Origin of the sequence: Pseudomonas sp. MB-090624 (genome assembly GCF_003205245.1) — a bacterium.
GTDB lineage: Bacteria > Pseudomonadota > Gammaproteobacteria > Pseudomonadales > Pseudomonadaceae > Aquipseudomonas > Aquipseudomonas juntendi.
The window spans coordinates 1-57,671 of the sequence record NZ_QJRK01000036.1; the positions used below are offsets into that span (position 1 = coordinate 1).

50 protein-coding genes, 2 tRNA genes and 2 pseudogenes (1 of these 54 running past the window's edge) are annotated in these 57,671 nt (G+C 60.6%); 13 read left to right on the top strand and 41 right to left on the bottom strand.

Annotation, left to right across the window (positions count from 1 at the left end; genetic code table 11):
• Positions 1-222 precede the first annotated feature (222 nt).
• A tRNA-Ser gene (locus DMX12_RS19470) sits at positions 223-312 on the bottom strand.
• 198 nt (positions 313-510) lie between these two features.
• Between DMX12_RS19470 and DMX12_RS19475 the strand changes: the two genes are divergently transcribed.
• The 3 genes from DMX12_RS19475 to DMX12_RS19485 all read left to right on the top strand — a co-directional run bounded on the left by DMX12_RS19475 (position 511) and on the right by DMX12_RS19485 (position 3,107).
• Complete coding sequence (locus DMX12_RS19475; protein WP_110679185.1) at positions 511-1,200, top strand: crotonase/enoyl-CoA hydratase family protein; 690 nt, start codon at positions 511-513, stop codon at positions 1,198-1,200.
• Between the two features lie 151 nt (positions 1,201-1,351).
• Positions 1,352-2,071: a 1-acyl-sn-glycerol-3-phosphate acyltransferase gene (locus tag DMX12_RS19480; protein ID WP_110679186.1), complete on the top strand. Its 720-nt coding sequence runs from the start codon at positions 1,352-1,354 to the stop codon at positions 2,069-2,071.
• A gap of 64 nt (positions 2,072-2,135) precedes the next feature.
• Positions 2,136-3,107, top strand: a complete 972-nt coding sequence (locus DMX12_RS19485) for a magnesium and cobalt transport protein CorA (protein WP_009684091.1) — start codon at positions 2,136-2,138, stop codon at positions 3,105-3,107.
• A gap of 492 nt (positions 3,108-3,599) precedes the next feature.
• On the opposite strand, the gene nadA is transcribed toward DMX12_RS19485, so the two are convergent.
• On the bottom strand, positions 3,600-4,658 hold the full coding sequence (gene nadA, locus DMX12_RS19500; protein WP_110679187.1) for a quinolinate synthase NadA: 1,059 nt from the start codon (positions 4,656-4,658) through the stop codon (positions 3,600-3,602).
• Between the two features lie 231 nt (positions 4,659-4,889).
• Positions 4,890-6,398 carry a YdgA family protein gene (locus DMX12_RS19505; RefSeq protein WP_110679188.1) on the bottom strand — a complete coding sequence of 503 codons (1,509 nt, stop codon included), beginning with the start codon at positions 6,396-6,398 and terminating at the stop codon, positions 4,890-4,892.
• A gap of 446 nt (positions 6,399-6,844) precedes the next feature.
• Between DMX12_RS19505 and DMX12_RS19510 the strand changes: the two genes are divergently transcribed.
• The 4 genes and pseudogenes from DMX12_RS19510 (at position 6,845) to DMX12_RS19520 (ending at position 11,432) form a co-directional block, all read left to right on the top strand.
• The gene (locus DMX12_RS19510; RefSeq protein ID WP_110679189.1) at positions 6,845-8,197 is read left to right on the top strand and encodes an APC family permease; all 1,353 of its coding nucleotides are present in this window, start codon (positions 6,845-6,847) and stop codon (positions 8,195-8,197) included.
• A 409-nt stretch (positions 8,198-8,606) separates the two neighbouring features.
• Positions 8,607-9,470 (top strand): annotated as a pseudogene (locus tag DMX12_RS30380) (HAMP domain-containing protein); the annotation flags it as partial.
• 348 nt (positions 9,471-9,818) lie between these two features.
• Positions 9,819-10,328 (top strand): annotated as a pseudogene (locus tag DMX12_RS30385) (methyl-accepting chemotaxis protein); the annotation flags it as partial.
• 144 nt (positions 10,329-10,472) lie between these two features.
• The gene (locus tag DMX12_RS19520) at positions 10,473-11,432 is read left to right on the top strand and encodes a cation diffusion facilitator family transporter (protein WP_110679191.1); all 960 of its coding nucleotides are present in this window, start codon (positions 10,473-10,475) and stop codon (positions 11,430-11,432) included.
• 96 nt (positions 11,433-11,528) lie between these two features.
• On the opposite strand, the gene DMX12_RS19525 is transcribed toward DMX12_RS19520, so the two are convergent.
• Positions 11,529-12,857: a DUF1329 domain-containing protein gene (locus DMX12_RS19525; RefSeq protein ID WP_177411278.1), complete on the bottom strand. Its 1,329-nt coding sequence runs from the start codon at positions 12,855-12,857 to the stop codon at positions 11,529-11,531.
• 86 nt (positions 12,858-12,943) lie between these two features.
• Entirely contained in the window at positions 12,944-14,860 is a 1,917-nt protein-coding gene (locus DMX12_RS19530; RefSeq protein ID WP_177411276.1) for a DUF1302 domain-containing protein, read from the bottom strand.
• Between the two features lie 291 nt (positions 14,861-15,151).
• Here DMX12_RS19530 and DMX12_RS19535 point away from each other — a divergent pair, with 291 nt between their 5' ends.
• Positions 15,152-15,820 (top strand): TetR/AcrR family transcriptional regulator, encoded by a 669-nt coding sequence (locus DMX12_RS19535; RefSeq protein ID WP_110679193.1) that lies wholly within the window; start codon positions 15,152-15,154, stop codon positions 15,818-15,820.
• Here the strand turns inward: DMX12_RS19535 and betB are convergent.
• From betB to DMX12_RS19550, 3 genes are all read right to left on the bottom strand, one after another.
• Positions 15,796-17,265 carry a betaine-aldehyde dehydrogenase gene (gene betB, locus DMX12_RS19540; RefSeq protein WP_110679194.1) on the bottom strand — a complete coding sequence of 490 codons (1,470 nt, stop codon included), beginning with the start codon at positions 17,263-17,265 and terminating at the stop codon, positions 15,796-15,798. The genes DMX12_RS19535 and betB overlap by 25 nt on opposite strands.
• Before the next feature lie 17 nt (positions 17,266-17,282).
• On the bottom strand, positions 17,283-19,034 hold the full coding sequence (locus tag DMX12_RS19545) for an amidohydrolase family protein (RefSeq protein WP_110679195.1): 1,752 nt from the start codon (positions 19,032-19,034) through the stop codon (positions 17,283-17,285).
• Between the two features lie 78 nt (positions 19,035-19,112).
• Positions 19,113-20,024, bottom strand: coding sequence for a LysR family transcriptional regulator (locus DMX12_RS19550; protein WP_054913438.1), 912 nt, complete (start codon positions 20,022-20,024; stop codon positions 19,113-19,115).
• A 105-nt stretch (positions 20,025-20,129) separates the two neighbouring features.
• Between DMX12_RS19550 and argE the strand changes: the two genes are divergently transcribed.
• Both argE and DMX12_RS19560 read left to right on the top strand, forming a co-directional pair.
• Positions 20,130-21,437 carry an acetylornithine deacetylase gene (argE, locus tag DMX12_RS19555; RefSeq protein ID WP_232108535.1) on the top strand — a complete coding sequence of 436 codons (1,308 nt, stop codon included), beginning with the start codon at positions 20,130-20,132 and terminating at the stop codon, positions 21,435-21,437.
• A gap of 46 nt (positions 21,438-21,483) precedes the next feature.
• Entirely contained in the window at positions 21,484-22,761 is a 1,278-nt protein-coding gene (locus tag DMX12_RS19560; protein ID WP_110679197.1) for an MFS transporter, read from the top strand.
• A gap of 65 nt (positions 22,762-22,826) precedes the next feature.
• Here DMX12_RS19560 and DMX12_RS19565 read toward each other — a convergent pair whose 3' ends face one another.
• A complete protein-coding gene (locus tag DMX12_RS19565) occupies positions 22,827-23,852 on the bottom strand; it encodes an alpha/beta hydrolase (RefSeq protein WP_177411277.1) in 1,026 nt (341 codons plus the stop codon).
• A 239-nt stretch (positions 23,853-24,091) separates the two neighbouring features.
• Positions 24,092-24,622, bottom strand: a complete 531-nt coding sequence (locus DMX12_RS19570) for a phenolic acid decarboxylase (RefSeq protein WP_054913434.1) — start codon at positions 24,620-24,622, stop codon at positions 24,092-24,094.
• Positions 24,623-24,825: 203 nt separating this feature from the next.
• Here DMX12_RS19570 and DMX12_RS19575 point away from each other — a divergent pair, with 203 nt between their 5' ends.
• Complete coding sequence (locus DMX12_RS19575) at positions 24,826-25,524, top strand: CatB-related O-acetyltransferase (protein ID WP_110679199.1); 699 nt, start codon at positions 24,826-24,828, stop codon at positions 25,522-25,524.
• Between the two features lie 127 nt (positions 25,525-25,651).
• Here the strand turns inward: DMX12_RS19575 and DMX12_RS19580 are convergent, their stop codons facing one another.
• From DMX12_RS19580 to DMX12_RS19655, 16 genes are all read right to left on the bottom strand, one after another.
• Positions 25,652-26,482 (bottom strand): cache domain-containing protein, encoded by an 831-nt coding sequence (locus DMX12_RS19580; RefSeq protein ID WP_110679200.1) that lies wholly within the window; start codon positions 26,480-26,482, stop codon positions 25,652-25,654.
• Positions 26,483-26,621: 139 nt separating this feature from the next.
• Positions 26,622-27,605, bottom strand: coding sequence for an SUMF1/EgtB/PvdO family nonheme iron enzyme (locus DMX12_RS19585; RefSeq protein WP_110679201.1), 984 nt, complete (start codon positions 27,603-27,605; stop codon positions 26,622-26,624).
• The gene (locus DMX12_RS19590; RefSeq protein WP_256598972.1) at positions 27,602-29,239 is read right to left on the bottom strand and encodes an arylsulfatase; all 1,638 of its coding nucleotides are present in this window, start codon (positions 29,237-29,239) and stop codon (positions 27,602-27,604) included. Before DMX12_RS19590 ends, DMX12_RS19585 begins: the two co-directional genes overlap by 4 nt.
• Positions 29,240-29,252: 13 nt before the next feature.
• On the bottom strand, positions 29,253-30,038 hold the full coding sequence (locus tag DMX12_RS19595) for a cyclase family protein (protein ID WP_110679203.1): 786 nt from the start codon (positions 30,036-30,038) through the stop codon (positions 29,253-29,255).
• A complete protein-coding gene (locus tag DMX12_RS19600; protein ID WP_110679204.1) occupies positions 30,035-31,027 on the bottom strand; it encodes an NAD-dependent epimerase/dehydratase family protein in 993 nt (330 codons plus the stop codon). Before DMX12_RS19600 ends, DMX12_RS19595 begins: the two co-directional genes overlap by 4 nt.
• A complete protein-coding gene (locus tag DMX12_RS19605) occupies positions 31,018-32,010 on the bottom strand; it encodes a fumarylacetoacetate hydrolase family protein (protein ID WP_110679205.1) in 993 nt (330 codons plus the stop codon). The genes DMX12_RS19600 and DMX12_RS19605 overlap by 10 nt, the downstream gene beginning before the upstream one ends.
• On the bottom strand, positions 32,007-32,579 hold the full coding sequence (locus DMX12_RS19610; RefSeq protein WP_110679206.1) for a cupin domain-containing protein: 573 nt from the start codon (positions 32,577-32,579) through the stop codon (positions 32,007-32,009). Before DMX12_RS19610 ends, DMX12_RS19605 begins: the two co-directional genes overlap by 4 nt.
• Positions 32,580-32,602: 23 nt before the next feature.
• A complete protein-coding gene (locus DMX12_RS19615) occupies positions 32,603-33,193 on the bottom strand; it encodes a malonic semialdehyde reductase (protein ID WP_110679207.1) in 591 nt (196 codons plus the stop codon).
• A 16-nt stretch (positions 33,194-33,209) separates the two neighbouring features.
• On the bottom strand, positions 33,210-34,406 hold the full coding sequence (locus tag DMX12_RS19620; protein ID WP_110679208.1) for an MFS transporter: 1,197 nt from the start codon (positions 34,404-34,406) through the stop codon (positions 33,210-33,212).
• 128 nt (positions 34,407-34,534) lie between these two features.
• Positions 34,535-36,985, bottom strand: coding sequence for an RND family transporter (locus DMX12_RS19625; RefSeq protein ID WP_110679209.1), 2,451 nt, complete (start codon positions 36,983-36,985; stop codon positions 34,535-34,537).
• A 4-nt stretch (positions 36,986-36,989) separates the two neighbouring features.
• Positions 36,990-38,087, bottom strand: a complete 1,098-nt coding sequence (locus DMX12_RS19630) for a YCF48-related protein (RefSeq protein ID WP_110679228.1) — start codon at positions 38,085-38,087, stop codon at positions 36,990-36,992.
• A gap of 55 nt (positions 38,088-38,142) precedes the next feature.
• Positions 38,143-39,507 carry a DUF1329 domain-containing protein gene (locus tag DMX12_RS19635; RefSeq protein WP_110679210.1) on the bottom strand — a complete coding sequence of 455 codons (1,365 nt, stop codon included), beginning with the start codon at positions 39,505-39,507 and terminating at the stop codon, positions 38,143-38,145.
• 11 nt (positions 39,508-39,518) lie between these two features.
• On the bottom strand, positions 39,519-41,201 hold the full coding sequence (locus DMX12_RS19640) for a DUF1302 domain-containing protein (RefSeq protein ID WP_110679211.1): 1,683 nt from the start codon (positions 41,199-41,201) through the stop codon (positions 39,519-39,521).
• A gap of 137 nt (positions 41,202-41,338) precedes the next feature.
• A complete protein-coding gene (locus DMX12_RS19645; protein WP_110679212.1) occupies positions 41,339-42,463 on the bottom strand; it encodes an FAD-dependent oxidoreductase in 1,125 nt (374 codons plus the stop codon).
• A gap of 142 nt (positions 42,464-42,605) precedes the next feature.
• Positions 42,606-42,947, bottom strand: coding sequence for a Rieske 2Fe-2S domain-containing protein (locus DMX12_RS19650; protein ID WP_110679213.1), 342 nt, complete (start codon positions 42,945-42,947; stop codon positions 42,606-42,608).
• A 2-nt stretch (positions 42,948-42,949) separates the two neighbouring features.
• A complete protein-coding gene (locus DMX12_RS19655) occupies positions 42,950-43,891 on the bottom strand; it encodes a VOC family protein (RefSeq protein ID WP_110679214.1) in 942 nt (313 codons plus the stop codon).
• Between the two features lie 281 nt (positions 43,892-44,172).
• Here DMX12_RS19655 and DMX12_RS19660 point away from each other — a divergent pair, with 281 nt between their 5' ends.
• A complete protein-coding gene (locus DMX12_RS19660) occupies positions 44,173-45,120 on the top strand; it encodes a LysR family transcriptional regulator (RefSeq protein ID WP_110679215.1) in 948 nt (315 codons plus the stop codon).
• 91 nt (positions 45,121-45,211) lie between these two features.
• Positions 45,212-46,369: a S9 family peptidase gene (locus DMX12_RS19665; RefSeq protein ID WP_110679216.1), complete on the top strand. Its 1,158-nt coding sequence runs from the start codon at positions 45,212-45,214 to the stop codon at positions 46,367-46,369.
• Between the two features lie 301 nt (positions 46,370-46,670).
• Here the strand turns inward: DMX12_RS19665 and DMX12_RS19670 are convergent.
• The 15 genes from DMX12_RS19670 to aspS form a co-directional block, all read right to left on the bottom strand.
• A tRNA-Lys gene (locus DMX12_RS19670) sits at positions 46,671-46,746 on the bottom strand.
• A 57-nt stretch (positions 46,747-46,803) separates the two neighbouring features.
• Positions 46,804-47,478, bottom strand: a complete 675-nt coding sequence (gene queC / locus DMX12_RS19675; RefSeq protein ID WP_009684061.1) for a 7-cyano-7-deazaguanine synthase QueC — start codon at positions 47,476-47,478, stop codon at positions 46,804-46,806.
• Between the two features lie 17 nt (positions 47,479-47,495).
• Positions 47,496-48,143 carry a 7-carboxy-7-deazaguanine synthase QueE gene (gene queE / locus DMX12_RS19680; RefSeq protein WP_009684060.1) on the bottom strand — a complete coding sequence of 216 codons (648 nt, stop codon included), beginning with the start codon at positions 48,141-48,143 and terminating at the stop codon, positions 47,496-47,498.
• Between the two features lie 168 nt (positions 48,144-48,311).
• Positions 48,312-49,115 carry a tol-pal system protein YbgF gene (ybgF, locus tag DMX12_RS19685; RefSeq protein ID WP_029887417.1) on the bottom strand — a complete coding sequence of 268 codons (804 nt, stop codon included), beginning with the start codon at positions 49,113-49,115 and terminating at the stop codon, positions 48,312-48,314.
• Between the two features lie 6 nt (positions 49,116-49,121).
• A complete protein-coding gene (gene pal, locus DMX12_RS19690; protein WP_029887416.1) occupies positions 49,122-49,622 on the bottom strand; it encodes a peptidoglycan-associated lipoprotein Pal in 501 nt (166 codons plus the stop codon).
• A gap of 54 nt (positions 49,623-49,676) precedes the next feature.
• Entirely contained in the window at positions 49,677-50,978 is a 1,302-nt protein-coding gene (gene tolB, locus DMX12_RS19695) for a Tol-Pal system beta propeller repeat protein TolB (protein ID WP_009684057.1), read from the bottom strand.
• The gene (gene tolA, locus DMX12_RS19700) at positions 50,975-52,084 is read right to left on the bottom strand and encodes a cell envelope integrity protein TolA (protein WP_054905832.1); all 1,110 of its coding nucleotides are present in this window, start codon (positions 52,082-52,084) and stop codon (positions 50,975-50,977) included. The genes tolB and tolA overlap by 4 nt, the downstream gene beginning before the upstream one ends.
• Positions 52,084-52,536: a protein TolR gene (gene tolR, locus DMX12_RS19705; protein ID WP_003254760.1), complete on the bottom strand. Its 453-nt coding sequence runs from the start codon at positions 52,534-52,536 to the stop codon at positions 52,084-52,086. Before tolR ends, tolA begins: the two co-directional genes overlap by 1 nt.
• A 14-nt stretch (positions 52,537-52,550) precedes the next feature.
• Positions 52,551-53,246, bottom strand: a complete 696-nt coding sequence (gene tolQ / locus DMX12_RS19710) for a protein TolQ (RefSeq protein WP_009684054.1) — start codon at positions 53,244-53,246, stop codon at positions 52,551-52,553.
• Positions 53,247-53,248: 2 nt separating this feature from the next.
• Entirely contained in the window at positions 53,249-53,701 is a 453-nt protein-coding gene (gene ybgC / locus DMX12_RS19715; protein WP_054911979.1) for a tol-pal system-associated acyl-CoA thioesterase, read from the bottom strand.
• A 125-nt stretch (positions 53,702-53,826) separates the two neighbouring features.
• A complete protein-coding gene (gene ruvB / locus DMX12_RS19720) occupies positions 53,827-54,873 on the bottom strand; it encodes a Holliday junction branch migration DNA helicase RuvB (protein WP_029887414.1) in 1,047 nt (348 codons plus the stop codon).
• On the bottom strand, positions 54,870-55,487 hold the full coding sequence (gene ruvA, locus DMX12_RS19725; protein ID WP_110679217.1) for a Holliday junction branch migration protein RuvA: 618 nt from the start codon (positions 55,485-55,487) through the stop codon (positions 54,870-54,872). Before ruvA ends, ruvB begins: the two co-directional genes overlap by 4 nt.
• Before the next feature lie 109 nt (positions 55,488-55,596).
• Complete coding sequence (ruvC, locus tag DMX12_RS19730; RefSeq protein WP_029888028.1) at positions 55,597-56,121, bottom strand: crossover junction endodeoxyribonuclease RuvC; 525 nt, start codon at positions 56,119-56,121, stop codon at positions 55,597-55,599.
• A gap of 188 nt (positions 56,122-56,309) precedes the next feature.
• Positions 56,310-57,056: a YebC/PmpR family DNA-binding transcriptional regulator gene (locus DMX12_RS19735; protein ID WP_110679218.1), complete on the bottom strand. Its 747-nt coding sequence runs from the start codon at positions 57,054-57,056 to the stop codon at positions 56,310-56,312.
• 113 nt (positions 57,057-57,169) lie between these two features.
• A protein-coding gene (aspS, locus tag DMX12_RS19740; protein ID WP_029888030.1) for an aspartate--tRNA ligase crosses the window boundary here: on the bottom strand, positions 57,170-57,671 show its 3' portion. 1,274 nt of this gene lie beyond the right edge of the window; 502 of the gene's 1,776 nt are visible here — the last part of the coding sequence; the start codon falls outside the window, past its right edge; its stop codon occupies positions 57,170-57,172.

Sequence of the window (57,671 nt, forward strand, 5' to 3'; positions counted from 1 at the left end):
AGACCAGCATTTTGCCTCGGGCTTCCTTCAGATTCGCAGTCGCCCGCGACACCCTTGCCTCTGGCTAACACTTCCCCTTGCCGGGTGTGTAGAGGACTTTCACCTCCAAGTCACCCGCTCGGCTACCACAACCAAACGGGTTGCGCTAACGCGCAACGCGCCATGCCTGGCGCACAACAAAAAGCCCCCGGGCTGTTCAGCGCGGGGGCTTTTCGTAGAATGTGGCGGTGAAGAAGGGATTTGAACCCTTGATACGATTTCTCGTATACACACTTTCCAGGCGTGCTCCTTCGACCACTCGGACACTTCACCGTTTCTCTTCAAGCCTTGCGGCCCGTCGAGGTGCGCTAATTTAGTGAAAGCGCTCCCCTTTGGCAAGCATTTTTTTCAGTTTTTTCATGTATTTGCACCAGAGCCCGGCTGGGCGCTGACCGACCAGTCAGCCTTGCTGCTTTACCTTGCCCATCGCGCTGGGTAACGTCGGTGCCACGCCAACAAAAGGACTCTGCCATGAGCGAGCTGATTACCTACCACGCCGAAGACGGCATCGCCACCCTGACCCTGAACAACGGCAAGGTCAATGCCATCTCGCCGGAGGTCATCAGCGCGTTCAATGCCGCGCTGGACCGCGCCGCCGAGGCCCGCGCGGTGGTGATCATCACCGGGCAGCCGGGCATTCTGTCGGGCGGCTACGACCTCAAGGTGATGACCCGCGGCCCACAGGAAGCCATCAGCCTGGTCACCGCCGGGTCCACCCTCGCCCGCCGCCTGCTGGCTCACCCCTTCCCGGTGGTGGTCGCCTGCCCGGGCAATGCCGTGGCCAAGGGCGCCTTCCTGCTGCTGTCGGCCGACTACCGCATTGGCGTCGAAGGGCCGTACAAGATCTGCCTGAACGAAGTGCAGATCGGCATGACCATGCACCACGCCGGCATCGAACTGGCTCGCGACCGTCTGCGCCGCTCGGCCTTCCACCGGTCGGTGATCAACGCCGAAGTGTTTGACCCGCATGCGGCGGTGGATGCCGGCTTCCTCGACAAGGTGGTGCCCGCCGAACAACTGCAGGAAGCGGCGCTGAACGTGGCGCGGGAATTGAAGAAGCTGAACATGCTGGCGCACAAGAACACCAAGCTGAAGGTGCGCAAAGGGCTGCTCGAGGCCTTGGACACCGCCATACAACTGGACCAGCAGCCTATGGGTTGAGCCTGCTGGCCGCGACGCGGGGCAGGCGTACGCTGCTCCCGCGCAGAAGGGGGCTCACCCGCGAAGTGGCCAGCACAAGCTGACACCGGCATTTGCCCCAACCAGTGCACAGCCGTACACTGCCCGGCGACTGTCTGGTGTGAGTCGTACCATGCTTTATTTATTGCGCATGCTCCTGCTGGCGCTGCACTTTCTCGCCGTTGGCGTCCTGGGCCTGGCCATTGGCTTGTGCCGCCCCTTCAACCCCGACAACAGCCGCCTGTTCGCACGCCTTTACAGCCGGCCGGGCACCTGGCTGCTGCGCATCAAGGTCAAGGCCGAGGTCGGCCCGCTGTGGGACCAACCACCCGGTTGCGTGATCGTGGCCAATCACCAGTCCAACTTCGATCTGTTCGTGCTGGGCCAGGTGGTGCCGCAGCGCACGGTCGCCATCGGCAAGAAAAGCCTGGGCTGGATACCGTTGTTCGGTCAGCTGTTCTGGCTGGGCGGCAACGTGTTGGTCGACCGCAACAATGCCTACCAGGCGCGCAAGGCCCTGCAGAAGACCACCCGGGTGCTGCAGAACGACACCTCTATCTGGATTTTCCCCGAAGGCACACGCAATGCCGGCGAGCAGTTGCTGGCGTTCAAGAAAGGCGCGTTTCACATGGCCATCGAGGCCGGCGTGCCGATCGTGCCAGTGTGCGTCAGCCGCTATGCCCGGCGCCTGAGCCTGAACAGCTGGCGCCGCCGCACCGTGATCGTGCGCTCGCTGCCGCCCATTGCCACCGCGGGCCTGACCCAGCAGGACCTGCCAGCACTGGTGGAGCAGTGCCGTGTGCAGATGCAACAGTGCATCGAGCGCATGGAAGGGGAACTGGGCAAGGGCTAGGTTGCTCTTCTGCCGTCTACAGCCCAAGCTATGAACCGTGTTCAACCGGAATAAGCGGGCAACCATGGGTCGAGTAGTGGCGTCAGCGGTGTACAGCGCCGGCCGGAAGGTCACCAACATCAGCATCGACGAGGGCAGCGAGTGGGCACGCAAGCCTGGGCATTTTGTCTGGATCGGCTTGGAAGAGCCCAACGCCGAGGAACTGGCCACCCTGCAATGCCAGTTCAACCTGCACGAACTGGCCATTGAGGATGCCCTGGAAAAGCACAGCCGGCCCAAGCTCGAGACATTCGGCGACGCGCTGTTCATCGTCACATACTCGCCGGTACGTCACGAAGGCAAGCTGGAGTTCATCGAAACCCACATCTTCGCCGGCAACGGCTACATCATCACCTGCCGCAACGGCCACTCCAAATCCTATGCCATGGTGCGCCAGCGCTGCGAGGCTCGGCCCTTGCTGCTGGAGCACGGTGAAGACTTCGTGCTGTACGCCCTGCTCGACTTCGTCACCGAAAACTACCAGCCGGTCAGCGAAGCCATCCATGGCGAGATCGAAGCGCTGGAGCAGAGCGTGCTGGGGGGCTCACTGCAAGAGGATGACATTCGCCGCCTGCACAGCCTGCGCCGCGACATCCTGCGCCTGCGCCGCTACGTGGCGCCCATGGTTGAGGTCAGCGAAGAGCTGCAGCGCCTGAGCTTCCCGTTCATCGACAAGAACATGCGTCCGTATTTTCGTGACGTGCAAATCCACGTCACCCGGCAGATGGAGGACTTGTCGGGCATTCGTGACATTGCCAGCCAGACCATCGAGATCGGCATGTTCCTGGAGTCGTCACGGCAAAGCATCGTGCAACGCAAGTTTGCCGCGTGGGCGGCGATCCTGGCGTTCCCCACGGCGATCGCCGGGGTGTATGGGATGAACTTCCAGAATATGCCGGAGCTGAGCTGGCATTACGGCTATTTTGCGGTGTTGGGGGTGATTGCTGCGGGGTGTACCGGGTTGTATGCCAGTTTCAAGAGGTCGGGCTGGCTATAGGCCGCTTGCGGCCCATCGCGACTCAATGCCGCTACGGGCACCGGCGTTGCCGGCGTGGGAGCGGGCGTGCCCGCGAAGTATCCAACCCGGTGGATGGCACCGGCTTTGCCGGTGTTCGCGGCTGAAGCCGCTCCTACATCGGTAGCGTGAGCTCTAGGAGCGGGTTTACCCGCGAAGCAGGCGACGCGGTGGGTGGCACCGGCTTTGCCGGTGTTCGCGGCTGAAGCCGCTCCTACATCGGTAGCGTAAGCTGTAAGAGCGGGTTTACCCGCGAAGCAGGCGACGGGGTGGATGGCACCGGCGTTGCAGGTGCTCGCGGTGTGGGAGCGGGCGTGCCCGCGAAGAATCCAACACGGTGGATGGCACCGGCTTTGCCGGTGTTCGCGGCTGAAGCCGCTCCTACATCGGTAGCGTGAGCCGTAGGAACGGGTTTACCCGCGAAGCAAGCGGCGCGGTGGCTGTGCTGGGGCCGCCGAGCGGCCTCCGGCAATCTCAGGCGTTACCGGAAAGCTTGAGCCGCGCCGCCTGGGTGAAGTCCAGCATGCGGTTCAATGGCTTGATCGCCTTGGGCACCAACGCGGGGTCGACAAAAATCTCATCCCCCCTATTGCGCAGGCAGTGCAGCACGCGCTCGAGGGTGTTCATGGCCATCCACGGGCAGTGCGCGCAGCTGCGGCAGGCGGCGCCGTTGCCGGCAGTAGGCGCTTCGACGAATACCTTGTCCGGGCACAACTGCTGCATCTTGTAGAAGATGCCGCGGTCGGTAGCAACGATGAAGGTCTTGTTCGGCAAGGTCTGCGCGGCCTTGATCAACTGGCTAGTGGACCCCACCGCATCCGCCAACTCGATCACCGCTTCCGGTGATTCGGGGTGCACGAGGATGGCGGCGTCCGGGTACAACGCCTTCATGTCGGCCAACTGGCGCGACTTGAATTCTTCATGGACGATACAGGCACCGTCCCACAACAGCATGTCGGCACCGGTCTGCTTCTGGATGTAACGGCCCAAGTGCTGGTCCGGGCCCCAGATGATGGTTTCGCCGTTGTCCATCAGGCTTTCGACGATTTCCAGTGCGCAGCTGGAGGTCACTACCCAGTCGGCACGGGCTTTCACCGCAGCGGAAGTATTGGCATACACCACCACGGTGCGCTCCGGGTGCTGGTCGCAGAACGCCGAAAACGCTTCGACCGGGCAGCCCAGGTCGAGCGAACAGGTGGCCTCCAGGGTCGGCATCAGCACGCGCTTTTCCGGGGTGAGGATTTTTGCCGTTTCGCCCATGAAGCGCACACCGGCCACGATCACCGTTTCGGCGGGGTGGTTCTTGCCGAAGCGGGCCATTTCCAGCGAGTCGGACACGCAGCCGCCGGTTTCTTCGGCCAGCGCCTGAATGACCGGGTCGCAGTAATAATGGGCGACCAGCACAGCGTTCTGGGCCTTGAGCTCGGCAGCGATGGCCGCACGGTATTCGGCCTCCTGCTCGGCTGTCAGCGGGTTGGGCTGCTTGGCGTCGAGGTGGGCCTGAACCAACAGGCGTTCGGAAATCTGGGTCATGATCGCTGGACCTGCAAGCGCGCGTGCGCATCAAATCGAGTGTATCACCCGGCCCTGACAGATCGGCTAAGGGTGCCGGACGGCGCAGGCCGCCACGGCCCTCTGCGGGCGCGGATTATTATCGGAGGCCGAAGGCTACAGAGAATCCAGCGATTACTAAAGGGGTTTTTGTGTTGCCGGCGCTGGCCTGTTCGCGGGTGAAGCCACCAGGAGACCAGCGCCGGATAACCATCATCCCCGCGGCGACAGCGCTGCGAGGTGCGCGGCCATCAGCATGGCGAATTCTTCCACGGTCATCTTCTGGCCATTGAAATCGACCATGCCATCGGCATAGTGCAGGCTGCTGACCACATCATCGCCCTGCACGGTGGCCAGGCCGCTCTGCACGGCCATCATGCCGACCATCTCCCCGGCCTGCCCCGACTGCATGGCGATCGCCTGGGCATCGGTTTGGCCATCGAGCAGCGCTTGCAGTGTCGCCAGGTCGCCAATCATGGGTTTGGACAGCGAGAGCTTGCTCTTCACCTCGGTGACGACCTGTTTGCTCAGCTGGTCCGGCGGCAGATCGAAGCTGGCCGGCGCGGCGAAGTCCATCGCCAGGTTGAAGCGGCTCTCGCCGCTGGCGGTCTTGAACGACAGGTTTTCCACCGCCACCTTGGGCTTGGCCGCCAGCAGTTGCCGCAGGTCGCCCTGGAAGCGGGCCTTTTCGGCCTCGTCCATCTGGATTTGCGGCACCGGCTGGCCGGCAGCAGCGGCAGCTTCGAACTCCGGCAGGTGCGACTGGTACCACTTCGACAAGGCCTGCAGCGCCGGGGCATTGACCGAGGTGATGCTTACCGCCATTTGCGCCTTGCCCACCGCGCGGCCGTCCCAACTGATGTCCCCGACCTTGTACTCCACGCGGCCGCCCACGGTGTCGGGGGTTTCAAGACTCTGCAGGGCATACTGCTCCACGCCCTTGACCAGCAGGACCTGCTGCTTTGGCCCTAGCGTGACCTTGGCCTCGGCCAACAACAGGTCGACGTTGCCCACGTAGATATTGTCGTACGGCGTGGCCGCCAGGTTGCCACCAAGCTTGAGGCCCTGAAGCTCGAATGTGGCCGGTGGCTGGTCGTCGTTCACCAGCTTCATCAGCAAACGGTCGGCATGGCCGTGGAACTTGGAGGCCTTGCCGTCCTTGTCGCCACTGACCTCCAGTTGCATCCCCGAAAAATCGAGGCGGTTGCCGTCTGCCTTGTCGAGCTTGAGCGGCGCCAGTTGAATCCGGCTGACCACATCCCCCCCGTAACCCAGGCTGGTCTGCGCGCTGAGCGGCACCTTGCCGCCGGCAGCGTCGAACCAAGGCGCGACGGCATCGTCCTTCTGCAACGTGCTGTTGCTGACGGCCATCACCGGCACCAGCTTCAGCGCCTTGACCCGCGACCAGGGGAATGGGCCGTGCTCGATGTGGTCGGTCACGCCCACGTCGAAGTTGATCACCTCGCCTTCACCCACGTTGATGTCGCGGGCCTTGAGCCGGTACTGGGCAGTACTGCTGAAGAAGTGCTGCTCCAGCGACACCCGCTCGATACGCAGGCTGCCACCGGTGGTGACCAGGGCCTTTTGCAGCTCGGCGTTGCTGCGGGCAAGCGCGTTGTCCAGCTCGGCTGGCAACTGCTTGCCGGTGTACCAGGCGCCAGCGGTGGTTGCGACGGCGATGGCAACCGCCAGGCCGGAAAGAATGCCAACTGATTTCTTCATGAATTGAACCGATTGCTGTCCGTAAGGGCTGGGTAGGCGGCCACGGGCCACACAGAGTACGAAGAATATCACCCCCGCAGGCACGGGACGCAGGCCAAAGTGCCGAAATCCTGCCTTTCGGAAGCATCTGACAAACCGATTGACCCCATGGCCGAATCGTTGATTTTTTCGAACACACAAATTGATCAGAACCGCAAAAAACCGCGTAAAAACCGAACAAACTCCACTTAATATCGATAAATATTTCAATGCCGTAACGTCTTGTCATGTTTAACTTGACACCCACCTACCCATCGTTTTTTATTTTCACCACTTTGCGCGCCCCCTCGCGCCTTCCGCTGCTCCAACATAAAAGGTGAACAACATGGAGCTCACCCGCTCGCCCTTGCCGCATGCGCCATACCCCGTGCCCGCCGTTCGCGCCCAGCAACAGGAGCCATGCCAGCATGCAGCATGACCCTAGCGCTGCCGGCAACGGCCAACTTCGCAAAACCCTGCGCCTGTGGCACGTGATCATCATCGGCCTGGCCTACCTGACACCGATGACCGTATTCGACACCTTCGGCATCGTCAGCGGGATAACCGCCGGCCACGTGCCCAGCGCGTACATCCTGGCGCTGGCCGGCATCCTGTTCACCGCAGTCAGCTATGGCACCTTGGTGAAACGCTTCCCGCAGTCGGGTTCGGCCTACACCTACACCCAGCGCGCGATCAACCCGCACGTGGGTTTCCTGGTCGGCTGGTCGTCGTTACTGGATTACCTGCTGCTGCCAATGGTCAATGCCCTGCTGGCCAAGCTGTACCTCTCGGCGATGTTCCCGGAAGTACCCGCATGGGTGTGGGTGGCCGCTTTCGTGACCCTCATCAGCCTGATCAACATGCGCAGCGTGAACCTGGTGGCGCACTTCAACCTGCTGTTCGTGGGCGTGCAGGTGGCGATCATCGCCGTGTTCATCTACCTGTGCGTGCGTGGCCTGCACCACGGTGAAGGGCTTGGCACGGCCTGGAGCCTGATCCCGTTCGCCGACGGTCAGACCCAGTTCAGCGCACTGGCCGCCGGCGCGACCATCCTGTGCTTCTCGTTCCTGGGCTTTGACGCCGTCACCTGCCTGTCCGAAGAAACCCGCGATCCGGGCAAGACCATCCCGCGGGCGATCTTCCTCACCGCCCTGATCGGTGGCGTGGTGTTCATCACCGTGTCGTACTTCATCCAGGCCTACTTCCCGACCATGGCGCGCTTCCATGACCACGAGGCGGCCCTGCCGGAAATCGCCCTGTATGTCGGGGGCAAACTGTTCCAGTCGGTGTTCATTGCCTGCACGGTGATCAACACCATCGCCTCGGGCCTGGCCTCGCAGACCAGCGTGTCGCGCCTGCTGTACGTGATGGGCCGCGACAACGTGATCCCGGCCCGCGTTTTCGCCCGCCTGCACGCACGCTACAAGACACCGGTACTGAACATTGCCGTGGTCGGCATCATTTCGCTGTCGGCGATCTTCTTCGACCTGGTGACTGCCACCTCGATCATCAATTTCGGCGCCCTGGTGGCGTTCAGCTTCGTCAACCTGTCGGTAATCAACCATTGCTACCTGCGCGAAGGCAACCGCAAGGGCCTGGCCAACCAGCTGAAGTACCTGGTACTGCCCACCATCGGCTTCTGCATCATCGTTTCGCTGTGGTTGGACCTGAATGCCCACTCGCTGATCTTTGGCGGTATCTGGGCGGCGCTCGGCCTGCTGTACCTGGGCTGGCTGACCAAGGCGTTCCGCTCGGCGCCCCCCAACTACGTGCCTGAATGACCCACGCTACCCACAACGCCCGCGCCTGGCCGCGGGCGTTGCAGTGTTCGAAAAGGAAAGCTCCATGCTGCTGCGCCGCCTCTCCATCCAATGGAAGATCACCTTGCTGGCCGGCCTTTGCCTGCTGGCCATCGTCGCCTTGCTGGTGGCCACCTCGCTGACTCAGGCACAGCGCAGTGCCACGCTGGTCAACCAAGCCAACACCGCCATGCTCGACAGCAGCGCGCGGCAGCGCCTGGAGGCCCATGCCGAAACCCAGGCCCTGCGCATTCAGCGCTACTTCATGGACGCTTATCAATACGGCAATGGCTTTGCCCGTTTGGTGCAAGTGCTGCAAGCCCGAGGTGGCAACGACCTGCGTGCCGAACTCACCCGCCAGGCGCGAGCCAGCCTGGCCGGCAAACCTGACATGATCGGCCTGTACCTGGTGTTCCAACCCGATGCACTGGACCAGCAAGACAGCCAGTACCGCGGCCAGGACGCGGTGGGCAGCAACGAGAGCGGGCGCTTTTCGCTGTACTGGTCGCAGCCGCGCCCGGGCACCCTGGAGCGCGAAGCCATGCCAGAAGCGCTGCTCGGCGACGCCAGCATCGGCAGCAACGGCGCGGCGAAGAACCGCTGGCTGACCTGCCCACTGGAGACCGGCAAAACCTGCCTGCTGGAACCGTATCTGGACGAGGTCAACGGCAGCCAGGTACTGATGACCAGCATCGCCCTGCCCTTGCTGGAACACGGCAAAGTGGTGGGCGTGGTCGGCCTGGATATCAGCCTGGACAACCTGCAGCAACTGAGCACAAACGGCCGCCGCGAGCTGTTCGAGGGTCAGGGCCAGGTGAGCATCGCCAGCGCGGCCGGCCTGCTGGCAGGCAATAGCCGCGACGCCAGCATGCTCGGCAAACCCGTTGAACCTGCAGTTGCCGCTGGCCAGTTACGGGTTGCGCACCCCTTCACGCCCATTCCCGACGCCGCCCCGTGGCAGGTATTGCTGGAAGTGCCGGAAAGCGTGCTGCAGGCGCCCGCGGTAGCCCTCAATCAGCGCCTGGATGCGCACAACCAGCGTGCCAACCTGACCAGCCTGCTGATCGGCCTGGGCGCGGCAGTGCTGGGCTTGCTGCTGGTGTGGCTCACGGCCCGCGGGGTAACCCGCCCGATCCTGGCGGTGGCTGCCCGGCTTGAAGACATCGCCAGCGGCGAAGGCGACCTTACCCGCCGCCTGGACTACGCCCGCCAGGACGAACTGGGCCAGCTCAGCGCGTGGTTCAACCGCTTCCTCGACAAACTGCAGCCGGTCATCGCCCAGCTCAAAGGCTCGCTGCAGGAGGCCCGCGGCACCGCCGACCAGTCGGCAGCCATCGCCAGCCAGACCAGCGCCGGCATGCAGCAGCAACACCGTGAAATCGAGCAAGTGGCCACCGCGGCCAATGAAATGAGCGCCACCGCGCTGGATGTCGCCCATAACGCCGCGCAGGCGGCCCAGGCGGCACGTGCCGCCGACCAGGCCAGCCAGGAAGGCCTGCAGTTGATCGACAGCACCCGCCAGGGCATCGACCGGCTGGCACTGGACATGGACACGGCCATGGCCGACGCACGCGCCCTGGAGGGCCGCAGCACTCAGATCGGCACGGTGCTGGAAGTCATCCGCACCATCGCCGAGCAGACCAACCTGCTGGCACTGAATGCGGCCATTGAAGCAGCCCGTGCCGGGGAAGCCGGCCGTGGCTTTGCCGTAGTCGCCGACGAGGTGCGCGGGCTGGCCCAGCGCACGCAGGTGTCGGTGGAGGAAATTCGCCAGGTCATCGAAGGTTTGCAGCAAGGCACCCAGGATGTCGTGGGCGCCATGCACGAGGGCCAACGCCAGGCGCAAGCCAGTGCCGCACGCATGGAGCAGGCCCTGCCGGCACTGCAACGCATTGGCGAGGCGGTGGCGGTGATCAGCGACATGAACCTGCAGATTGCCTCGGCCGCCGAGGAGCAGAGCGCAGTGGCCGAAGAGGTGAACCGCAACGTAGCCGGCATTCGCGACGTTACCCAATCGCTGGCAGGCCAGGCAGACGAGTCGGCACGCATCAGCCAGGCCTTGAACCGGCTGGCCAACCAGCAACAAGCGCTCATGGAGCAGTTCCGCGTCTAATCTGTAAGGGCTTCTTCGCGGTTAAACCCGCCCCCACAAGGACCAGCACTGGCCTTTGAAGCCATGCCCCCTGTAGAAGCGGGTTTACCCGCGAAGAGGCCCTCACAGGCACCACAGCATCATCGTTTTTGCCGAGCACACCTTATGCAAACCGCCCCCCGATCCTCGTTCTTCGACATCACCTGCGAACAGGGCCTGCTGCGCACCTCGATCGCCGTCACCCTGTTCATCGCCAGCATCGGCATCGCTTTCGGCGTGGCCTCCGGGTCGTTCTCGATCATGTTCGATGGCGTTTACTCACTGGTCGACGCCAGCATGAGCGGCCTGTCGCTGGTGGTGGTCAAGCTGATCACCTCGCATACCACCAGCGTGCAGATGTCGCGCAAGCTGCGCGAGCGTTTCACCATGGGCTTCTGGCACCTGGAGCCGATGGTGCTGGCACTCAATGGCATCCTGCTCAGCGGCGTGGCGGTCTATGCCCTGATCAACGCCGTCAGCAGCCTGCTGCAGGGCGGCAGACACCTGGAGTTCGGCATTGCCATGGTCTACGCGGTAGTGACCGTGATCTGCTGCGTGACCATCGCCCTGGTCGAGGCCCGCGCCAACCGCCAGCTGAAGTCGGACTTCGTGGCCATAGACGTCAAGGGCTGGGTGATGTCGGCCAGCATCACCGCTGCGCTGCTGATCGCCTTCTGCTTTGGTTACGCGGTTCAGGGAACCTCATGGGAGTGGGTATCACCGTACATCGACCCGGCGGTACTGGCCCTGGTGTGCCTGGTGATTGTGCCGCTGCCGATGGCGGTGGTGCGCCAGGCCCTGGCGGACATTTTCCTGGTCACCCCAGGCGACCTCAAGCTGCACGTGGACGAAGTGGCCAAGGCCTTTGTCGCCCGCCACGGGCTGCAGTCCTACCGTGCCTATGTTGCCAAGGTCGGGCGCTCACGCGAGATCGAGCTGTACTTCATCGTACCCAAGGCCATGGCAGCGAAGACCATCGATGAATGGGACGCGTGGCGCAACGAGATTGGTGAAGCCGTGGGCGGTGAAGGGCCGAACCGCTGGTTGACGGTGGTGTTCACGGGCGACCCGGAATGGGCGGAATGAGCTTTCGAGAATGCCGGGCTGGCATGGCACGGCCAGCCCGGCATCTGAAACCCTGCGGCACCGCCCGCCACGGGCAGAGCCGCCTGGCGGCACGTGTCAGCGGTTGCCCATGCGCTGCAGGGTTGCAGGCTTGTAGCGGTCTTCGGAGGGCACTGGCTGGCTGAAGTCGAGCGTTTTGCTTTCCTCGTTTTCCAACTTCTGAACCATGTAGCGGCGCGCCTGCAAATCATAGAATGCGTCGACGGTGGTCCAGGTGGTGGGCACGTTGTAGAAGTTGCTCATGTAGCCTATCGATACCCGCCACAGTTCGCCGTGGCTGTTATAGCGGTCGGCAAGCGCGATTTGCCAGCTGTCTTCGTCGAGGTAGAACACCCGTTTCGAATAAATATGTCGCGCCGTTGGCCGCAACGTGCCCTCTACCACCCACACCCGGTGCAACTCGAAGCGGGTCGGCGCACTGAGCAGGTGGCCGGGTTTGATGATGTCATCGTACTTGTACTGCGGGCTGGCGATCCGATAGTTGTTGTAGGGGATGTAGATTTCTTTCTTGCCGACCAGCTTCCAGTCATAGCGATCGGGGGAGCCGTTGAACATATCACGGTCATCAACGGTGATCAGGCCATCGGAACCGCTGTCCGGCGTGTCGTACGAGATGGTAGGGGCGCGACGCACCCGCCGCAGCCCTGGCACGTAGCCCCAGGCCATGCGTGGCTCCGCCACCTGGTTCAGCGTTTCGTACACCAGCGACGCCTCACCCGCCATACGGGCCGGGCTACGGGCAGCACTGAGGTAGTAGAAGAGGATGTTGTTCAGCGTCGAGTAACTGCCGCCTTTGACGTAGTACTTGAACAGCACGTCCTGGTCATAAGTGGCAAGGCTGTACTGCCCATTGGCTTGAACGGTGGCTTCCGAGAGCTTGCGGACCACATAGGTACCGCGGTAGCGGGCGATATGGTTCCACAGTGCCTCCACGCCGCTTTGCGGGATCGGGAACGGGATACCGCCAAATGCGTGGATGAAGCCGTTGCCGCCTTCGGCCAGCTCCGCCGTGGTCGCGTTTTGCCGGGTGTTGTCGTACACCCACTGTGGCTCGGCAGCACTGCGGCGAGTGGTATAGACCGGGTAAGACATGGTTTGCGGGTAGGCTTTGAGCAGGGCGATCTGCCCAGGGCTCAATTTGCCTTTGTACTGCTCGACATTTTCCGCGGTGATGGTGAACAACGGCTTGTCGTCCGGGTACGGATCAACGTAATGCTGGCCTGGCACGTAACCGGCCGGGGGTTTGCTCAAGCCGCCGGTCCAGGCAGGGATGCTGCCATCGGCGTTGCCCGCGGTTTCGCCGCCCAGGGGGGTAAGGTCTTTCCCCAGCCGGCTTGCCTGTTGTTCGGACACAGCGGCGTGTGCCGCGCCGAAGGCGAACAGCATAACGGTGCCAACGACGAGAGAAAGACACTTGGCATGCTTGACGTAGTATTTCATGGTTAGCCCTGCTTGAAAGAATGAATACCTCGTTAGAACGAGTACTTCACGTCCATGCTGACGTTGTCCCTGTCACGGATCAGGTTGCTTTGCCCCGCACCGGTAAACAGGGTGTATTGCAGGCCGGCTTCAACGCGGCTCAGGTAATCAGCCTTGATGCCGAAGGTGTAGCCTTTTCGGCCTTCCATGAAACTGCCGGTCAGGTCGGAGTTGCCTTTGAAGTTGTTGGTGTGGACGAAGAACGGCGAGAGGTTCACGCCAGCGTATACGTTGGTCCAGGTGCCCTGCATGCTGAGCGTGTAGCCATACGCCTCGCGGGTCATGGGGTTGTCGGTGGTGTCTGGGGTGCCGGCGAACTTGCGCTTTACCGGGGTGGGGTTGTACCCGGTATAACTCAAGTCGCTGCCGTGGTAGGACTGGGTCGCGATTTCGGCAATGCCGACCAACGAGTTGAAGCCCAACGACGGGCCAAAGTTGTAGATGGTGCCCAGCGAGGCGTTGATCGACTCGACACGCTCGTAGTTGGAATAGACCCCGCCCCGGCAGAACGGCTTACCGCCCAGCGAGGCACACGCCTGGGCGCCGCTGAGGTTGGCGTCGGACAGCCCCGACGTACCGGCCACGCCTTGCGCGAGAAGGTCACCCACCAGGTCGTTGGTCGCACTGATTGCAATCGGCAGATTCGGCCGATAGGAAATTTCACCGAAAACCGACGCATTGTTTATCGTGGTATTGAAGCTGAGGCCGTACATGCGAACGTCCTCGACATACTCACGGCGCACATTGGCATTCTGTGACAGGTCCAGGGTTGCCAATGCCCGGGCGGCGCTGGGGCCGATTAGCGAATCAAGCGTGGTCAGATCGACGCCACGGTAGGCGCCGGTGTCGATCTGCTGCACGGGCTCCTTGGTGTGGTAATTGGCAAAGTAGAAGCCGAAGTCGGTGGCATTCAAGGCCTCGGCAATATAGTGCAGGCTGATACCGTATTGCCCGCTGGCCCGAGCCTTGTCGTCCGACTGCACATTGCTGACCTTGAAGATGCCCGTGGCGGGGTCGAGGTAGCGGCTGGCATTGAAGGGGCCTTGGCCAAGGCCGCCCGGGATCTGGGTGGCCATGCCGTACGCTGCCATTGCCGGAACCAATGCAGGGACCTGGGCGTACGCAGTGTTGCCACCCGGCCCGAAGATATCGGTGGTGGAGTAGTAGCTGCCAACCGGGTCAAGCGCCGTTTCTTTCCATTTCAACTGGTAGTAAGCGTCCATGGACAGGTTGTCGGTCAGGCCGAAATTCAGGCTCAGCGCCTCAACCGGCACAAGCACTTCCTTGACCTGAGAGCCAGGCAAGCGGTACTTGACCGCATCCACGGGGTTCGAAACGCTCACGCCGCGATAGAACAAGGACTCACCCCAGTTGAACACCTGCCTGCCGAAACGCACCGTCAGGGGGTGATCGGCCACGTCCCATGCCCCGTATACGTAGGCATCCAGAATGTCGGCAGAGCGGCCGGCGAGGTGTCGGGTACTGCGGGTAAAGCTGTCATCCTTTGGATAATTCTGGCTAGGCTCTACCACCGCCGGGTTGTTGTAGTAGTCACTGCGTTTATCCATTATCTGCGTGTCATAGAACGCCGACCCACGAACGAACAGCCCATAATTCTGGTACTTGGCCTCAAGCTCCGAGGTCAGTTTGAACACCTGCGAAACAAGCCCGGTATCGAAGTTGCGGTTGCCGTCGTTGCCATTGAGCGCATCGTTGTTTTTCGCCTGGCCTTGAACTCGCCATACCTGGCCGAAAGACACGGTATTATCCAGGGTGCCGGTGATATCGCCATCGGCGAGGGCAAATTCGAGCGCTGCAGCGGGCTGGGTGAAGGTGATAGCTGACGCAAAGCCGAGCCATGCAACCCTGCTTTTCGACCCACAAGGGTCAGCAAAACGGAAAGGTTTCATCAGTACTGCTCCTGGGATGTCTTTTTGTTTTTTTACGCACCGGAGTGACGCGACCAGAGCAAGGTCCAAACTCGAATTATCTGACGATGCATGTCATCAAGATGCGTCCAAGGCTGGCTGCTGTCAATCGTCTAGCGGCGCTGACCATTCAGTTTCGCACGCGGCTTTGTTGCTTAAATCAGTGCCTTTTTCCGTGACTGAACGGCACAGCCCGGTACGACAGGGCCGCGCTTGTCGTGAATTCAAAATTTTGACTACAATGAAATTCAGTTTATTCGAAGGGTGGGCACAATGAGCAAAACCTCCGGGGGTGCCGAGCGCTCCTACCGTGGCGTCAGCCAAGAGCAGCGCATCAAGGCCCGCCGGGAGGCCTTCATGAAGGCGGGGATGCAGCTGTTCGGCACCCAGGGCTACCGCGCCACGACCGTGCGCGACCTGTGCAGCGAGGCGAAACTCACCGATCGGTACTTCTACGAGTCCTTCGAGGGCACGGAAGAGCTGCTGTGCGCGGTGTATGTATCGATCATGGACGACCTGGAACAACGCCTTAACCAGCTCTACCAGGACCACGAACAGGTACAACACCACGCAGGCCGCAAGTTCCTCGCCACGTTTTTCGAGGCCATGCAGGACCCGCTGGTGGCGAAAATCGTATTGGTCGAAGTGCTCGGGGTAAGCCAACGCGTCGACAACCTCTACCAGCAGAACAACTTGCGCTTCTGCAACTTCCTGTTGTCCGCGATCAACCGCACCTACGGTGGCTTCAAGCCGGTCGCCTCGGAACTGTACATGTGCATGGGCATACTCGGGGCAATAAACCAGATTGCCGTGTACTGGACCTTGAGCCAATACCGGGACCCTGTGAACGTGCTGATCGACACAGGGCTTGCCCTGATCGAAGGCTGCGCCAAGGTGCCTGGCGCAGCCCTGCACGATCAGCAGGGTGGGAAAACGGACTGATAGCTGCCCAGTTCAATGAACACCGATTTGGTCCGCGTGTGCTCGAACAGTGCCTCGATGCCGTTCTCCTGGCCGATACCAGACAGCTTGCTGCCGGAAACGGGCATTTGAGGCGGCACCTGGCCCCAGGTATTGACCCAGCAGATACCCGCCTCCAGCGCGTGCACGATACGGTGCGCCTGGGAGATGTTCTGGGTTACCACGCCGCCCGCCAGGCCTAGTACCGAGGCATTGGCACGCGCGATCACCTCTTGCTCGCTGTCGAAGGTCAACAGGCTCATCACCGGCCCGAATATCTCTTCCTGAACAATCTGCATGTCGTCGCTGCAGTCCGTAAACACAGTCGGAAGCAAGTAACTGCCTGCCGCGAACGCCTGCCCTGCCGGCAGGTGCCCGCCACACAGCAATGTCGCGCCGGCGTCGCGACCGCTTTGAATGTAGGCCAGCACTTTCTCGCGGTGCGCCTGGCTGACCAAAGGGCCGAACCGCGTGCGCGGGTCACTGGGGTCGCCAATCGCAATATTTTCAACCCGTTTCAGGATTGCGCGCTGCAGCCTGGCCTGGATAGCGCGGTGCACGAACACCCGCGTACCACTGGTGCACACCTGGCCGCTGCTGAAGAAGTTCGCCATTACCGCAATATCTGCCGCTCGCTCGATATCGGCGTCGGGCAGAATGATCAACGGTGATTTGCCACCCAGTTCCATGGTGACCTTCTTCAGTGTGCCGGCGGCGCTGGCCATCACTTTCATGCCGGTCGCGACGCTCCCGGTGAACGAAATCTTGGCGATATCTGGGTGCTCGCTGAGCGCCTTGCCCACGGCCTGATTGCCTTGCAGCACATTGAACAACCCTGCGGGTACGCCAGCCTCGACCAGCAGTTCGGCCAGGCGCAAGGTGGACAAGGGCGTCAACTCGCTGGGCTTGAACACCATGGCATTGCCAGCCGCAAGCGCGGGCGCCAGCTTCCACATGGCGATCTGAAGGGGGTAGTTCCAGGCGCCCACCCCGGCCACCACACCCAGCGGTTCTCGTCGGGTATAGGTGAACGCTGTTTCGCCTACAGGTGACTGCCGGCCTTCGATAGCCGCCATCAAGCCGGCAAAATAGCGCATGACCGCTACCCCGCCTTTGATGTCGACCCTGGAGGTATCGAAGATTGGCTTGCCGGTATCGAGGGTTTCCAGCTGCGCCAGTTCGTCATTGCGCAGCAAGATCAGCTTGGCTGCATCCAGCATTATCGCAGTGCGCTCAGCCACCGGAAGCTTGACCCACTCGCGTTGCGCCGCGCTGGCCGACAGCACGGCGTCGTCGACCTGCCCTGCGCTGGCTTGCTCGACAGTGGCCAACAGCTGGCCGTTGGCTGGGTTGATCGAGTCGAATGTGCTGCAACCGCTGGCGTAGACCTGCCTGCCATCGATGAACTGCCCTATGGTTCTGTGCATGTTGGTGATCCTCTTGCTCAGGCAGGCTGAGTACGGGCCGGCAGGAATTTGCCATAGTGGTGCGCTACGCCAAGGTCCTTGGCAAACCCACCGTCCCTGGCATAGGCCACTCGCCCATTGACCAACGTGGCCAGCACTGCCTGGTCGTTGCGGTTGACCAACCGCCTGAGCGGGGTGTTTTCGATGAGGTCTTCGCTGACCGCGTCCAGGTCACTGTTCAAGCCCTGGGGATCAACGATGGCGATATCTGCCCGGGCGCCCGGCCTCAGCCTGCCTGCGTCCAGCCCGTACCAGTCGGCCAGTTCGGAAGTGACACGCGCCACCCCCTCGCCCACGCTCATGAAGTGGTTACCTTCCAGGTGGGCATCGCGGATATATTTCAGGAAGCGCAACGGGAAATTGTAGAAAGCCAGGCCACGAATATGCGCCCCGGAATCAGCGAAGCCGACATGGACGCTGCGGCTGCGCATGAGTTTGTGCATGACCTCGACCCGGCTGTTGCCCATCAGCGTGGTCCAGACAAGCTCGGATTTGTACTGCACCGCCAGATCGAGGAAGCAGTCGATAGGGTCCTGCTCGCGCGACCTGGCGATTTCGCCGAAATTGCGGCCAATCAGGTTTGGGTCCGGGCAGGCTGTGACATAAGCGTCGGAAAAGTCGCGTTGCCAGAGCCCTACTTTCAATACGCTGCCCAAACCCTGTTTGAATAATTCACGGAACTCGGGCTTGGTGGCTTCTGCGTACTGGTCCTCTTCGTTCTTCAGGTTGCGCAGCACCAGGCCGCCGGCAAATTCGTCGAAATTGTTGAAGTTCAGCCCCGCGCTGTAGACCCGCAGTGGCGCCGGTAGAAACTGCCATTTGAGGTTGCCGCGCAGCAGCTTTTGGGTAACCCAGCCACTCAGGCGAACCATCTTCTGCAGACTGGGCTTCACCTTCAGGTCCAGGGCCGTGAGCAACGTGGTTTTCAGCTTTGGCCGGAACCAGCCCGAGGCAGCGAACATCAGGCGTACCGCACTGGAGGGCTCGGCCACATCCGGGGCGCCCTGCAGGATCGCCCCGCGAGCGCGCAGCCGTTTGAACAGCCGGGCCATTTCGGCCCAGCTGGCAAAGGTCGAGGGCAGTGGGCGCGACCATGCACGTTCGCCGGCCACCCGGTCGATCTTGGTTTTCATGACCGACAGGCCAAGGAACCCTTGGTCCAAAGCTTCATCGAGCAGGGCCTCCATGCTGCGCAGTTCCTGCTCGGTCGGTGGCCGCGGCGTGGTGGCCTCGAGCAACCCCATGGCGGCAGCCCTGATATCGGAGTGGCCGATGTAGCACGCCACGTTCGGCCCTAACGGCAACCCTTCGAGGAAGGTGCGGTACTGGGCCGGCGATGACCAACGCTTATGTGTGGTCAGCAGGTCCAGTACATGATCATGCGGGATGGACTCCACACGGCTGAACAGATCCGCGCAATCCTGCGCCGAAGCTGAAACCATGCTCAGCGAACAAAGACCCGTCGCCACGGTGGTGACACCGTGGCGGATGGATTCTTTCAATGCAGCAGAACTCAATATCTCCGCATCGTAGTGCGAGTGCATTTCCAGAAAACCGGGCATCACCCAGCAACCTTTCGCATCCAGTACCGCTGCCGCCACTGCCGGGTCAAGTGCTGATGCACTGACGGCAACAACACGCCCGTCCTGGATGCCAACATCCGCCGCCACGCCATTGTGGCTGACGCCATCGAAGACCAGGCCGTTCTTGATGATCAGGTCATAATGCATATTATTGTTCTCACATTTTGACTACGCTTGTCATCAGAATACAGGCGCGACTTGCCCTGTCAAGTGTCATACTTGTGTTTACTTGAAAGCCTGCATCTGCGTTGTCAGTACTTGCAGCATGCGCGCAGCCGCCGAGGACAACCGGCGCCCAACACGCGTTACCACGTGGGCTTCGGCCGTCAGGAAAAGTGGATGGCCCACATCCCGGCACAGCAGTTCCCCAGCGTCCAGCTCTGCTTTTATGGCGAATGCCGGCAGGAAGGCGATACCCAGCCCTGTCTTGGCGAACTGGGTGAGCGTGGCGATCGAGTTGGTGGTCATCACCGGGTCGAACCTGACTTTCTCGGCAAGCTCCAGCACATCCACCAGTTGCCTGACGCCATGCGTGGAATAGGTGACCGCCAGCGGGTAGTCCAGCAACTCACGGGCACGCAGGGGTCCGTCGCCCTTGCGCAGCGGCGAGTCGGGGCTGAAGATCACTTTCATCGGCTGCACACGGCAGGCGCGAGAGACCAATTTGGGGTGGGTCGGCGGGTTGTAGACCAGCCCGATCTCGGCGTCGTCTTCCAGTACCTTGCGAATCAGCTCGTTGGTACCCGCCGAGTCGAGGCTGATTTTCACGCCTGGGTAGGCTTTGCAGAACCGCGGCAAGGGGCCGTTGAGGATGTCGTTGACGAACCCCTCACCCAGAACCAGGCTCACGTGGCCGGTTTTCATCTCCCGAAGCGACTGAAGCCGGCCCAGAAGGTCACCGAGATGCGCCTCCTGTTCGCGGTGAAACTCGATGACCTGCTTGCCCGCCTCCGTCAGCGCCACGCCCCGGCCACGCCGCTCGAGCAATACCGTCGCCAGTTCGGCCTCCAGCAACTGGATCTGCCGGGTGACCGCCGATGGGGCGACGTTCAGCAGGTCGGCAGCCGCGCGAATGCTGCCGCAACGGGCAGCTTCGTGGAAATAGGCAATGCGTGAAAGGTTGATCAGTCGACTCATGCCGCACCCTCGTTGATCTAACAATCAGAACAAAAAACAAGCTGACATTGATTGTAGTCACTTTTTAGGCGTCATAGCATCAACCCGGCAGGTGTACCTGCAGCCTTGCAGAACTTCAATAATGCAGGCGGTTGGCCGCACGCGATGATTCAAACGTGGGCATTGGTGCTCGGCAAACTCGCGCCATCCACCGCCGCGCCCACCCAATGCCGATGTACTTTGAATGAAGACCATAAGATGACTTCTGCTAATTTTTGCACTGCCTACCCATGGGTCGAGCGGCTCATCAGCATGGATACAACGAGCGCGCTGTCGAACTTGGGGTTGATAGAAGTGGTGCGCGACTACTTCAAGTCTTACGGTATCGACAGCACGCTCATCTACGACCGTGACGGGCGCAAGGCCAACTTGTTCGCCACGGTCCCTGCGTGTGACGGGTCTACGACCGGCGGGTTGGTCTTGTCCGGCCATACCGATGTGGTTCCGGTCACCAGCCAGGCCTGGGCGTCCGACCCTTTCTCACCGACCGTACGCGACGACAAGCTGTACGGACGTGGCGCATGCGACATGAAGGGCTTCATTGGAGTCGCTCTGGAACAGCTGCCGAACATGCTGCGCACCGCGTTGAAAGCGCCGCTGCATTTTGCGCTGTCCTATGATGAAGAAATCGGCTGTGCCGGTGCCCCCTCGATGGTGCAAGACCTGGTCAAGCGCGGCGTTGCACCGCAGGGTTGCATCGTTGGCGAGCCCACCGGCATGGGCATCGTCGTTGCCCACAAGGGCATCAATGCCTACCGCTGCAAGGTCAAAGGGCATGCTGCGCACTCGTCGCTGCAACCGGCCGGGGTGAATGCCATCGAGTATGCCGCGCGGCTGATTACCTTCATCAGCGACCTGGCACGGCAGTCTTCGCATCACGGCCCGTTCGATGAGGGTTTCGACGTACCGTTCAGTACCGCGCAAACAGGCACGATCAGTGGCGGCATAGCAATCAACACGATCCCGGAACACTGCGAGTTTCAGTTCGAGTTCCGCAACCTGCCAGGCGTCGACCCCGAATCGATATACGCAAAAATAACCCGCTACGCCGAAGAGGTGCTGCAGCCGGAGATGAAGTCACGCGTGCATACCGCAGGAATCGTCTTCGAGAAAATCTCCAGGGCACCCGCATTGAGCCCCAGCGAAAAAGAAGCAATCTGCACGCTGATTGCCGGCTTGCGGCAAGACACCCGCGTACGCCGGGTTTCCTATGCCACCGAGGCAGGCTTATTTCAGGAAGTTGGCGTGCCCACCATCGTTTGTGGGCCCGGCTACATCGAGCAGGCACACAAGGCCAATGAATACGTGTCGCTCGAGCAACTGGACCTTTGCAATAGCTTCCTGAACAAGCTGGTGCTCAGCCAGCAGGTTTGACACTGGCTGGCGGCCTTGACCGATCAATAACAACAAGGAAAACACGATGGGTGAGTTGCGCACGGATTTGAAAATGCAGCGCTGTGACCACGGGCCTGGCACCCGTGTAGGCGGGGGTTTCATTCTAGCCATGGCACTGTCACTGCTTGGCGTCTGGCTGGCGGTATTCGCCCCCATCCAAGTACTGCTTGCCCAGCAGATGGAAATATTGGCGCCCAACTCGAAAGAAAGCGCGCTGGGCATGGTGATGGGCATTGGCTCGGCCATCGCACTGGTCGCACAGCCTGTCATCGGCTTTCTGTCGGACAGAACCCGCTCAGTGTTCGGCCGCCGTCACCCGTGGAACTTTCTCGGCATTGTCGTCGGCGCGCTGGCACTTTACATGCTGGGCAAGCAAACGACCTGGACGGGCATCGTCGTTTATTGGGCCTTGGTACAAGTGGGCACCAGCGGGGTGTTGTGTGCAATCACCGCTGCAATACCGGACCGCGTGCCAGTTGAGCAACGGGCCATTGTCAGCGCCTGGAATGGCGTGATGTTGTCCGTGGCAGTTGTACTGGGCGCCGTCATCACCACCACGCTGGGTGTCGGCATAGCGCAAAGCTACACCGTCGTCGCGGCCATATTCGTGGTGCTTTCAATGCCATTTGTGTTGTTTACCGATGATCCGCTGGGGCAGCAGGTGCACACCGGTGAATGGCGTTGGAAGGCGTTCTTTTCGGCCTTCTGGATCAGCCCCAGAAAGCATCCGGATTTTGCCTGGGCATGGTCGACGCGCTTTCTGGTCGGCCTCAGCAGCGCCACGGGTACCCTGTTCTTTCTGTACTTTCTTCGCGACGGCCTGCGCTATGAGGCGCTTTTCCCGGGTGAGCGGGCCGAAGACGGCTTGCTGAAGCTGGTGCTGATCTATACCGCTGCCGTGGTGGTCACCGCTTTCGCCTGCGGGGCCATATCGGATCGAACCGGCCGGCGCAAAGCCATCGTGACGGTGTCGGGGATGATCATGGGAGTGGCTTCGCTGTTGTTGGCCTTCTGGCAGAACTGGCCGATGGCTATGGTTTCCTCAGCGGTACTCGGTGTTGGCTATGGTGCCTATGTCGCCGTCGATCAAGCGCTCATCAGCCAGGTGCTGCCCAGTTCGGCGGACCATGCCAAGGACCTGGGGATCATCAACGTTGCCATCGTCGGGCCACAGATCCTCGCCCCTGCCCTGTGCGCCATGCTGGTGACCCAGTTCGGAGGCTACCCTGCCCTCTACATGTTTGCAGGCCTGGCAGGCTTGATGGGCGGGCTGCTGGTGCTGAAAATCAAAAGTGTCCCCTGACGCAACAGGGCGCATCGGGGCATGCACACTTGGCGGTTGTCAGGCACCAGAGGCCTGACAACCCCTCATTTCCCACCGTGCACTTGTCGGCTACGTACCAGCGCTGCTACTGCCTGCTGCATTTCCTGCCTGGCCACGCGACTGACGCCCATCATGTTCGCAAACCCATGAATGAGCCCAGCCGCCCTGCGCAGGGTCACGTTCACCCCAGCGGCCGATAACAGGTGCGCATACGCCTCACCTTCATCGCGAAGTACATCGAACTCGGCGGTGGCAATATACGTTGGTGGCAGCCCTTCAAAACTGTCGGCCAGCAACGGCGACACAGCCGGCTTGCTGTAGGCCCGGCTGGGCACATACAGCTCACGCGCCCAGTTCATCTGGTCCGCAGTCAACACATAGCCTGTTTCGAACAGCGAATAGGACGTCGACCTGTTTTCGTTGTCCAGGACCGGGTAGAACAGCAGTTGGAAGTCGGGCAAGCGCCGTTTCTGCTCTCTGAGCGTGTAGCACAACGCGGCAGCAATATTGCCGCCCGCGCTGTCGCCCGCCACGGCAATGAATGCGCCAGGCGTATTGGCCGCCTGCATTTCCTTCAGCACATGCTCATAGGCTGCCAGTGCGTCATCGATGGCGGCAGGAAATGGATGCTCGGGTGCCAGCCGGTAGTCCACCGACAGTACGTGCAGCCTGGCTTCGCGCGCCAGATACCGGCAGATACTTTCACAGCTTGCCAGGCTTCCGGATACCCAGGCGCCACCGTGGAAGTAAATGAGTACGCCCTGCGCGCAGTCGTTCGTTACGAACGTCTTGACTGGAACAGGCCCGCCCTGCCCGTCGATCGTGAAGCTTCGCTCCAGGTCGACAGGTGCATCACAGCCGCCAAACACCCAGGCGTCATGGTCGGTCTGTTTGCGCACTTTATCCAGGGGCTGGTGCTGCGGGCGGGCAAGCTCGCGATCCCCCATCAGCCTGAGAAACATCGCCACTTCGGCGCTTAACACGTGACCCGGCTGGTTGAGTCGAGACCCGCCAATGGCAGATTGCAAGCGATGGGGTAGCCTGCCCAACGCCTCGACGACCCACTTCATGCCGACCTGGCTGACTGGCCTCTTCATGGATTCCCCACTCCCAGAATCAACGCCTCGATAGAAATACAGGCGAAACTGGCTAATCTTATGAGGCACCCTAAAGGGCTACAAGCAGAGGGCTGCAGAGATGCGTTCTAATTAGTAGAGCGCGGCGGGCCTGTCGGCAGTCACCTGGGCGGCGGCACTCAACTTGCTGTCAGGTCGCAGGGCGAGCCCCCTGCGAGTCCTGTGCAATAGCGTCAGTTGACGCGCTCGGTGTAGCCCTGAGGCAGTTGCCCCGGCGCGGCATTGATGACGCTGTCGTTATCGGTACCCACATCTTCCATATAGGTGATCTGGGCGAATTCGGCGATGATCACATAGGGATAAGCCGGGCCTTCATCGCGGAATCTATGCATGTCTTCGATGAATTCGTTTTGATAACAAATGGTTTTTTCCGGGTGCTGGCCTTCGCCAGCGATCCATTGCGGAAAGAAAATGGTGCCGTGCAGAATCCGGCGCGACAGGTCGAATGAAAGGCTGACGCAAGTGCCGGTTGGCTCATGCCAATCGACCTTGAACAAGTCCGGCGCCAACTGCACCAGGTTCATGGGCTGGTGGGTAACCCAGCGACCGCCAACCAGTCCTTGGTGGATACGATAGTCACAGGTTTTTTCATTGCGTGCATACCATTCGTACTTCCATCCATTGGCATAGGTGTAGATGAAATGCCGACCTACGAAGCTGGAAAAATCTTGAACGGGCTCAGACGATACTGAAGCGTTGCTCATTGTAATCTCCACGATAATCGTTAGACATACATAGCTAGCCGATTATAGGCGGCGGTCCGCGAGTTTGCGCTGAACACAGCGGCTCAAGCTGCCCACACCCGCAGATTGCCGGCGCGCGAGACCGGGCAGCGCAGGCCAGGCCTTCTTTGATCGCGAGGTGCTTGCTAACATCCCCACTCAACAGCCGTGGTGCCATCAGAAAGATGCTCAGAATCCTCAGGGAACAACAATTCAAGAAAGCGTTCCGAAAACTGGGCGGCAAAGCCGCCGGAGGTTCTGGTTCCTTCAGCGCCCGTGCCTGCGCAACCATTGAGCAAGGTGTAAGCCTTGGACACGTCAAGGTAGAGTCGCCGTCGGTGACCATCGGTGCCCACACCTACATCAGGAGTGGCAGCACGTTATCCGTGATTTCTGCGATCGGCCGTTTTTGCTCGATCGGATCCGACTGCACACTGGGCCAGGAAAAGCATACCCACCCAACCGATTGGGTAAGCACGCACCCCTTCCAGTATGAAACGGGAGGCTTGTCCTATTCTCCAGCGCTTTCCTGGGTCACCATGGGCCACGATGTCTGGGTCGGGCATGGCGCGACCATTTTGGAAGGTGTAGAGGTAGGCACGGGGGCAATCATTGCCACACGGGCAGTGGTGACAAAAAACGTGCCCCCCTATGCGATCGTTGGCGGAAACCCAGCCAAGTTCATCAAATACCGGCATAGCGCTGAAGTCATTGAGCGGCTGCTTGCAAGCCAATGGTGGAACCTGGATGTCGAGTACCTCAAACGCCTGCCCATGAACGACGCCGAGGCGTTTCTCAAGGCGATTGAAAATGGTGCACCCGCCGCCCCAGTACACTACTCGAAACTCTCCATCGCCAAGCGCAGGGTGCAAGAAGTGCCGTAGTGGATTGCAGCTTTATCAAACTTCGCCGATGGCCTTTGCGTTTGCGCGTCGAAGCTACTGATGAAGTAACGGCTTGATTTCCCGATTACATGAAGTTGCCCGAGTACAGCCCCACAACGGCATTTGCTTACTGGGAGCCCAGGTAGTAGCCCGTCGCGACGAGCAGATGACCGGTTTTACGCAGTAGCGCATATTTGTCTTCCACCTTGCCGGTCACCGGGTTACGCCAGCGGTAGCCGTACCCCCCTTCAGATCGACTCTTCATCATCTCGAGAATGGGCGCGCCGACCGGCTTGCCCTCGGGATCCTTGATGGTGGTGAACTCGACACCCAGCAACCTGCGGTTGTAGCCATGAGCCACGTAGCGACCATTGCGCAGATCGATGATGAAGAGATACAGGTCATCCTCATTGAAACGCGCGGACAGGTTGTTGATAGCCTGCAGGGTGGCTTCGGGCTCGAGCTCGATAGCTTCGACTGCGCGATTCAGAAACGCCTTGGCCTGGTCAGCCGTTGCGCGCGGTAGGTACATGCCAACGGCCAGTACCCGATCGCCCACGCGCTGGAAGAAAACCCGCTTGCGTTCAACTCTGCCGTCTTGCGCGTTCATCCAGCGGTATTCTGCCGATAGCACTTGCCCCTCGTCACCAGACAGTGCCTTGCGAAATCCTGCGCGAACCTCTGGCTCGAAGGCCTGGGTCACATCCCGACCAATCCAGGTGGCCGACGTCCCGCCGCTCGCCAAGAGCGTACCGTTGGTATCGACCACGAACACATAATGCTCATTATCGATGAACTCGCCTTGGCGGCTGAATGCAGCAAAAGCGATATCGCCCTGCACGCAGTAGTATTCCACCGCGCGCTGGAGCAACTGCCGAGCGCGTTGCTGTTCATCGGCCTTCGCCGAACCATAGCTCAGTAATAACAAGGCGCTGCACAAGCATGCAATCAAACGCATATTCCAATTCTCCTATACGCCCAGACGTACGAGCAATGCATACAGAAACCCGGTCGGGTTCACTTTGAATCAGTTAGCACAGAGGCCGGGGCCTCGATGCGTCCCACACCTATCGCCACAACTCCACGTGGGTCATGCATCAGGGCAAGATAGGGCGAATGGTCCGAAAACCGACATGCGACGTCGCCAAGTCAGCTTCCTGGCGTTCCCTGGCAGCCGCGCGGTAGCGAGCACAGTAGTTGCCCGAGCACAGATATGACCCCCCTTTGATAACCCTGGACGATGATCGGCCTGAGACTGCTCGCAACTGCCCGGGGTCGCCATTGGCATGGCCCATCAAGGGGCCCCACTGTTTATCGGTGGTCCACTCCCAGACATTGCCGATCATGTCGAACAAACCAAAGGCATTAGCCGCGAAACAGCCAACCGGGGCCAGGCCGGCGTACCCGTCTTCGCCAATATCAATCAGCGGAAATGCGCCCTGCCAATAGTTGGCAGCGGGCTTCCCATCTTCATCCAGCGGCAGCTCGCCCAAGCGCTGGGAAGAGCCGCCTGCACGCGCCGCGTACTCCCACTCGGCCTCACTTGGCAACCGGTTGCCACGCCAGTTTGCATAGGCCTGGGCATCAGCCAGGGTCACTAAGGTGACAGGCCGCCCATCCAGGGCGGCAGGGGCAGCATCGGGGCCCTCAGGGTGGCGCCAGTCAGCGCCCTTGACCAGCCTCCACCAGTTCAAAGGGGTAATGTCTTGGGCGCCGTTCCGTGGCGGGCTGAATACGGCGGCCACACCCGCTCGCTCAGCTTCGGTGACATAGCCTGTGGCGGCCACGAAGACACCGAATTGCGCACGAGTGACCTCGGTACGATCAATCCAGAAGTCGCCAACATCCACGGCTCCCAAAGGGCGCTCATCCGGATACCCCCTTTCGTTGCCTGGTGTGAAACGCCCCCCACTTATACGGATCATGCCGGCCAGTGGTTCGCTTTCCCAGCTGTTGGGCAAACCGTCATAAGCCTCGCATGTGGTGCGACTGCCCAGCACCGGTGCAGGACGAGGCCATACCACGGCCACCGCCAACACAACGCCCGCCAGAATAAAACCGCTGTTCCACCAACGCTTCATGGTTTGGCGGCTTGCGGTGGGGCAACCACGCCTACTTGACGCGCATAAGCCTGCCAGGCCTGTTTGAGCCGCTCCATGGTCTGCGGCTGGCTATCTGCCAGGTCGTGCTGCTCGCCACGGTCGCGGGACAGGTCGAAAAGCTGCCAACGCAGAGGCTGGGGTGCCTCGCCCGGCTTCGCCCACGGGACCAGGCCCAGCAACTTCAAATCGCCTTCCCGGTAGTAGCGGCTGCCGAACAACTCGCCCGCCATGACTCCGTCATGACGCGCTTTGCCCTGAAGCATCGGCAGCATTGAGCGACCCGTGATGGGATGCTTGGCCTGGCCGTGATAGGTATCACCTGGATCAGGCAAAGATGCCAGGGCGAGAAAGGTCGGCGCCAGATCATCGACGCGCGCCACGCTGCGCTCCAAACCTTGGCGCCGCAGGCTGACAGGAAGCTGGACGATGGCAGGAACGCTGATGCCGCCCTCGGCAGTGGTACCCTTGAACAGACGCATCGGCGTCGCGCTGACCTCCGCCCAACGCAGCCCATAGTCGATCTGCGAGCCGCGACGCCCTATGTTTTCCAGGCTGTTGTCGGTGTCTGGGCCTGCAGGGTAGAACACCTCATGGCGCTCCCCTGCGGCGCCGTTATCAGACATGAACACGATCAAGGTGTTGTCCAGCTGTCCGCTCTCGCGCAGATAGTCGAGCAACCGACCTATGTTGTGATCAAGGTTGTCCACCATGGCAGCGTAAATCTCCATCTTGCGGGCCTCGACCTGCCGCTGCTGCGCATTCAGCTCTTTCCAACCTGGTAATTGCGCAGTTACCGGCAGTGGTGCCGCCGCCTGGAAATCAGCCGGCATCAAACCCTTCTCTTTCATCCGCGCAACACGCGCCGCCCGCACTTCGTCGTAGCCGCCGTCATAGCGACCGCGGTATTTATCGAGGTAAGGCTCAGGCGCCTGCAAAGGCCAATGCGGCGAGGTGAAGGCGGCATAAGCAAAGAACGGCTTGTCGCTACCCTCACCCGCTCTGAGGTAGCTGATCAGCTTATCGGTATAGAAATCGGTGGAATAGAAATCTTCCGGCAGCTCCACCGGCTGGCCGTTTTCACGGTAGGTAATCTGCTCGATCTTCGCTTTGGATCCGGGAGTGGGCTTGAAGTGCACGCCACCGCCCTCAAGCAGCGTGAACGACTGCTCGAAACCACGTCTATCAGGCCCTTGTTCGGGCGCCAGCCCCAAGTGCCATTTGCCCACCATGCTAGTGCGATAACCACCATCACGCAGCAGCTGCGCGATGGAGTGTGCCTGTTGATTGAGATAGCCCTCGTAACCCGGCTTGCCTCGCTGGAAGGGCTGGATGGCTTCGCCCATGGTACCCAGGCCTGCCAAATGGTTATCTGTGCCGGACATCAGCATGGCTCGGGTCGGCGAACAGGTCGGCGCCGCGTACATGCTGGTCAGTTGCAGGCCATTGACGGCCATGCGATCAAGATTGGGCGTTTCGATCTCGCCACCAAATGCACCCAGGTCGGAGTAACCGAGATCGTCCGCGACGATCAGCAGAATATTGGGCCGGTCGGCTGCCACTACGCTGGCACTTGCCAGGCAAATCGCGACGGTCAGTAAGGCAGAAAGGCGCACGGCAAACTCCTTTTTATTCTTCGAAGATAGCCACGGCGCGCACAAAGCCCGCTGAGGCATGCTTGATCTTGTAGGGGAAACACGAAACCTGGAAACCGTTGGCCGGCAAGCTGTGCAAATTGGCGAGCTTTTCCATCTGGCCGTAGCCGATATCCCGCCCGGCCTTGTGACCCTCCCAGATCAACGAGGCATCGCCCGTTTCGTCGAAACGCTGCCGTGTATATTTGAACGGGGCATCCCAGCTCCAGGCGTCGGTCCCGACCACCCGTACCCCGCGTTCCAACAAGTACAGCGTGGCTTCGCGCCCCATACCGACACCGGCCTCCAGGTACCCTGGCTGACCGAACAGGCTGCCTGCGCGGGTGTTGACCAGCACGATGTCCAGCGGTTGAAGATGATGCCCGATGCGGTCCAGCTCAGCCTCGACCTGGGACGCGCTCACCACATGCCCATCAGGGAGATGACGGAAGTCCAGTTTGACGCCTGGTTGCAAGCACCACTCCAGCGGCAGCTCATCGATACCGAATGCCGGCTGACCGCCATTTGTGGTCGACGCATAGTGCCAAGGCGCATCCATGTGCGTGCCACTGTGAGTGGTGATGTCCAGCCGCTCGGCGGCCCAGGATTCATCGCCCGGCATTTGCTCCTTGCGCAAGCCTGGAAACATCGCCGCCATCTCTGGCCAGCCCTGCTGGTGATCCATGTAAACGATCTTCGGCAGCAAGGGCGGCGGGTCGGTGTAGGGGTTGTTGTCGAGTGTGACGGACAAATCGACCAGGCGACGCTTCTTCTGGCTCATGATGGTGCTCCTGCAAGAGACGGGACGGGACGACGCGCTCGTGGCGTCGCGGGCAGATTCAGGGCATTGCGCAGCAGCGCGGCTGCGGACCCGTCGTGGTGGAAACCGAGGGCCTTGGCCTGCGGTGTGCGCAGCGGCGGATAACAGCCGAAGCGTGCCTCCAGTTCAGGCTCCGGAGCGAAGCTGAGCAGGCTGCGTGGCTCTTCGCCAAAGCAGATCGACAGCGCGTCCAGCACCTGCTCGATCGATAGCTGTAACACGGGCAACTGAATAACCCGGCTCGCCAGTTCGCCTCGCAATTCAGCGGCGTGCACTAAGTTGTCCACACAACAACGAACCGACATCCACCAGGCCGTGGCTTGCGCTGAAACTGGGCACACATAGTGTTCGCCTGCCGCAAACGCCTGCAGCAGATCGCTCATGAAGGCCGACTTCAGCCCCCGCGACTGACGCGCACGGGCGACGATACCGGGCAAGCGCAGCGCAACTCCATCCACCTCACCACGCCGAGCCAGGTCGACGAGCTGAGATTCGACGATGAGTTTGTGGGTGGCGTACGACGACTGCGGCAGACAGGCTGATGCCTCGTCCATGCGCAAAGCAAGATTGCTGCCGTATACCGCGATGCTACTGGCGTAAACCAGACGGGGCGCACGGTCTGCATTACGCAACTGATGCAGCAATTCCAGGCTGGCCCTCAAGTTAACTTCGTAGCCCTGCTCGTAATTCGCCTCGGCAGCACCGCCTGGCACGCTGACCAAGTGGAACACGACATCGACACCGTCAGCGAGCGCGCGCCGCACCAACGCGGTATCGGCCACACTGCCGCAATATCGGCGGATGCGCTTGTCCTCGGGAAAGCCGTCCAGGCTTTGGTCCAGCAGCAGCAAAGCCTCTACAGGCTGGCCGCAAAGCACGCCATCGGCCAGCAGGCGCAGTGAGAGCTCGCGCCCGACGAATCCGTTGGCACCGGTGATCATCACTCGCATGGGGTTACCTCCTGCACCACACGCTGGTCCAAGGCACCGAACAACGCGCTGCCGTCGGCACAGCGTGCTTCCATGCGGATGCGATCACCAAAACCCATGAAACCTGTGCGTGGTGCACCTTGCTCAATCATCTCGATGGCCCGTCGCTCGGAAATGCAGGCCGAGCCGACGCTGCGGTCACGGTTAGAGACCGTACCTGAACCAATCAGCGTGCCGGCACTCAGCCGTCGAGTCAGCGCCGCATGGGCAATCAACTGATCGAAGCCGAAATGCATGTCGCCGCCATGCGGATGCCCAAACCACTCACCATTCCATTCGACCTGCAACGGTAGGTGCACGCGCGCATCGCGCCAGCTCGCACCCAACTCGTCGGGGCTCACCGCCACCGGCGCAAAGCTGGAGGACGACTTGGCTTGGACGAAGCCAAAGCCAGTGCGCATTTCACGCGGCGCCAGTGCGCGCAGGCTGACGTCATTGACCTGCAGCAGCAATCGGATGTGCTGACGCGCCTGCTCGGCCGTGCACCCCATCGGTACCGCGTCGACCAGAACGGCGAATTCACCCTCGAAGTCGATACCATGGGCCTCGCTGGGCAGGGAGATGTCCTGACGCGGACCTAGAAAGTCATCGCCCGCACCTTGGTACATCAGCGGCGTGTGCGCTACCCCTTCGATAGGGTCAAGGTTGAACGCACGTTGCATTAGCTCGCTGTGGCTGAGAAAGCACGACCCATCCAGCCATTGCCAGGCGCGCGGTAGTGGTGCCATCACTTTTCCTGCGTCGAAATCGAACGCGCCCTTCAAGTTGCCGCGGTTCAGTGCGTCATAGCGACATTGCAGCGCGTGCTCCACACTCGACCAATGGTCGATAGCGGCCTGCAGAGTCGGCGCAAGATCGGCGGCACTCACAGCGCGCGTCAAATCGCGCGAGACCAACAGCAGACGGCCATCACGAGTGCCGTCATTCAACGTTGCCAATTTCATTCGACCAGCTCCCTTAATTCATCGGCATAGCGGCCATCGAGCAGGATGAAGACCATGCGCGCCATCTGCTCGGTACGGTTACTCCACGCATGATTGGTACCGCGCTGCACCACGATGTCGCCGCGCTTGAGGTGAACATCCTCACCGTCGAGCACCAGCCAAACCTCGCCTTCGGTGACAATGCCGTAGTCCAAGGTCTCGGTGCGGTGCATCAGCTTATGCTTCGAGTCTGGCTTGCCGGTGCCGGCCTGCGCTTGACCGATCTCGGCGAACGCGGCGGCAGCCTCCTCGGCGCTAACCTGGTTCTGCAGGCTGTCCGGTGGAATGTCGACCACCCGGATGACACTGCCTGATGCAGCGGGACCGAGCTGCAAAGGTTTATTCGTGGGATCCCCAGAATTATCCAGAGATGCTGGGCTGTCGTGGCTGCTCCATACCTCGTAGAACACCGTGCCGGGCACGGCCTTGAGCGGGAAGTTATTGGGCGTTTCACCCGCCATGGCGACAACAGCGCGGCCGTTGCCGTCATGGCCCGTGACGATGCGCCGGAATGCAGGAAGTGTTTGCATACGAAGACTCCTAGGCCGTGGACTCACAGCACCTGACAAACTTGCTCGAAGGGCAGTCGCGGCCCAGCCGGGCGCAAGCCCTCTGCATCGCCATAACCCAGGCTGCAAAGGAAATTGCTGCGCCAGCGTCCGTCCGGGAAAAATGTGGCGTCTACCCGGTCCGCATCGAAGCCGGACATCGGCCCGCAATCCAGGCCCAGTGCCCGGGCGGCGAGCATCAGGTAGGCACCCTGCAAGCTACTGTTTCGAAGGGCCGCAACGAAGGTCGACTGGGGGTCATCGCGATAAACAGCCGCAGCGTCATAAAGCGGAAACAGCTCGGGTAGGTGCTCGAAGAAGCGGCTGTCCCAAGCGACGATGACCGTCACGGGTGCATGCAGCACCTTCTCGCCGTTGTGCCCCTTGAGCGCTGGCAACAGCTTGTGCTTGGCCTCGGTGCTGGCCAGGAATACAAAGCGCGCCGGGCAACAGTTGTTGCTGGTCGGTCCCTGCCGCAGCAGCTCGTACAGCCGATGTAGCAGCTCGGTAGGCACCGGGCGATCTTGCCACTGGTTATGCGAGCGGGCCGTCAAAAACAGTTGGTCAAGCGTCGTGGAGTCGGGCAGATAGGTCATGGACAACCTCTACGGGTCAGGCAAGCGCAGCGGCCGATTCGGCCAAGGCGCGGAATACGCGATGCAAAACAAGGCAGACCAGCGCCAGCACGAATTGCATGATGGCGATCCAGACCAGCACTGTTGGCAAGGCGGCAAGCTGGCCGCCTGTGAAGGCAATCACCACCAATGGGCTGAGGAACTCCCCGGCGAACAGTGCCGCCGTGAAGCCGCCCGCTGCCCGGCCGCGCTGGGCAAAGCTGACCTTGCTCATTACCCAAGTGATCAGGGCCGGTAACATCAGGCCAACTCCGAGCCCGTTGACCAGCACGGCGACAATGACCCACCCATGGCTACCCGCCTTCGCCATCAGCAAACCGCCCAGCCCGGCGGTGGCGAATGCCAGCAGCATCACGGTCTGCCGACGCAGGCCTGTCAGCAGCCGGAAAAGCAGTGCACCGATCAGCACGCCAAGCTGGTTCGCGCCCATGGTCATGCCAATCTGCTGCGGGGCGTCCACCTGCAAGAGGGTAAGCAGATACCCCGCCTGTACCGGAACGATGAACAGGCTGATGCCGGCCAGGATGGTCAACGCATAGAGCGGCAACAGCGCATTCCATGGAAACCTCTCGGGCGCTGCCTGATGTGAGCTCGCCTCCAAGGGGCTTGGTTCCCAGAGACACCGGGCCATGATCGGCAGTAGAAGCACCCCGGCGGCATAGAGCATGAATGGCAAGCGCCAATCGTTCTGCCCCAAGGCACCGCCCAACGCGATGAACACCGCTGCCGAAAGCGAGGTGGCGACCATCTGCAACGCGAACAGCCGTTCACGTCGAGAGCCTTGGTAGTAGTCGCCCATCAGCGCGGTACAGCAGGTCATGATTCCGGCCTCCGCCAAGCCAAGTCCGGCCCGGCTGGCGACGATCGCCGGCAGCGACTCCAGCCACAAAGGCAACAGACCGCAAAGCGTGTACAGCATGAGCGAACCAAGCAGCAGGGGTTTTCGCCCCAGACGGTCAGCAATCATTCCGGCAAAAGGGGCCAGCAATGCGATCACTAGCGCCGGAATGGTCAACGCGATGGGCGTCAGAATCGCGACGCTCGGCGTGTCGGCGAAATGCTCCTGCATACGCGGCAGGATCGGCGCGATCAATACCGCCCCCAATACCGGCAGACAGCTACCGAACAGCAGCAGCGCGGATTGCGCGAGCCCCGCTTGGCGATCAGTGCTCATGGCTCACCTCATACGGCAGGATGCCCCAGAACATGGCGCCGTAAATGATGAGCCCCTCATGGAGGCTATTGAGCAGCAAGGTCAGTCGTTTCATTGGCGATGCCTATTGTTGTTTTGGAAAGTCGAGTTCAGCCATGGGCTACGCGTGGCGCAGGCATGACAGCATCTGCAGGTTGGGCATGTACCTCATGATCGGCCGCATGCTCGACCAACGGGGCATGGCGCTTGCCGACAGGAAGAAGGAAATAGGCCAGGGCCGGGAGCAACAGCAGCGCACCGACCATGTTCCAGACGAACATGAACGCCAGGAGAATGCCCATGTCGGCCTGGAACTTGATCGGAGAGAACGCCCATGTACCCACACCAATGGCCAGGGTGACGCCGGTCAGCATGACCACCTTGCCGGTCGAGAGCAGCGCACGGTAATAGGCCTGCGAAAGGCTTGCCCCCTCGCGCAAATGGCCGAGCATGATGCTCATGACATACAGCGCGTAGTCCACGCCGATGCCCACGCCCAAGGCGATGACCGGCAGCGTTGCGACCTTCACGCCAATCCCTAGCCAGACCATCAGCGCTTCGCAAAGGATCGAGGTGAGCATCAGCGGGATCACCGCGCACAGTGTGGCGCGCCAGGAGCGGAAGGTGATCAGGCACAGCAGAATCACCGCACCGTAGACCCAGAACAGCATCTCTCGGTTGGCCTGTTTCACAACAATATTGGTGGCCGCTTCGATACCCGCGTTGCCAGCCGCAAGCATAAACTGCACTTCTTCAGTGTCGTTGGCAGCAGCAAAGGCTTCGACATGATCCACCAGACGAGTCAGCGTCTCGGCCTTGTGGTCGGTGAGGTAAACATACAGGGTCAGCAGGTTGCACGCCTCGTTGTAGAGCCCTCGAGGTGCGCTGGCGGTGATCATGTTCAGCGTCGCCTGGTTGTTTTGCAGCTCGTACCACTTCGGACTGCCTTCGGACAGGCCGACCAGCATGCGACGATTGAGTAACGCCAGCGAATTGGTCGAATCCACGCCTTGCAGGCTGCGCAACTGCCAGTCCAACTGGTCGACCTTGCGCAGGATGTCGTAACGCGCACAGGCGCCCGCCGGTGTATGGACCATCACCGCGAACAAGTCGCTACTTGCGCCGTAGTGCCGAGTGAGAAAAGCATCGTCCTGGTTATAGCGCGAATCGGCTCGCAGTTCCGGGGCACCTGGGTCCAGATCGCCAACGCTCAGGTGCAGGCTGACCATGAAGCCCAGCACCGCCAATGCAAGGCTCACTGCCACGCACACGCCGGCCCAAGGACGACGGGTGAACAGATCGAGAAAGCGCCAGAAGGCGTGCCGTGCCTGGCCACACTGCTCGGCTCGCTCGCTCTTGAGGCTGAGTTGCGCGGCCTTCGGGCTGACCCCAACATAGGAGAGCAGCACCGGCAAGAGGATCAGGTTGGTGAAGATCAGCACTGCGACGCCCAAGCTGGCGATGATGGCGAGATCCTGAATCACCTGGATCTTGATGATCATCAGCACAGCGAAGCCCACAGCATCGCACAGCAGCGCAGTAAGACCGGCCAGAAACAGTCGTCGGAACGTGAAACGTGCCGCCACCAAGCGATGCATGCCACGCCCGATGTCCTGCATGATGCCGTTCATCTTCTGCGCGCCATGGCTCATTCCAATCGCGAACACCAGGAACGGCACCAACACCGAGTACGGATCCAGCTCGTACCCCAGCAAGGGCAGCAGGCCAAGCTGCCAGACCACCGCCACCAGTGAGCAGATGACCACCAGCAGTGTGCTTCGTACGCAGCGGGTATAGCTGTAGAGCACAACCGTGGTGATCAGGATCGCGGCGGCGAAGAACAGCAGAATTTGCTCCAGACCTGCAATCAAGTCGCCGACCTTCTTGGCGAACCCGGTCACGTGAATGGCAATGCTGTCGCTCTGAAAGCGGCTGCGCAGTTCCTCGATCTGGGAAGATAGTTGTGCATAATTCAGCGGCTGACCGTCGGCAGTGCTCGCCAACAGAGGGACGTAGATAATGCTGGAGTGCTGATCGAACGATACCAACTGGCCAATCTCGTTGGACAGTTGCACGTTGCGTCGCAGTTCTGCCAGCGAATCAGGCCCGCCGTCGTATTGATCAGGGATCACCGGCCCCCCGTCCAGGCCCTCCTCGGTCACCGATACCCAGCGTGTGGCGGGAGTCCACAACGACTTCATGAAAGCACGGTCAACGCCAGGAAGCAGGTAGATCTGATCGCTCAGCGCCTGCAAGGTCTTCATGTAGTCGGCGTCGTAGATATCGCCTTTTTTATTGGCGACAGCAATACGCAGCGCGTTACCGAGGCCAGACAACTCCTTCTGGTTCTCCAGATAGTTGACGATGTAGGGGTGCCCGGTGGGAATCATTTTTTCGAAGCTAGCGTTGAGCTCAAGGCGGCTCGATTGCCAGCCCAGCAGCAGCGTGCTCACCAGGCAGACCAGCAGTACCCAGTGCCGGTGATTGAACAAGGCTCGCTCAATCAACGAACCGGAACGCGGGTCGAAGGCTTGCTGGCTGGCAGACGTATTGAAAGTCATGAAATCACTCCGAAACCTTCGCAGCAGATGAAGACAGCTGAGCCAGACCGGTAAACCCAGCAGCGACCAGACTGCCGTCCGCGGCCTGGGCCAGCCCGGCAAGAGGACGCCCTTGGGGTGGGATCAGCTGCTGCAGACGGTGGCTGGTAGCCCCCAAAACGAACACGGCACCCACTTGGTTGGCTAGCAGCACTCGGCCATCATCAAGGCGCGTGCCGTCGCTGAATGACACCGGCGTTGGCACTTCCAGCGGTTCGATTACCCTGCCAGCGCTGCGGATGAGGAAAACATTGCCTTTCAGACCGCCAAGCAACAGCGAGCCGTCCTGTCTTGGCACCAGCGTAAAAAATGTGCCCTCATAGGGGCTTGGCAGTTGCTCGAAGTGCCGACCATCATCGCTGGAGCGGGCCAGGAAACCCTGCTCACCGGCCAAGTACCAGTCACGGCCTTGTTGAGCTACCGCATACAGATGCAAACCTGTCGGGTTGTCGATCTGGCCGGCAACCGACTGCCAAGTCCTTCCACCATCGGCAGTACGCAGCGCCATACCATAGGCGCCGACGACCAGGCCGTGCTGTTGATCGGTAAAGTGCAGGTTCAGTAGCGGTTTGTCCGCGCCCTCATCCATTAACCGCTGCGCCGTTTCGACACGTGCCTGAGCCGCATCGACATCCGCTGTCACGCCTACCGCCTGCTGTGCGGCAAGCAATTCCAACTCGGCAGCGTGGTGCCCTTCCAACTGCACCTGCCAGCTCTCCCCGCCATCTTCACTGAACAACACCACACCGCCGTGGCCTACCGCCCAGCCATGTTGGGCATCAACGAACTGCACGGCCGTCAAACCTACGGAAACCGGCACGCTGGCCTGACGCCACGTCAGGCCATTGTCATCTGACAACAGGATCAACCCCCGCTCGCCCACGGCAACCAGCCGATCCTCGGCACGCACGACACTGCTGAAAACGGCATGGGTTGCATTCACTGTCCGCATCGCTGGACTCTGTAGCACGCCAGCCACAGCCAGCGGCTGGGCTTGGGTGGCTAACGAAAAGGGCAAGGCAAGGGTTAAAAGAAAGCCACTAGTCCATCTCGATCTGCTCATCATTCACCTCGAACTGCATCGAACAGGGAGGACTCATGGCCCTCCCGATCAGGCTCTAGCGCACGCCTCGGCCGGCCATCGCTGCTGGCGAAAACTCGGAGGACTTATAGCGATCGACGATCGCGTACTGCTGTGCCTTGCCCGCATAGAGGTTCTGGATGAACCAGGTGTTGGAGGTCAGGTCGTAGAAACCTGAGGAAAGTTGAGCCACTGCAGGGATGTCCGGCATGACAGCTGGCAGCGACCAGAGACTCTTCGACAGTCGGCCGTTGGCATCCCAGCGATCACCCAGAATGGCCTGCCAAGTGTCCTCGTCGAGGTAGTAGCGCCCTTTCGGCAACTGATGGCGCTTGCCAGGGGCAAGCTCTGCCTCGACGACCCACACGCGATGCAACTCCCAGCGCACGTAATCCGGATTCATATGGTGCTTGCCCAGCACATCTTCTGGGTTGCTCGCGGTTTGCACTTTGTTGGTGTTGTAGGGGATGTACATTTCCTGCTTGCCCACCAACTTCCAGTTGAAGCGGTCCATGCGACCTTGGAATACATTCAACTCATCGAAGGACATGACGCCAGCGGTGGCCGGAGTCGGCGTGTCGCAGCAGGCGTTGGGCAGCTTGCGCACACGTCTCTGACCCGCCAGATAGACGTGAGCCTGGCTTTTGTCGCCGTTCAGGTTGGTGCGCCCCATGATTTGCTCGCCCGCACGTAGGGCTGGCCCCACGTTGGTCAACCGGAACAACCAATAATCGCCATCGAACTTGTCTGCCGAACCTTCCGGGTAGTAATAGGGCATCTCTTGGATGGCCTTGCCGTCCGTAGTCATGACTGGCGTACCCTCGGCAGTGACCAGGTAATGCCGGAAGTCCATGGCCAACGGTGTACCACGCCAGTTCAGGAGGTGGTTCCACATCGCCTCGCTGCCGTTTTTCGGTACCGGGAACGGAATACCCCCATAAGCGCCCTCAGGAATCAGGCCCGCACTGCTCTTGACCAGCTTCGCCTTCCGGGCATTCTTTGCCGTATTGTCGTACACCCACTGAGGTGCGGCCGCCGTACGGTGCGTCGGGTAGATATCCAGGCGATAGGTGTCTGGGTAGCGCTTGAGCATCTCTTTGGTGCCATCGCTAATCTTGCCTTCGTACTGGGCCATGTTCTTCGCGGTAATACTGAACAGCGGCTTTTCCGAGGCAAATGGATCGCCACGTTTGCCTCCGGGTTTGTAGGAGGGATCGACCGTGGTCATGCCTCCAGTCCAGGCAGGGATACTGCCGTCGGCGTTGCCGGATGCTTCGGCGCCGAACGGTGTCAGGCTTTTGCCAAGATCGTCGGCGGTAGCAGCGATCACCGGCTGCAAGCTCAGGGCCATCGCTCCTGCGAGCGTCAGGAAAAACGTCTTGAGTGCAAACTGACTAGCCATGTGCGCGATCCTCAGAATGTGGTTTTCACGGAGAAGGCCAAGTAATCGCGATCTTTCAACGACTGCTTGTAATTGAACTGGCTGGCCGAGTTCAGATTGGTGTCCTCGGGGCCGTAGTAGTGTGTGTAAGTCAGGCCAAGGGTGACGCGGTCGAGGTAGGTGGCACTCACGCCAATGTTGACGTCACCGCCCTTGTCAGGGCCGAAAGAGCCGACCACAGCGGACTTACCCATGGGGAAGTAGCTGATACCAATTGGCACACTTAGATCGATGCCAGGCATGACCTGCCGGTAAGTAGGGGTGTACACCAGCTTCAGGCCCACCGCGTCGTCAGTCGCATTGGGGTCCAGCGCACTGCGATTCTCGGTAACTTTGAGCAGGCGATTCCAGGCGATTTCGGCGACCAGCCCCGACTCTTGCGCAATTAAATTTGGCCCGAAGGACGCAATCATGTTCAGGTTGACATGGGCGGTTCGGCCAATCGCGTAAAGGGCATCATCGTTATTGTCCGCGGCCACGCCGGGCAGGACCGTCTGGCCATTGGAAACCAGTGGCATGTTCCAGCGCATGGAGGCTTCACCTGCGAAGCTGTATTCACCCACCGTGGTAATGAAGCTGGCGCCCAGTGCCCGGATATCCTCCGGATAGACCCAGTAATACTCACCGATCTTTCCGGTGCTGAACTCGGGGGTGGTGCTGGGTTTGAGGTAAAGCTTGGGCGACTTGTCGTGGTATTGGATGGCGTACAGGCCGTATTCAACCGTATCGTCAGTGATGCGCAACTGCACACCGCCCTGACCTGAGCTCTTGGCCTTCTTGTCCTTACCGTGGAAAAACGCTGATGGACTATTCGGGTTACCACCGAGAAAGGCGGGAAACGGGTCGCCTACGACCAGGCGCTCATTGCCCTCGCCGATAGTGTCGCTTACGGAGAAGTAGCTGCCTGCACCTGGCAAGCGGGTTTCCTCCCACTCGAACTGGTAGAAGGCACCCAGGGAAAGATCATCCGTGAGTTGATAGGTCGTGGAGATTTGGCTGACCGGACGGGTGATCTCTTTGAACTGGGTGTTGGGCACGGAAATCGCCTTGACCACATCCACGGGCGCCATACCGCCAGCAATGCCGTTAGCACCAAAAAACATGCTCTCGCCCCATACCAGGCCATGGCGGCCCAGGCGCACCGACAGGGCTCTATTGGCCAGCTCGCCATTCCAGTAGGCGAAGGCGTCGAGTAGTTCGGTGTCACCTCCATGCAAATGACGGGTGTCGTCGGTAAACGCATCGTAAGCTACCGAACGCTGGTTAGCCCGGGCGGGATCATTGTTGTCATTGTGTTCTTGATACTCAGTGTCGTACCAGCCGGCGGCGCTGACACGGGCACCGAAATCGCGAAACCCCATGTCCAGTTCGCTGAAAATGTCGAGCCGATTGGAAATAAGGCCTTTGCCAAAGGCGCGATCGCCATCATCCTGGTTACGCGCAACTTGACCCTCGGATAGCTTGCTGCTGCGATCCTGCATACGCCAAGCGGCGCTGTATTTGACGGTGTTATCCCAGCGCAGACTGAGGTCGGGGTTTGCAGTATCGATCTGAAATGCAACCGCCTGGTTGGTGCATGCCAGCAGCGCTGCGGCAAGGGTCAGGCGGTCGGCAGCCAGCTTTCGCCAGGGTGCAACGAGCTCTCGATTTGCCATCGATATAAACCTCTTTTTGTTTTTATGAGAGTTTTTTGCTTTGTTCACGCATCGCTGCAAGGCGACTCGAATCGTATGAAGCGCCGCACCGAATTCACGCTGGCGGCATGCCGGCGAGCACGGCCGGGTTAAAGGCCTCAGATTGGCTTGGCAGTGACTTCCAGCATTTCCTTGACAAGCCCGATACGGTCGAAGTCGCGATCACGCGCCATCTCCTTCTCACCCGCCAGGAGAGATTTTTCGCCGATATACTTGCAGCGCTCGAAGCGCCGGGCCATGAAGCGCGCCAACTGCTGCCCAATATCTCCTTCGGCAGTCAGTTCCTCGCTAAGCACCAAAGCATCCTCGATGGCCATGCCGGCACCCTGGCCCAGATGTGGAGTGGTGGCATGCGCAGCGTCGCCAATGATCACGACACGGCCGCGATACCAAGGTTCGTTGACGAACACAGCTTCTAGGGGCTTGTAGACTACCTGCCCGTTGTCGGCGATCTGCTCGCGTAACTCGGCAATCAGCCCTCCCATGCCTTGCAGGCGCTGACGCATCTCGGCAGCCAGAGAATCATTGGGCATCCAAGGATTGCCTGGCTCATGAGAAGTGGTGAACATGTACATGAGCTCATCGGACAACGGTACCAAGCCGGCATTGCCCGCAGGTCCCTGATAGTTCGCCAGATGATCGATCTGCGGCATACGCGGGAAGTTGTAACGCCACACCGACTGGCCGGTGAAACGCGGCATGTACTTGTTGCCGAACAGCATCTCGCGCACTTTGGAGTACAAGCCGTCGGCCCCTACCACGAGGTCGTAGCGTGCGCGGGTGCCGTCGGTGAACACCACATCGACGCCGCGTTCATCCTGTTCCATGGATTGCAAAGTGGTGCCCAAGCGTACCTTGGCACCCAGTTCGATGGTCGTCTCGCTCAGTACCTTGTGCAGGGCACGTCGGGAAATACCAACATTGGCAGGGTATTGTGGACCGGCCAGACGCTGACCTGGGATGCGCACCAGTGGCTGCCCATCGGTGGTGTAGATGGCAACATCTTCGAAGGCATAGGCCGCATCGAGATAGGCATCAAGCAGACCCAACCGCGACATCTCACGCACGACATTGCTCTGCTGGATGATGCCGACACCGTACACCGTCCACTCGGATTTCAATTCGACCAGGTCGACGGCGATACCTTTGCGTCGTAGGGCGATGGCTGCGCAAAGACCACCGATTCCACCCCCGACGACCAAGACTGTCTTGACTGAATTCATGTAACTTCTCGCTTCTTGTTCTTATTTGAAATGGCCGCTGGTGGTGGTGCTGTGCAGCCTTGGCCACCAGCTTCTGGCCAAACCAGGAATTTGACTAATCGCATGTATGGATTCGATGTATCGCCGATCGCGATACCTCAACTCACTGCAATACCCGCTCATCGACCGTCAGCCAACCTCCCCTCTCCCTCCAGGGCACGGCTACCAATCGCTCTCCCAAGCAGGGTCCGAACACGCAAAGGCCGGTATCGGGCTCGAATTGGGCGCCATGCGCGTAGCAGATGACTCGAGAACCATCGGCAGACAGAAAGCGGTCCTTGCGATAGTGCAGAGGTACATCCAGGTGCGGGCAACTGTTGCGATAGAGATAGAAGACACCAGCGTGACGCAGGGCAAACAGGCTATCTTTGCCACGCTGCAACGGGTCGAATCCACGCGACTGCCCCTCCACCAGCTCATCGAGCCGGCAAAGCGCGACAAACATGCTCAACCGTGCTTTGGCGGCGGACCACCGGGTGCCCACTTCTCCCTGGAGGAGAAGAGGAAAAGCTGCGAGTTATCCGCGGACATCGGTGCTTGACGGGCCACCCACTGATCATCATGAGTGTCCATGTCTGCGTCGTATTCGATATGACAACCCAGCGGGCTGTTGAAGTACCAGAACCAGTTGGAGCCGAACAGATGACGGCCCGGCCCCCAGAAGCTGGTCCAACCCTTTTCTTCGAACCGCCGACCGGCCAGTAGCACCTCGGTACCACTGCCCATATGGAAGGTAAAATGTTCGCAACCGCGCATATGGGGCGGCGTCTGGATCATGAACAGGCAGTGGTGGTCGACCATTGCACCAGTGCGCATGAAAGGGCCGACTCCAACGAAGGTATCGGTGGTGACGAAGCCCAGGCGATCTCGGTAGAACGCTTCGCCCTTCGCGGCATCAGGTACGAAATACACCACGTGCGACAGCGTACGTGGGAGTGCTGGCATATCCGGCGTGATACCTGGCTTGTTGGCCGGGCGCTGGGGAGCAAAACCGGGGGCATTGGTCAGATCAGCCTCAGCGTCGAAGGCACTTCGGCAAGTAACCTGAAACGCCAAGGCGAAACCCAGGTCGTCGACACTGTGCAAGGCACCCTGGGCATCACGCACCACAGCCCGGTCACGTCCAAGCTCCTCGGCAATGGCGTCGAGGTCGGTCGAGGCCCCGACCCCATAGACTGTTTCGCGAAGGGAAGGTGCCGGCCCCATAGCGGGGGGCAGAGCCGGATCGTCGTGTCGACGAATAATGATGGCCGTACCATCGAGCGCTTCAAACCGCCCGCCTTCTTCGCTTAGTTCGATGGCGGCCAGACCGTAATCGCGCAGACAGTCGGCACAAGCCTGAATGTCATCGACGCCAAATACCAGCGCGTCAAGGCCAATGATGTTCATGACTACCACTCCATTGAAATTGTTCTTCCGGCGAGTTGGCGAGCCGCCGGTGGTGGAAGCCGGGCAGCTCACCAGCGCCGCGACTTGGCAATCAAGATGAGGCAAAACAGACAATGAGGACCAATCACGTATGGGGATGCGAGGTATCGACAAACGCAATACATCGTCACTCGCCCATCTGCAGGCGACATAGCTCGATCGTGGTGCAGGGCAGGTTGACTAAAGCCATAGTTGGCGGCAAATGTATCTTGAAAATAAATACAACGATCAGGATCTATGCCATGCGCTTCAACCACCTCGACCTGAACCTGCTGGTCGCATTGGATGTACTGCTGGAAGAGCAGAACATCACCCGCGCGGCCGAACGCCTCCATATGACTCAGTCAGCCACAAGCGGGGTGCTGGGTCGCTTACGGACATTTTTCGAGGACGAATTACTGGTGCAAGTCGGCCGCAAGATGCAGCCCACACCTTATGCACTGGAGCTGGCCAAGCCGGTACGCGAAGTGCTGTTGACCATTCGCTCGTCCATCACCACCAAACAGCTGTTCGACCCGGTCTCAAGCAAAAGGCACTTCAAGCTGATGGCTTCTGACTATCTGATCACCGTACTGTTCTCGCAGGTGATACAGAAAATTCACGAGCAGGCTCCCCACATTACCTTCGACATGATCGCGCCTAACGATGGCGACTTATTGGTCCGTGGTGAAATCGACCTGATGATCGTTCCTGAACGTTACGTAATCGAAGGACACCCATCGCACCTGCTGTTCGAGGAAGAACACGTGTGCGTGGTCTGGGCCGGCAATACCTTGGTGGGGGAGCAATTATCGCTCGAGCAATATATGGAACTGGGACACATCTCGGTTGGCTTCGGTCGCAACCGCAGTTCAAGTATTGAAGAATGGTTCATGACCCAGTACGGTTTCAATCGCCGCCTGGAGGTGATCACCCACGACTTCAATACCGTTGCGCAGTTGGTGGTGGGCACTCAGCGCATCGCCACCATGCACCGTAGGCTGGCATACCTCTACGCCAGATATCTGCCACTACGTATTCTCCCAACGCCTGTGAAGATTCCGGCCATGCGGGAATTCATGCTATGGCACCGCAGCATGGACGGGGACCCCATGCACCGATGGCTGCGCGAACGTATTCACGAATTCATCAAGACGGTCGATCTCTCGCCCCCAGGCATCGCGGCGCGTGATACCTCGCATCCAAAGTAACGATTGGCCAACTTGCCGAATGGGTCCTTAAGGTGACTCAGCACTACGCCTGCAAGGCGGGCGTGTCAGACGACCTCAAAGGACAACAAGAATGTTCCGTTACTTCCCTACCAACTACGTCTGGGATCTTTCCGTCAACCTGGCCATAGAGATGGGCGCGCGCATCGGCGAAATCGAAGAAATGTGCAAACCGCTCGCTGAAGCTGCCAAGCATCCGGATGCGGCCGGTACTGCGGCCTTCCGCGAGACCTGGGCAAAAATGGCCGACAAGCTTTGCAGCATGGCCGAGGAAGATGAAGCCGCAGGGCGCCTGTTCTCAGCGGGCGAGAAATACAGCCGGGCATCGACTTACTACCTGACCTGCGAGCGCCTTCAGGCTCATGGCGCTCCAGGTCGCGAAGCGCTTTATCAACGCGTGTTACAAACCTTCGCTCGCAGCATTGAGTTGTCCAAGGAAAACTGCGAGCGGGTAGAAATACCCTATGAGGGGGCGCATCTGTCCGGCCTGCTTGTACGCGCCGAAGGTGTTACTGGAGCGGCTCCGCTGTTGGTTCAGGTCAACGGACTGGACTCAACCAAGGAAATGAAGTATCGCGTTGGCCTGCCCGCTTGGCTGGCCAAACGTGGTGTGTCCTCTTTGATCATCGATCAGCCGGGTACCGGAGAGGCATTGCGCCTGCATCACCTGACCGCGCGGTACGACAGCGAACATTGGGCGAGCCGTGTGGTGGACTGGCTGGAAACCCGCAACGACGTCGATGCCAAGCGTATCGGCATCGAAGGCGTTTCCCTTGGTGGGTATTACTGCCCGCGTGCAGTGGCGTTCGAACCGCGCTTCGCCTGCGGCGTGGTCTGGGGGGCGAACCATGACTGGCGCGATGTACAAAAGCGCCGCCTGGAGAAGGAAGGTAGCTTTCCGGTACCGCACTATTGGGCTCACGTTCAATGGGTATGGGGTGCTAAGGACATGGAGGACTTCATGCGCATCGCCGAGAACGTGCACTTGGACGGCGTGCTGGATCGCATCAAGGTCCCATTTCTCGTTACCCACGGCGCTAGGGACTCGCAGATTCCCGTCAAGTGGGCCGAACGCACCTACGAGCAACTGGTCAACAGCCCAAAACGCGAGCTGAAGATTTTCGATGAGCGTATGGGGGGGGTACAGCACTCAAGCTTCGATAACAGTATCAACGCTGGCCATTATATAGCCGACTGGGTCGCTGAAACCCTCGGTGGTCGCCTCGCCTGACTGCAAGGGTCCTGTGGTTTTTCAGCCACTTCCCAGCTTTTACGATAAAGCTTGGAGGTGCCTGAAACAGGCCGACTCAGGCGTTTCAGCAAAACACCTGGCCCAGTTTGCGCAGGAGGCGGGCAGGCTCAAATGATTATTCTGGCCAGATAAAAGAAAAAGCCCGCAGCCTGTACAGGCTGCGGGCTACTTCATATTGACATCACGCTGAAGCGCGCCTAAGGTTCGCTCCAGACGGCAGCACGACTAGATTGGCTGTGACAGGCCTTCCCTTCCTAGTACATACGAACCGCTGTGAATATGGTGGGTCGTGTAGGATTCGAACCTACGACCAATTGGTTAAAAGCCAACTGCTCTACCAACTGAGCTAACGACCCGTTGGATGGCGCGTATAATACTGATTTCTAACGGGAAATCAATACCCTCTGATCAGTTCAAGCGTAGCGCGTCGGGTCGTCGACACCGGCAGCCCTGAAGCCATCGGCACGTAGGCGGCAGCTGTCGCACTTGCCGCAGGCACGTCCTTCATCGTCGGCCTGGTAGCAGGAAACAGTCAGGCTATAGTCCACACCACGGGCCATACCGGCCTGCACGATTTGCGCCTTGCTCATGTTCTGCAGCGGCGCCTGGATCCGGAAGCCCTGCCCTTCGACCCCGGCCTTGGTCGCCAGGTTGGCCATGCGCTCGAACGCTTCGACGAACTCAGGGCGGCAATCCGGGTAGCCGGAGTAGTCCACGGCGTTCACGCCAATGAAGATATCACGCGCCTCCAGCACTTCAGCCCAACCCAGCGCCAGCGACAGGAACACGGTATTGCGCGCTGGCACATAGGTCACCGGAATACCTTCACCGGGGGTTTCCGGCACGTCGATGCTGCTGTCGGTTAAGGCCGAACCACCAATACCGTCCAGGTTCAAGCCAATGACCTTGTGCTCGACCACGCCCAAGTCGCGGGCCACGCGGGCGGCGGCGTTCAGCTCGGCGCGATGGCGCTGGCCGTAATCGAAGCTCATGGTATAGCAGCTGTAGCCGTCGGCCTTGGCCATGGCGACCACCGTGGCCGAGTCCAGGCCACCGGACAACAGGATGACTGCGCGTTTTTCTGTCATGTGTATTTACTCCTCAATCAACGCCCGGGTTCGTCGTTCCACAGCAGCTTGTGCAACTGCAGCTGGAAGCGCACGGGCAGGTTGTCGGCGACGATCCAGTCTGCCAGGTCGCTGGCGCTCACCTGATGATGGCTGGGTGAAAACAGCACTTCACCGGCACGCTCGGCCAGGTTGTATTGGATCAGCTTGGAAACTGCCCAGTCGTAATCCTCGCGGGAACAGATGACGAATTTGACCTGGTCGTTGCGGGTCAGCTGGTCGATGTTCGAATAGAGGTTACGGTGCGACTCTTCGGAACCTGGGGTCTTCAGGTCTACCACACGACTGACCCGGGTGTCGGTGCCGGCGATATCCAACGCGCCACTGGTCTCCAGCGACACCTCGTAGCCGGCATCGCACAGCCGCTGCAGCAGCGGCAGCGCATTCGGTTGGGCCAGCGGTTCGCCACCGGTGACGCACACGTAGCGCGGCCTGAAGCCGGCCACTTGTTCAAGGATCGAATCGAGGGTACGAACGGTACCGCCACTGAAGGCGTAGGCACTGTCGCAGTACTGGCAGCGCAGGGGGCAACCGGTGAGCCGCACGAATACCGTGGGCAGCCCAGCCGTTCGTGTTTCACCCTGCAAAGAGTAAAAGACTTCGGTGATGCGTAATGTGTCTTGCATGCTCGCCACGGGCGTGACAGCTAAACAGGCTGCCCGCCTCCGTCAGGCACTGCCGCGGACTCGACATCGCGTTATCCGCAGCAGCGTGTTTACGAAAAAAGGGCCGTGATTCTAACGAAAAAACCCGCGACTGGCGCGGGTTTATTTCAAACGCTACTGCAAAGGGCCTTAGAGCTTTTGCAGGTCACGCTGTGCCAATTGCGCGGCAGAGGTGCCGGGATACTGGGTGATGACCTGTTGCAGGATGCTCTTGACCTTATCGGTGTGGCCCATGCGGCGCTCGACGTCGGCCAGTTTGTAAAGCGAGTCTGGCACCTTGCTGTGCTTGGGGTACTTTTGGCTGACTTGGGCAAACGCCTGGCTGGCGCCTTGCAAGTCACCCTTGGCCAGGTTCACCTCACCCAACCAGTACTGGGCATTGCCGGCGTACTGGCTGTTCGGGTATTTGCGCAGAAAGGCGGTGAACGCCTGGCTGGCCTTGTCGAAGTCTTTTTGCTTGATCAGGTCGAAAGCTGCATCGTAGTAGAGCTTCTCTTTCGCCGGGTCACCGGGCTCGCTACTGGCGGCCGGTTGTTGCGCAGCAGCGCCGGCTGCTGCACCGGAGGCGGCATTGGATGCACCACCGGAGGAATTGTCAGGGGTTGCGGCAGGTGCAGCACCACTGTTGATGCGACGGTCCAGGTCCTGGTATCGCTCCAGGTTTTCCTGCTTCATGCGCGACACATCGTTTTGCAGCTCTTCGATGATGCCTTGCTGGCGGGAAAGCTGGTCCTGCATCTGTTGCAGCTGCATGAACAGCTGGCCCTGTGCAGAGGCAGGGGCCGAAGCCCCCGACCCGGCATAGGCGCCGCTCGTGCCATAACCCGCGGGCGGATAACTGCCTGCGTTGTCATCTACTACAGGGACCTCAGCCCAGGCCGCGAGCGGCAGGCTGAGTGCGAGGACGGTTACTACACGGCGGCACATACGCATAAGAACTTACTTACGCAGTTCTACGCGACGGTTCTGAGCCCAGGACTGCTCGTCGTTGCCGGTAGCAACTGGACGCTCTTCGCCGTAGGAAACCACTTCCAGTTGAGCAGGGGAAACACCCTGCAGAACCAGGTAGCGCTGAACGGCTTTCGCACGACGCTCACCCAGAGCCATGTTGTACTCGCGGGTGCCGCGCTCGTCGGTGTTACCTTCCAGAACAACGCGGTTGCCGTTGGCTTTCAGGTCCTTGGCGTGAACGTCCAGAGCGCGCATGGCTTCTGGCTTCAGGTCCGAGCTGTCGTATTCGAAGTAGAAGGTGGTGATTGCGCGCAGGGCGGCTTCTTCGCTCAGGGAGCCGTCAACAGCGCCAGTGTTGGCACCGTAGCCAGCGTTAGGATCTACAGCAGCGCCTTCGCCTGCGTTGTCACCGCCCTTCGAGGAGCAACCTACAGCTACGGCCATGGCCAGAGCCAGCGCAGCAAATTTACCAAACTTCAGCATTTCCATCGTGAAACTCCTAATGAAACCCCAGTGTGTTAAGCAAAACGTATTACGCCGCAATCAGTTCAGGTAAGGGGACCAGGACGGTTCTCTGACTTCGCCTTGAGCGGTAGGAAGTGGGAGCCTCACGCGGCCATTAAGCGACACGAGCATCAAGACTCCCCGGCCCTGCTGGCGGGTGGCGTAGATTAGCATGGTGCCGTTTGGCGCAACAGTGGGAGACTCATCAAGACTTGTTTCCGAGAGAATCTTTACACTTCCGCGCTGCAAGTCCTGTGCCGCCACTTTGAAGTTGGTAAAGCCCTGTTGGCGATGAATCATCACCAGGGTTTTCTCGTCTGCCGAAAGTTTCGGGTTGGCGTTGTAGTTACCCACGAAGGTTACGCGCTCGGCACCACCCCCACTGACCGACTGTTTATAGATCTGCGGTTTGCCGCCCCGGTCGGAGGTGAAGTAAATGGTGTTGCCGTCTTTACCCCAGAACGGCTCGGTGTTGATACCAGGGCCGGCGGTTACGCGGCTGATCTGGCGCGAGGCCATGTTCATCACGTAGATGTCCGGGTTGCCGTCCTTGGACAGCACGAAGGCCAGGCGCGAACCGTCAGGCGACCAGGCTGGCGCGCCGTTCAGGCCCTCGAAGTTGGTCACCTGTTCGCGGCGGCCGGTATCGATGTTCTGCACGAAGATGCGCGGGCGCTTCTGTTCGAACGATACGTAGGCAATACGCTTGCCATCCGGTGCGAACCGCGGCGACAGGATAGGCTCGCGCGATTGCAGCAGGGTGACCGCACGTGCACCGTCGTAGTCCGAGCGCTGCAGGGTGTAGCGGGTATTGTTGGTGGAGAAGCGCTCGGCAGTCACGTACAGCATGCGGGTCGAGAACGCACCCTTGATGCCGGTGAGCTTCTCGAACGACTGGTCTGCAATGTAGTGCGCCATGTCGCGCAACTGGTCGGTGCTGCCCGCCACGCTACCGGTCAGCACTTGCTGCTCGGTGGCGACGTTGAACAGCGCGTACTGCACCTGCAGGCGACCACCCGACGGCACGATGCTACCGACCATCACGTACTGGGCGCCCAGGGCTTTCCAGTCACGGAAGATCACTTCGCTGGCCTGCGACGGCTGGCTGATCATGTTCTGCCGCGGAATCGGTGAATAGTAGCCAGAGTTGCGCAGGTCGTTGCCGATGATGTCGGCAATGTCTTCAGGCAACACGCTACCGCCCTGCATACCGAACGGTACTACCGCGATGGGCGTGGCCCGGTCGCTGCCGCTGGTGACCAGGATGTTCTTTTCCTCTGCCACCGCCAAGCCTGCCACGCAGCAGAGCAAGACCAGCAGTCCTCTCAGACGTTTAATCACAACGCTAGATCCTCAGGTGTAAATGTCATCTTGAACGAACGATAACGGTTGAAATCGCTCGGCTTCATACCCTGCATCTCGGTCAAACGACCAATGTTCTTGACCGCAGCCACCGCCGAACTGTCGAACGGGCCGTCACCACTGGAACGGACCACGCTGACACTGGTAACGGTACCGTCCGGCAACATGCTTACCTGCAGGGTCACCGTCATGCCCTTGCGCGCGGAAGGCGGACGCGCCCAACCCTCGGCCGCGCGCATGCGGATCAGGTCGTCGAAATCGCCGGCCACCTGGTCACCTTGCTCGTCAGCCAGGGCCTGCTGCCGCTCGGTGGTATCGGACAACAGCTCGGCCAGGGCCTGGGCTTTCTTGTCTTCTGCCGCCTTGCGAGCCGCTTCCTGTGCCTTTTTCTTCTGGGCGTCTGCAGCGGCCTTCTTCTTGGCCTCTTCAGCTGCCTTCTTCTTCGCGTCCTCGGCCGCCGCTTTCTTCTTGGCGTCCTCGGCTGCTTTCTTCTTGGCCTCTTCGGCTGCCTTTTTCTTGGCGTCCTCGGCGGCTTGTTTCTTCGCCTCTTCAGCGGCCGCTTTCTTGGCCTCTTCTTCGGCTTTTTTCTTCGCTTCGTCCTCGGCCTTCTTCTTGGCGATGTCAGCCTGCTGCTTCTCGGCGGCTTTCTTCGCCTCGTCGGCCTTCTTGGCTTCGGCGGCTTGCTTGGCCTTGGCGGCTTCGGCGGCCTTGGCCGCGTCCTCGGCTTTTTTCGCCTCGGCGGCTTCGCGAGCCTCTTCGGCCTTTTGAGCGGCGTCGGCTTTCTTTTGTTCCGCAGCCTTGATGGCCTCCTGCTCGACCTTCTTCTGCTCCAGCTGCTCGACTTCAGTCTGACGCGACGCGGTTTTCTTCGCTTCCCCGGCAATCTTCTGGTTGGTCTGGGTGGTCGCCTGGCTCTTGGACTTGAGCTGGTAAAGGGTAGCCTGGACGATTGGCTTGGAAGGCGGCAGCTCAGGCGTCATGGCAAAACTGACGAACAGCAAGCCGAACACCAGCACATGCAGACCGATGGCCCAGACACTGGGCCAGAAGTAGCTTTCCGAGGCGGATGGCTCTCGCTGTTGCATCAGGGCGCCTCGGTAATCAGGCCAACGTTACCGACACCGGCCTTCTGCAACCCGCCCATGGCACCCATGACCGCGCCATAGTCGACCGCCTTGTCACCCCGAATGAATACCTGGGTCTGCTTGCCCTGGTCACGGCCGGCGGCAATGATCTTGGTCACGGCATCGGTCATGGCCGGCAGGGTCATGGCCTTGTCCATCTGCTTGTCGGTATCGACTTCGCTGCCGAGGTTCCAGTAATAGGTCTTGTCGGCCTTGATGGAGATGGTGAGGATCTGGACGTTGTTGTCCTGCGGCAAGGCTTCGCTGGAAACCTTGGGCAGGTCTACCTTCACGCCCTGGTTGAGCATGGGCGCCGTCACCATGAAGATGACCAGCAGCACCAGCATCACATCGATGTAGGGCACCACGTTCATCTCGGCGACGGGCTTGCGTTTGTGGCGAACTCGGGCCATGGGCTTCTACCTGATTACTCTTCGCTGGTGTGCACTTTACGGTGCAGGATCGCCTGGAACTCGTCGGCGAAGGTGTAGTAACGGCCGATCAGCACTTCGCTGCGCGCGGCAAAACGGTTGTAGGCAATGACCGCCGGAATGGCCGCGAACAGGCCGATGGCCGTAGCCACCAGGGCTTCGGCGATACCCGGGGCAACGGTGGCCAGGGTCGCTTGCTGGGCGCTGGCCAGGCCGCGGAAGGAGTTCATGATGCCCCATACGGTACCGAACAGGCCGATGTACGGGCTGGTGGAACCGACGGTGGCCAGGAACGGCAGGCTCTGCTCAAGCTTTTCTTCTTCGCGCGAGATGGCCACGCGCATGGCACGGCCCACGCCTTCCATGACCGCATCCGGGTCTACACCCGGCTGCTGGCGCAGGCGCGAGAACTCTTTGAAGCCGGCACGGAATACTTGCTCCACGCCGGAATCCGGGTCTGGGTTGCTGCCTGCCTGACGGTACAGCTTGGACAGGTCGATGCCCGACCAGAAGCGCTCTTCGAAGGCATCCAGCGCACGACGACCGGCGCGCAGCATGGCGCTGCGCTGGAAGATCATGATCCATGAGGTGACCGAGGCGGCCACCAGGGTCAGCATTACCAGCTGAACCACCACGCTGGCATTGCTGACCAGACTCCACATGGAGGTATGGTCGACGACGTTAGCTTCCACGCTTATTCTCCTGCGTTCGATTGATTACCCGAGCCGTCCGCCGCAAAAGCGTCGCGCAGCTGGGGGGGTATGGCTCGGGGTTTGAAAGTGTCAGCACGCACTGCGGCCACCAGGAACTGCCCCTCGCAGAGCAGCGTTTCATCGTTTTCGCGCCAAACCTGCTGGACGAAACGCAGGCTGGCGCGATTGAGTTCAAGTACTTGCGCGGTGACCCGCAGTTGGTCGTCCAGCCGCGCCGGCGCGTGGTAGCGCGCTTCGCTGGAATGGACCACGAACAGCAGATTGTCTTCGGCCAGTTGCGACTGGGAGAACCCCAGGTGCCGCAGGCGTTCGGTGCGCGCGCGCTCCATGAATTTCAGGTAGTTGACGTAATACACCACGCCACCGGCATCGGTATCCTCGTAATAGACGCGACAACGGTGTGCGAACGGTTCCAGGCCATTTTGCGCGCGCATACTCTAGTGCTTACTCCTCGGCTTGCCAATCCGCTGTGGCAACTGTTTTTTCGTCATTAATGTCTTATTGCCAGCAACCATTCGGCGTGCCTGCGGTAGGACCACGAAAAGTCGGTTTCGATCTGTCATTCATCGCCCGGTTCCGAATAATCTGCGCCCTCCCCCAGGCGCCCTGGAATATTCAGGCCGAAGTGCAGGTAGGCATGCCGTGTGACAACGCGGCCACGCGGCGTGCGCATGATGTAACCCTGTTGAATCAGGTAGGGCTCGAGTACGTCTTCGATGGTATGGCGCTCTTCGCTGATGGCCGCCGCCAGGTTGTCGACGCCCACCGGGCCGCCATCGAACTTCTCGATCATGGTCAGCAACAGGCGACGGTCGGAATGATCAAAACCGCGCTCGTCGACGTCCAGCAGGTTCAACGCCATGTCAGCCACGGCCTTGGTGATCTGGCCCTTGCCGCGCACCTCGGCGTAGTCACGCACGCGGCGCAGCAGGCGGTTGGCGATTCGTGGCGTGCCACGGGCGCGGCGGGCAATTTCGTAGGCACCCAGGTCCTCGATGGCCAGGCCAAGAATATTGGCCGAGCGGCTGACGATGGTGGCCAGGTCCTTGTCGCTATAGAACTCCAGGCGCTGGACGATGCCGAAGCGGTCACGCAACGGGTTGGTGAGCATCCCGGCACGGGTAGTTGCACCGACGAGGGTGAACGGCGGCAGGTCGAGCTTGATCGAACGGGCCGCTGGCCCTTCGCCGATCATGATGTCGAGCTGGAAGTCTTCCATGGCCGGGTACAGCACCTCTTCGACAACCGGCGACAACCGGTGGATCTCGTCGATGAACAGCACGTCGTGCGGTTCGAGGTTGGTCAGCATGGCCGCCAGATCGCCCGGGCGCTCCAGAATCGGCCCAGAGGTGCTCTTCACCGAAACGCCCATTTCATGGGCGATGATGTTGGCCAGGGTGGTCTTGCCCAAGCCTGGGGGGCCGAAGATCAGCGTGTGGTCGAGCGACTCGCTGCGCCCGCGAGCAGCCTGGATGAACAACGACATCTGCTCGCGCACCACCGGCTGACCGATGTACTCGCTCAGGCTCAGCGGCCGGATCGCACGGTCCTGGACTTCTTCACGGTCGCGGCCACTGGCGGCGATCAGGCGGTCGGCTTCGATCACTTGGCAATCATCCCTTTCAGGCTGCGGCGGATCAGTTCTTCACTGCTCAAGCCAGCCTTGTCCTTGATCGCGGCAATTGCCTTGCTGGCTTCCTGCGGCTTGTAGCCCAGCGAGACCAGGGCACTGACTGCATCGGCCTCGGCGCTTGATGCGCTTGCGGCCGGCAACGGCCCATCCGACACCAGGGTAAACATGGCCGGCGAGGTTTCCCAGGCCTTGAAGCGGTCCTTGAGTTCGACCAGCAGGCGTTCGGCGGTTTTCTTGCCGACCCCCGGCACGCGTACCAGGGCCGAAGTATCCTGGGCCTGCACGCAACGTACCAGCTCGTCGACCTCCAGCCCGGACATCAACGCCAGGGCCAGCTTGGGCCCTACGCCGTTCAGGCGGATCAACTCGCGGAACAGCTCGCGCTCGCGCTTTTCGGCAAAACCATAGAGCAGGTGCGCGTCTTCGCGCACCACCAGATGGGTATGCACAGTGACGGTTTCGCCCACTTTGGGCAGACGGTACAGCGTGGTCATGGGCACTTCGAGCTCGTAGCCCATGCCATTGACGTCGATAATCAGGTGCGGCGGCTGTTTTTCCGCCAGGGTGCCGCGCAAACGTCCAATCACGTTCCGATCCTTCCTCTCGGGGAGCCGGTCAACGACCGCTCAACCCTATCAGCAAATGCGGCGGGTGAATGCTTCACCCGGACAAATTTTGTATCTGCGCATGAAGCGCTCAAAGACGCAAGCGCCCGCCGCGTCGGCGTGCGGTGGCCAGGCCATGGGGCACCAGGCTGGAACGGGTATGGGCATGGCACAGGGCAATGGCCAGCGCATCGGAGGCATCGATCTGCGGCTTTTGCGTCAGTTTCAGCAGGTGCATGACCATCATCATCACCTGTTCCTTGTTGGCCCCACCGGTGCCGGCCACGGCTTGCTTGACCTGAGTGGCGCTGTATTCAGCGATTTCCAGGCCGGCTTCGGCAGCGGCAACGATAGCGGCGCCGCGCGCCTGGCCGAGCTTCAGCGCCGAGTCGGCGTTGCGGGCCATGAACACCCGCTCGATGCCCATGGTTACCGGGCCGTGCTGGGTGATGATTTCACTGACACCACGAAAAACGATCTGCAGCCGCTCGTGCAGCTCGCCGCTGCCGGTGCGGATACAGCCCGACGCCACGTACTCGCAACCACGGGCGGTCTGGCGGACGACGCCGTAGCCGGTGATTCGCGAGCCGGGGTCGATACCTAGAATCAGAGTCATAGTGCCTGTCGTAAAAAACTAACGTTGCAAGCCCATAGGGGCCGCTGCGCGGCCCATCGCCGGCAAGCCAGCTCCCACAGGTACAGCACAAGCTTCAAGAAAAGCGCGGTACCTGTGGGAGCTGGCTTGCCGGCGATGGGCTGCACAGCAGCCCCAATAGCAGCCTTGACTCGGCGAGTCTGCAGACCTTAGCCGAGGTTTTCCATGATCTCGTCGGAAATCTGGGCGTTGGAGTAGACGTTCTGCACGTCATCCAGGTCTTCGAGCATGTCGATCAGCTTGAGCACCTTCTCGGCACCCTCCTGGTCAAGTTCGGCACTGGTGGTCGGCTGCATGACGATTTCCGCGTCAGCGGCCTTGAAGCCGGCCTCTTCGAGGGCGTTACGCACGGCATAGAAACTGTTGAACGAGGTGAATACCTCGAACGAACCGTCCTCGTTGGCTACCACGTCGTCGGCATCGGCCTCCATCGCCGCTTCCATCAACGCGTCTTCGTCCACGCCCGGCGCAAAGCTGAGCTGCCCCTTGCGCTCGAACAGGTAGGCCACCGAGCCATCGGTACCAAGGTTGCCGCCACACTTGGTAAAGGCATGGCGCACGGCGGCGGCGGTACGGTTGCGGTTGTCGGTCATGGCTTCGACCATGATCGCCACGCCACCCGGGCCGTAACCTTCGTAGCTGAGCTCCTCGACGTTGTCGCTTTCGTTGGTGCCAGCACCACGGGCCACGGCGCGGTCGATGATGTCGCGGCTCATGTTGGCGCCCAGGGCCTTGTCCAGCGCCAGGCGCAGGCGCGGGTTGGATGCCGGGTCAGGGCCGCCCTGCTTGGCAGCGACCGTCAGTTCGCGGATCCACTTGGTGAAGACCTTGCCTCTCTTGGCATCCTGGCGCTCTTTGCGGTGCTTGATGTTCGCCCACTTGGAATGACCAGCCATAACGACTCCGTTTTCCTTGAATCACAAACAGCCCCGCCCCATGACGGGGCGGGACGGGAAAATGCCTGCGCCGAAACGCAAAGGCGCATCCATGTGGATGCGCCCGGGACTGCTTATTCGACCTTGGTCTGTTCACGCAGTCGGATGTGCAACTCGCGCAGGGCCTTGGCGTCGACCAGGCCAGGGGCCTGGGTCATGACACACGCGGCGCTCTGGGTTTTCGGGAAGGCAATCACTTCACGAATCGACTGGGCGCCAGTCATCAGCATGACCAGGCGGTCCAGGCCGAAGGCCAGGCCACCGTGAGGCGGCGCACCGAACTTCAGAGCGTCGAGCAGGAAGCCGAATTTCTCTTCCTGTTCTTCGGCTTCGATACCCAGCAGGCGGAACACGGCCTGCTGCATCTCTTTGCGATGGATACGGATCGAACCGCCACCGAGCTCGGTACCGTTCAGGACCATGTCGTAGGCACGCGACAGCGCGGTAGCCGGGTTGGCCTCGAGCTCTTGCGGGGTGCACTTCGGCGCGGTGAACGGGTGGTGCAGCGCGGTGAAGCTGCCGTCTTCGTTCTCTTCGAACATCGGGAAGTCGACGACCCACATCGGTGCCCACTCG

Coding starts and splice junctions, on each gene's coding strand:
- nadA (WP_110679187.1), bottom strand. CDS start 4,658: ATGACCCAGATTTCCGAACGCCTGTTGGTTCAGGCCCACCTCGACGCC.
- DMX12_RS19545 (WP_110679195.1), bottom strand. CDS start 19,034: ATGCATTATGACCTGATCATCAAGAACGGCCTGGTCTTCGATGGCGTC.
- DMX12_RS19510 (WP_110679189.1), top strand. CDS start 6,845: ATGCAGCATGACCCTAGCGCTGCCGGCAACGGCCAACTTCGCAAAACC.
- DMX12_RS19600 (WP_110679204.1), bottom strand. CDS start 31,027: ATGCGAGTGATGATCACCGGTGCCAACGGATTCGTCGGGCGCGAGCTC.
- DMX12_RS19630 (WP_110679228.1), bottom strand. CDS start 38,087: ATGAGCAGATCGAGATGGACTAGTGGCTTTCTTTTAACCCTTGCCTTG.
- DMX12_RS19640 (WP_110679211.1), bottom strand. CDS start 41,201: ATGGCAAATCGAGAGCTCGTTGCACCCTGGCGAAAGCTGGCTGCCGAC.
- DMX12_RS19575 (WP_110679199.1), top strand. CDS start 24,826: ATGCTCAGAATCCTCAGGGAACAACAATTCAAGAAAGCGTTCCGAAAA.
- DMX12_RS19550 (WP_054913438.1), bottom strand. CDS start 20,024: ATGAGTCGACTGATCAACCTTTCACGCATTGCCTATTTCCACGAAGCT.
- DMX12_RS19580 (WP_110679200.1), bottom strand. CDS start 26,482: ATGCGTTTGATTGCATGCTTGTGCAGCGCCTTGTTATTACTGAGCTAT.
- DMX12_RS19620 (WP_110679208.1), bottom strand. CDS start 34,406: ATGAGCACTGATCGCCAAGCGGGGCTCGCGCAATCCGCGCTGCTGCTG.
- DMX12_RS19625 (WP_110679209.1), bottom strand. CDS start 36,985: ATGACTTTCAATACGTCTGCCAGCCAGCAAGCCTTCGACCCGCGTTCC.
- DMX12_RS19535 (WP_110679193.1), top strand. CDS start 15,152: ATGAGCAAAACCTCCGGGGGTGCCGAGCGCTCCTACCGTGGCGTCAGC.
- DMX12_RS19480 (WP_110679186.1), top strand. CDS start 1,352: ATGCTTTATTTATTGCGCATGCTCCTGCTGGCGCTGCACTTTCTCGCC.
- DMX12_RS19660 (WP_110679215.1), top strand. CDS start 44,173: ATGCGCTTCAACCACCTCGACCTGAACCTGCTGGTCGCATTGGATGTA.
- tolR (WP_003254760.1), bottom strand. CDS start 52,536: ATGGCCCGAGTTCGCCACAAACGCAAGCCCGTCGCCGAGATGAACGTG.
- DMX12_RS19605 (WP_110679205.1), bottom strand. CDS start 32,010: ATGAAATTGGCAACGTTGAATGACGGCACTCGTGATGGCCGTCTGCTG.
- DMX12_RS19655 (WP_110679214.1), bottom strand. CDS start 43,891: ATGAACATCATTGGCCTTGACGCGCTGGTATTTGGCGTCGATGACATT.
- DMX12_RS19650 (WP_110679213.1), bottom strand. CDS start 42,947: ATGTTTGTCGCGCTTTGCCGGCTCGATGAGCTGGTGGAGGGGCAGTCG.
- DMX12_RS19735 (WP_110679218.1), bottom strand. CDS start 57,056: ATGGCTGGTCATTCCAAGTGGGCGAACATCAAGCACCGCAAAGAGCGC.
- DMX12_RS19530 (WP_177411276.1), bottom strand. CDS start 14,860: ATGAAACCTTTCCGTTTTGCTGACCCTTGTGGGTCGAAAAGCAGGGTT.
- DMX12_RS19520 (WP_110679191.1), top strand. CDS start 10,473: ATGCAAACCGCCCCCCGATCCTCGTTCTTCGACATCACCTGCGAACAG.
- DMX12_RS19595 (WP_110679203.1), bottom strand. CDS start 30,038: ATGAGCCAGAAGAAGCGTCGCCTGGTCGATTTGTCCGTCACACTCGAC.
- DMX12_RS19645 (WP_110679212.1), bottom strand. CDS start 42,463: ATGAATTCAGTCAAGACAGTCTTGGTCGTCGGGGGTGGAATCGGTGGT.
- DMX12_RS19485 (WP_009684091.1), top strand. CDS start 2,136: ATGGGTCGAGTAGTGGCGTCAGCGGTGTACAGCGCCGGCCGGAAGGTC.
- DMX12_RS19585 (WP_110679201.1), bottom strand. CDS start 27,605: ATGAAGCGTTGGTGGAACAGCGGTTTTATTCTGGCGGGCGTTGTGTTG.
- DMX12_RS19525 (WP_177411278.1), bottom strand. CDS start 12,857: ATGCTGTTCGCCTTCGGCGCGGCACACGCCGCTGTGTCCGAACAACAG.
- ruvC (WP_029888028.1), bottom strand. CDS start 56,121: ATGACTCTGATTCTAGGTATCGACCCCGGCTCGCGAATCACCGGCTAC.
- DMX12_RS19570 (WP_054913434.1), bottom strand. CDS start 24,622: ATGAGCAACGCTTCAGTATCGTCTGAGCCCGTTCAAGATTTTTCCAGC.
- ybgF (WP_029887417.1), bottom strand. CDS start 49,115: ATGCGTATGTGCCGCCGTGTAGTAACCGTCCTCGCACTCAGCCTGCCG.
- DMX12_RS19615 (WP_110679207.1), bottom strand. CDS start 33,193: ATGACCTATCTGCCCGACTCCACGACGCTTGACCAACTGTTTTTGACG.
- DMX12_RS19505 (WP_110679188.1), bottom strand. CDS start 6,398: ATGAAGAAATCAGTTGGCATTCTTTCCGGCCTGGCGGTTGCCATCGCC.
- DMX12_RS19610 (WP_110679206.1), bottom strand. CDS start 32,579: ATGCAAACACTTCCTGCATTCCGGCGCATCGTCACGGGCCATGACGGC.
- ybgC (WP_054911979.1), bottom strand. CDS start 53,701: ATGCGCGCGCAAAATGGCCTGGAACCGTTCGCACACCGTTGTCGCGTC.
- DMX12_RS19565 (WP_177411277.1), bottom strand. CDS start 23,852: ATGAAGTGGGTCGTCGAGGCGTTGGGCAGGCTACCCCATCGCTTGCAA.
- queE (WP_009684060.1), bottom strand. CDS start 48,143: ATGCAAGACACATTACGCATCACCGAAGTCTTTTACTCTTTGCAGGGT.
- DMX12_RS19635 (WP_110679210.1), bottom strand. CDS start 39,507: ATGGCTAGTCAGTTTGCACTCAAGACGTTTTTCCTGACGCTCGCAGGA.
- queC (WP_009684061.1), bottom strand. CDS start 47,478: ATGACAGAAAAACGCGCAGTCATCCTGTTGTCCGGTGGCCTGGACTCG.
- DMX12_RS19665 (WP_110679216.1), top strand. CDS start 45,212: ATGTTCCGTTACTTCCCTACCAACTACGTCTGGGATCTTTCCGTCAAC.
- betB (WP_110679194.1), bottom strand. CDS start 17,265: ATGCACAGAACCATAGGGCAGTTCATCGATGGCAGGCAGGTCTACGCC.
- DMX12_RS19475 (WP_110679185.1), top strand. CDS start 511: ATGAGCGAGCTGATTACCTACCACGCCGAAGACGGCATCGCCACCCTG.
- DMX12_RS19560 (WP_110679197.1), top strand. CDS start 21,484: ATGGGTGAGTTGCGCACGGATTTGAAAATGCAGCGCTGTGACCACGGG.
- pal (WP_029887416.1), bottom strand. CDS start 49,622: ATGGAAATGCTGAAGTTTGGTAAATTTGCTGCGCTGGCTCTGGCCATG.
- tolA (WP_054905832.1), bottom strand. CDS start 52,084: ATGCAACAGCGAGAGCCATCCGCCTCGGAAAGCTACTTCTGGCCCAGT.